The following is a 55,909-nucleotide window of genomic DNA, read 5'->3' as shown; positions in this document are numbered from 1 at the left end:
GCTGATCGCGATGGCGTTCTCGGCCATCGGCATCGTGCTGGTGACCTTCCTGCGGTCGGTGTCGCAGTTCGACTACATCAACCTCGTGCTGATGCCGCTGTTCCTGTTCTCCACCACGTTCTACCCGCTTTCGGTGTACCCGGCGGGGATCCAGTGGATCGTGCAGATCTTCCCGCTGTACCACGGCATCGAGCTGATGCGCGGGCTCTCGGCAGGCGTCCTGTCGTGGGGCATGGCCGGCAACGTGGCGTACCTGGTGGCGCTGGCGGCGGTCGGGATCTACGCGTCCTCGAAGCGGTTCGGCAAGCTCCTGCTGCGCTGACCCGTCACCGGGCCGGGTTCGCGCCCGTCCGCCGGGGCGCCACCGCGGCCAGCGCGTCGACCATGCCGTGCCCGTAGAAGCCGTTGAACCCCGCGTACCCGGTGCAGTACGCGTCCTGCGAGCCGTCACCGGTCAGGTCGTAGTCGGCGGGACACGCGATCGGGGTGGCCTGGGCGTCCAGCGTCCGCCGCAGCTGGCGGGCGCTGTAGCCGGGATGCTTCGAAGCGAGCAACGCCGCGACACCGGCGACGTGCGGCGCCGCCATCGACGTCCCGCACAGCGGCGCGTACCCGCCGGGAACGGTCGAAAGCACGCACTGCCCGGCCTCGCCACCCGGAGCGGTCACGTCGATCACGCCGAGCCCGTACGAGCTGTAACCGGCCTTGACCCGCTCTTCGCTCACGGACGACACCGCGACGACGTCCCGCAGACCGGCGGGCAGCGCCTGACAGCCTTCGGCCTGGCGCCGGGCACCCGAGCGCGGTGACGGCACCAGCTCGGCGGCTTCGTTGGTCGCCGCCGCGACGTTGAGGGTGCCCGCCGAGGTCGCGTACTCGACGGCGCGGGCCATGACCTCGTTCACCACGCCCCGCTCGTCGGCGTGGGCGCACGAGAGCGACCACGGATCGACAAAGTAGCTGCTGTTCGTCACCGCCATGCCCTGTGAAACGGCCCACATCAGCCCGCAGACGGCGGCTTCGGGGTCGGCGTACCCGCGATCGTCGATCACCTTCACCGAGGCGATCCGCACGCCGGGCGCCACCCCGGTGACCCCTTTGCCGTCGTCGGCGGCGGCGATGACGCCCGCGACGTGCGTGCCGTGCACCGAGGTCGTCGCGGCCCAGTTCCGGTCGGGCGCGCCGGTCAGGCAGCCCGCGGACTTGCCCGGATCGAGGGCGTTCGCCAGGTCGGGGTGAGTGGGGTCGATGCCGGAGTCGAGGACGCCGACGACGACGTCCGGGCTGCCCGGTTCGATCGCGTGGGCCTTGTCGGCACCGATCGCGCGCATGTCCCACTGCTCGCCGGTGCGATCGGCGGAAGGCACCTTCGCCGGATCCGTCGGTTCGAGCCCGGCGCGGGCGGGCGCGGACCTGGCGGGCGACGTGCCGTTGGCCCGCTGCACGGCCAGCCGTTCGGCCTGCGCGCTGAACGCGGCGGCGGGCCGGACCAGTCCGGCGAAGTCCGGGTCGGCCGAGGTCGCCACGGCCACGGCGACCTGCGGGTAGTAGACGGTCGTGCTGCCGCAGCCGTCGGCGACGGCCGCCCTGGCCTCGGCTTCGGAAGTGCCCTTGTCGAAGGCGACGACGTAACGGAGGGCCCGTCCCTGGGGATGACACGAGGGCTCGGCCTCGGCCGTCGCGACAGCGGCGACCGAACCGCAGAGCACCACGAAGGCGCATACGGCCGCTCGCAGGGACCGCCCCAGCAGGGACACCGGACCTCCCACCGGAGAACATCGGACAACGAGGGCACCGCGGCCTACGCTTCGGTACCCCCGAGCGGCACGCTAGCCACCCTCGGCCGGGTCGACAAGCTCTCCCGCGAAGTTCGCTCGGCCGGTGGCCGCGGCGCGCCCGGGAGCCAGGTCTGTGGCACCGAGTACACCGGAGTGGGGCCGGGGTGTGGGATACTCGCGGTGGCCGCTGGCCGACGGGCACACGTGAGAGGTGGCGCTCGCGGTCTCGTGGCCCGGTGGTGTGCTGCACATCCTCCACACGCGTCGCCGCTGTATGCGGCTCGACGACGTGGCGGGCGGCCCGATGTCGCGAACGTGGCCAGCGCTCCGCCGAGCAGACCTTCAGCCGTACGCGGCGCCCGGACAACCCCGGCGCCGTCGCGGTCCGGGCAAGGATTCCCGCTGCTGGTGACCACCACGGCGGAACGAACAGAAAGGGGCCCCTGCGCGGCCGCGTCGAGCCGGTGTGAGCCAGCCGACGCGCCCGGGGGCGGAGGAGATATATGTCGAACGCGGACACACCCGCCGTCACCGGCGGGAATACCGCCACACCCATCGCAGGTCAGCTGGCCGAACTGCCGCCCCGGATCCGGGTGCACGCCTTGGCGAAGCTGCTCGGATCGAACAGCCGTGAACTGATGGCCAAGCTCGGTGAGCTCGGCGAGACCGTACGCAGCGCGCAGTCCAGCGTCACCCGCGAAGTGGCACTCAAGCTCGCCGAAGCCCTCGCCGGCGGAGACGAGCCCGAAGCCGCCGAGGAGCCGGTCGCCGAGACCCCCGCGGCTCCCGAGGCCGAAGCCAAGCCTGAGGTCAAGGCCGAGCCGGAGCCCGCCGCTCCGCAGGTGGAGGCCCCTTCGCGGCGTGTTCCGCCCGCGCTGGCCGCCCCGGTGACCCCGGAGCCGCCGCAGCCGACGACCAGGCCCGCGAAGGCCGCCGTGCACGTCCCGGTGTTCGCCGCGCCGTCGCCGGTGTTCCTGCCGCCGGAGCCCGTCACGGCGAAGCCCGCCCGCAAGCCGGAGCCCGCCTTCGCGCCGACCGAGGAGCCCGCTTCCGACGAGGACGAGACGCAGCCGGAGCAGGCCGAAGGCCAGGGCACCGACGAGGACGGTGACGACGCCAACGGCCGTCGCCGCCGTCGTCGCGGACGTCGTGGCCGTGGCCGCGGCAAGGGTGGCGACGAGGGCTCGGCCGAGGCCGAGAACGAGGACGAGCAGCCTTCCGAGGCCCCGCGCGGTCGTCAGCAGCGCGCGAAGGACAAGGACGCCGAGGCCGAAGAGGCCGGCGCCGAGAGCACCGAAGAGGCGTCCGCCGAGGCCGAGCCGGACAACGACGGCGAATCGGACAGCGGCAGCAAGCGCCGCCGTCGCCGCCGCCGTCGCAAGGGCGGTGACGACGACACCGCCGAGGCCACCAGCGACGACCCGCCCAACACGGTCGTCCACGTGCGCCAGGCCAAGGCCGCCGAGACCGAGCGCCCCGCGCGGGACGAGGTCCGCAGCGTGCGCGGCTCGACCCGGCTCGAAGCCAAGCGCCAGCGCCGCCGGGACGGCCGCGAGGCGGGCCGCCGTCGTGCGCCGATCCTGTCCGAGGCCGAGTTCCTCGCCCGCCGCGAGTCGGTCGAGCGCACCATGGTCGTCGCCGAGAAGGGCGAGTCCACGCAGATCGGCGTGCTCGAGGACGGCGTCCTGTGCGAGCACTTCGTGACGTCGTCGGGCACCGGCTCGATCGTCGGCAACGTGTACCTCGGCCGCGTGCAGAACGTGCTGCCGTCGATGGAGGCCGCCTTCATCGACATCGGCCGCGGCCGCAACGCCGTGCTCTACGCCGGCGAGGTCGACTGGGACGCCGCCGGTCTCGAGGGCAAGGCCCGCAAGATCGAGCAGGCGCTCTCCACCGGCGATTCCGTGCTGGTCCAGGTCACCAAGGACCCGGTCGGGCACAAGGGCGCCCGGCTGACCACGCAGATCTCGCTGCCGGGCCGCTTCCTGGTCTACGTGCCCGCGGGCGGCGCCACCGGTATCTCCCGGAAGCTCCCGGAGAACGAGCGCCGCCGCCTGAAGGACATCCTCAAGCGCATCGTCCCCGAGGACGCCGGTGTGATCATCCGCACCGCGTCCGAGGGCATCAGCGAGGAGGAGCTGGACCGGGACGTCCGCCGCCTCAAGGCGCAGTGGGACGTCATCAAGGAGAAGGCCGAAGCCGGCAACGGCGGCAAGAAGAACAGTGCCCCGGTCATGCTCTACGAAGAGCCGGACCTGCTGGTCAAGGTCGTCCGCGACCTGTTCACCGAGGACTTCGCGAAGCTGGAGATCCAGGGCGACAAGGCCTGGGACACCATCTACAACTACGTGCAGCACGTGGCGCCGGACCTGGCGGATCGCGTCAAGCGGTACACCGGAACCGGTTCGGCGTTCGCCGACCACCGCATCGACGAGCAGATCACCAAGGCGCTGGACCGCAAGGTCTGGCTGCCCTCGGGCGGGTACCTGGTCATCGACCGCACCGAAGCGATGACGGTCATCGACGTCAACACCGGCAAGTTCACCGGATCGGGTGGCAACCTCGAAGAGACGGTGACCAGGAACAACCTGGAGTCGGCGGAGGAGATCGTCCGCCAGCTCCGGCTCCGGGACATCGGCGGCATCATCGTCATCGACTTCATCGACATGGTGCTCGAGTCCAACCGCGAGCTCGTGCTGCGGCGGCTGACCGAATGCCTCGGCCGCGACCGCACGCGTCACCAGGTCGCCGAGGTCACCTCGCTGGGTCTGGTGCAGATGACCCGCAAGAAGATCGGCACCGGGCTGCTCGAGGCGTTCTCGACGCCGTGCGAGCACTGCAAGGGTCGCGGTGTGGTCGTCTCGACCGAGCCGCAGCGCACCGGTGGCGGCGGCAACGGGCACAACCACGGCGGTGGCGGTGGCGGCGGCACCAAGGAGCAGGGCTCCCGCCGGTCCCGTGGCCGGGGCAAGGGCGAGGACCAGGGGCAGAACGAGCCCGCCGCGGCCAAGGCCGAAACGCCTCCGCCCGCCCAGCGCGAATCGGTGGTTTCGGCGGTCCAGGCCGTGGCCAACGCCACGAAGGCGGCCAAGGGCGAGCACCCGCACGAGGCCACCGAGAACGTCGAGGGCGCCGCGCTGAACGGGCACGCCCCGCAGTCGGCCGAGCCGGTTTCGGAGCCCGTCGCCGAAGCGACCGTCGAACAGGCGGCCGAGGCGGCCGCTGAGCCGGTCTCCGAGCCGGTCGCCGAGGCACCCGCGACGGAACTCGCCGGTGAACCGGTGACGACTCCGGACGACGAGGCTCCGGCCGTGCGCGAGGAAGAGATCGCCGTCGTCGCGGAATCGGGCCCGGAGCCCGAAGCGCCCGAGGTGCCGGTGACTCCTGAGGCTGTCGTGACGGAAGAGGTTTCCGAGGCTCCTTCTTCGGTTCAGGAGGAGACCGAGCCCGAGGTGGACGTCCCGGCCCCGGCCGTGCGTTCCACCACCCGCCGTCGTCCGCGACGGGCGGCCTCACGGCCGGCCGGTCCGCCGGTCAAGGCGTCGGAAAAGAGCTAGTGAACACCTAGGGGCACCCCGGTGTGATCGCACCGGGGAGCCCCACGTAACCTGTAGAACGGCCCGCCACCTAGAGCGGGCACCTTGCGCAGCATCCGGACCACCGAAACTTGGGTGGGCCGATCACGCAAGCCCCCACCCGTTGTCGAGTAAGCAGGAGACTTCCGTGTCGGCGTACGCGATCGTCAAGACTGGCGGCAAGCAGTACAAGGTGGCCGTCGGCGACGTCGTCGAGGTCGAGAAGCTCGAAGGCGAGCCGGGTACCGAGCACACCTTCCCCGCAGTCCTTTTTGTGGACGGTGGCGACGTCACCACGGACGCCGACGCGCTGGCGAAGGTCTCGGTCACCGGCAAGGTCGTCGAGCAGACCAAGGGTCCGAAGATCCGGATCCACAAGTTCAAGAACAAGACCGGCTACCACAAGCGCCAGGGTCACCGGCAGAAGCTGACCCGCGTCGAGGTCACCGGCATCTCCAAGTAGGACTTTCTCCGGATCTTCGTCAGAAAGAGGATTGAGCCATGGCTCACAAGAAGGGTGCGTCCAGCTCCCGCAACGGTCGCGATTCGAACGCGCAGCGGCTGGGCGTCAAGCGCTACGGCGGCCAGGAAGTCAACGCGGGCGAGATCCTGATCCGCCAGCGTGGCACCAAGTTCCACCCCGGCGTGAACGTCGGCCGTGGCGGCGACGACACGCTGTTCGCGCTGGCCGCCGGTGCGGTCCAGTTCGGCGAGAAGCGTGGCCGCAAGACGGTCAACATCGTGCCGACCGAAGCCTGAGTTCCGGCTTCGAGTTAGAACCTCGGACGAGGGGTGGGGCCGGAATATCCGGGCCCACCCCTCGTTTGTTTTGTGTATCCCCTTTTCTTTCGCGAGTGAATAGAGGCAAGTCATGGCGTCCCGGTTCGTGGACCGAGCGGTGATCCATCTGGCCGCCGGCGACGGTGGGAACGGCTGCGCCTCGGTGCACCGCGAGAAGTTCAAGCCCCTCGGCGGCCCGGACGGCGGCAACGGCGGCAACGGCGGCGACGTGCTGCTGGTCGTCGACCCGAACGTCCACACCCTGCTCGACTTCCACTTCCGCCCGCACGCCCGCGCCGGCAACGGCAAGCTGGGCCAGGGCGGCAACCGCGCCGGTGCGGCGGGGGAGACGCTGGAGATGCGCGTCCCGTCCGGCACCGTCGTGATGACCGAGGACGGCGAGATCCTGGCCGACCTGGTCGGGCCGGGCACCACCTTCGTCGCCGCCCAGGGCGGCCGTGGCGGCCTCGGCAACGCGGCGCTGGCCTCCAAGGCCCGCCGGGCGCCCGGGTTCGCGCTGCTGGGCGAGCCGGGGGAGACCCGCGACCTCGTCCTGGAGCTGCGTTCGGTCGCCGACGTCGGGCTGCTGGGCTTCCCGTCCGCGGGCAAGTCGTCGCTGATCTCGGTGCTGTCGGCGGCCAAGCCGAAGATCGCCGACTACCCGTTCACCACCCTGGTGCCGAACCTGGGCGTGATCACCGCCGGATCGACCGTGTTCACCATGGCCGACGTGCCGGGGCTGATCCCCGGCGCGAGCGAGGGCAAGGGCCTCGGCCTCGATTTCCTGCGCCACATCGAACGTTGCGCCGTGCTGGTGCACGTCGTCGACTGCGCCACCTTCGAGCCCGGTCGTGACCCGCTGTCCGACATCGACGCCCTCGAAGAGGAGCTGGCCCGCTACACCCCGAGCCTCGGCGGCGACCTCGCCGACCGGCCGCGGGTGGTGGTGCTGAACAAGATCGACATCCCGGACGCCGCCGAACTCGCCGAGTTCGTGCGCCCGGAACTGGAAGCCCGCGGGCTCAGCGTGTTCGAGATCTCGACCGCGTCGCGGCAGGGCCTGAAGGAACTGACCTACGCGCTCGCCGCCGTCGTCGAGAAGTACCGTGCCGAACAGCCCGCCCCCGAGCCGGCGAAGGTCGTGCTCCGGCCGATGGCCGTCGACGACGCGGGCTTCACCGTCGAACTCGACCCGGAGGAGGAAGGCGCGTTCATCATCCGCGGCTCCCGTCCGGAGCGGTGGATCCGGCAGACCAACTTCGGCAACGACGAAGCCGTGGGTTACCTCGCGGACCGGCTCAACCGGCTGGGTGTCGAGGAAGTACTGGCACGCAAGGGCGCCGTACCCGGCAGCCCCGTCACCATCGGCGACGTCCAGTTCGAATGGGAGCCGTCGACCCCGGCCGGGGTCGCGGTGCACCTGTCGGGCCGGGGCACGGACGTGCGGCTGGAGAACACCAGCCGCGTCGGTGCCGCCGAGCGCAAGGAAGCCCGCCGGATCCGTCGTGACGGTCCGGACGGTGTCGAAGACGAAGACGAGATGGACGACGAGTGAGCTCAACCCGGGTGGCGATCGCCGACGCGAAGCGTGTGGTCGTCAAGGTCGGTTCCTCCGCACTGACCACCGCCGGCGACGGCCTCGACGTGACCAGGCTGGACGCGCTGGTGGACGCGATCGCCGACCGGGTCTCCCGCGGCACGCAGATCGTGCTGGTGTCCTCGGGCGCGATCGGCGCGGGGCTCGCGCCGCTCTCGCTCGGCAAACGACCGCGTGACCTCGCCACCCAGCAGGCCGCCGCCAGTGTCGGGCAGCTCGCGCTGGCCCACGCCTACGCCGAGTCGTTCGGCCGGTTTTCGTTGACAGTGGGCCAGGTTCTGCTGACCTCGGACGACGTCGTGCGCCGTGCGCACTACCGCAACGCGCAGAACACGTTCACCCGGCTGCTGGCCCTCGGCGCCGTTCCCGTGGTCAACGAGAACGACACCGTGGCCACCGAAGAGATCCGCTTCGGCGACAACGACCGGCTGGCCGCGCTGGTGGCGCACCTGATCGGCGCCGACGCGCTCGTCCTCCTGTCCGATGTGGACGGTCTGTACGACGGGGATCCCCGTGACGGCGCGACCCGCAAGATCGCCGAGGTCGCCGGGGAGTCCGATGTGGACGGGATCACCGTCGGCATGTCGAGCTCCGGGCTCGGCACCGGCGGCATGGTGTCGAAGCTCGCCGCCGCCCGCACCGCCGCCGGCGCCGGGATCCCGGTCCTGCTCGCCGCCGCTTCCGAGGCCGCGCGCGCCCTGACCACCGCCGAGGTCGGCACGGCGTTCGCCGCCGCGGACTCCCGGCTGTCGGCCCGCCGGTTCTGGCTGGGCTACGCCGCGGGCGCGTCCGGGAAACTGCATCTCGACGACGGCGCGGTCGCGGCCGTCGTCCGCCGCCGTCGCTCCCTGCTGGCCGCCGGGATCACCGGCGTCGACGGCGATTTCCAGGCGGGCGACGTCGTCGATCTCGTCGATCTCCGGCAGCGGACCGTGGCACGCGGTGTCGTGGCCTTCGACGCGGGCGAACTGCCCGACCTCATCGGCCGCTCCAGTCACGACCTCCCCGCGGAACAGCGTCGTGAGGTCGTCCACGCGGACGATCTCGTTCCCCTGCGCCGCTAGGGCACCAGCCCCGGGGTCAGGGCGATTTCACGGACCTGGGCCTCGGTCAAGGGAGGCAGTTCACGCTGAGCCGGTGGATACGGCCGTGCGTCAGTGCCCGTTTCGGTGCTGTTGGTGGAAGTGATGACGACGATGGCCTGCGCGGTCCGGTAGGCGGCTTGGTAGGCGACGAAACCCGGGCTGTCGGGCTTTTCGATCGTCGTCTCCACGAGGGTTCCGCCGCGAACCAGGCTCGCCGAGCAAGTGGTCGGAGCCGGGACCTGCACTTTGCAGGCGGTTCCCGCCGAAAGCAGCGTGCCGTCGTTGGTCATCAGTTCCACGAAGACCGATCCCGTCCGGTCGCCCACGTCCGCCGACATGAGGTAGAACGTTTTATCCGGCCCCGGATAGGTCTCCAGGGCGAGCGGGTCCGCCGGGGTGACGTACGTGCGGATCGCTCGTTCGAGCAGGCAATCCAACCGCGCCGTCACCGCTTCACGGCTTTCGCCGGGCGACTTCTCACCGCAGGGTGAGGTCGCGGCCGGTTCGTTCCGGTCCGGAAGCACGATGAGAGCGGTTCCCACCGGGAATCCCGCCGCGGCCAGCGCGATGGCCGTGACCATTGTCGTCAGACGACGGCGCCGTGAGCGGCGACCGGCACCGAGCACGCCCTCCTCGGTGAGCCCGATCGGCGGCTCCGTCTCGGCCACGTACTGCTTCAGCGCGGAGCGGACATCCTGGTCTTCCATGACTACTCCTTGCTCGTCGGGGCGGCCAGTACGGCGCGCAGTGCCTCGACCCCGCGGGCGGTCTGGCTCTTGACGGTGCCTTCGGCGACGCCGAGCAGCGAAGCGACTTCGGCGACCGAGAGGTCTTCGAGGAAGCGAAGTACGACCATCGCGCGTTGACGCGGCGTCAGGTCGCTGAGCACCCGCTCGAGATCGATCCGATCGTGGCTGTCGTGGCCCGCCGGTGCGGCCCGGTCCGGCGGCGCCGAGGTCACCAGTTCCCCGCGGTGTTTGCGTTTCCCGCTGAGGAAGAGGTTGAGCAGGATCCGGCGCGCGTAGGCGTCGACGGTGTCCGGCCGGACGCGCCGCCAGCGCCGGTACAACTGGACGAACGTGGCCTGCACCAGGTCCTCGGCGCCGTGCCAGTCGCCGCACATACCGAACGCCAGTCGCCGGAACCGGTGTACACGGGCCGCGAAGTACTCGCTGAAGTCGTTGTCTCTCGCTTGTCCCATCGGCCACCCCCCTCTTCGTCTGCCCTCTCTAGTCCGGAGGAGGCCCGAAAGGTTCAAGCGACAGCAGGGGACCTTTGCTACCGCTTCCCCGGATCGGCGAGGTGGCCGACCAGGCGTGCCAGTTGTTCGCCGTAGGCCTCGGCGAACCCGGCCGATTGAGGGTCCTGGCCCGAGACGGCCCGGACGATCCGAGGCAGCGCCAACGCGGCACTGGACGCGGCCATGAAGATCACCAGCAGGAACGCCGGGTCGAGGTCGGCGGGGAAATCGCCCGCGGCCTGACGGGCCCGCACGTACTCCACCTGCCGCTGGAGGAATTCGCGCTGCCCCTCGACACCGATCGCGTCGGGGGCGCCATCGGTCAGGTTCTCCCAGAGGAACAGTTTGGCGAGGTCGTGGTCGCGGACTCCCGACTGGGCGAAGAACCGGACGACCTCCGCGAACGGCTTCTCGTGGTCGGCGACCGCGACGTAGTCGTCGTACATCGTCGCGGTCAGCGCGTTGTACAGCCCTTCCTTGCCGCCGAAGTAGTACGAGATCAGCTGCTTGTTCACGCCCGCCTTCGCGGCGATCTCGCTGACGCGTGCCGCGGCGTAGCCCTTCGCGCCGAACTCCGCCTTCGCCGCCTCCAGGAGCTGAGCCTTCGTGCGCTCGGGATCGCGCTGGCGTTCGACGGGGGCACGGCGAGGGCTGCGTGGGGCGGCTTCGGACATGCGGTTCAGCTTAGCCGCTGACTCCTTCAAACGTATGGTTGACACTATCATCCACATGGTTGATAGTTGTCGGCGGAGAGAGGAGAACCCCATGACCACGAGAATCGCGATCATCGGCGGCGGAACGGGCGGTCTCTGCTTGGCGCAAGGGCTAAGCAAGGCGGGAATCGACGTATCCGTTCACGAACGCAGCCGCACCCGGACCGAACGCCTGCAGGGCTATCGCGTGCACATCAACCCGCACGGCTCCGCCGCCCTGCACGAATGCCTGCCCGCCGAGCTCTGGCAGCGGTTCCTGGACACCACCGGCACCACGAACGGCCCGTTCTCCTTCGTGACCGAGCGACTGCGGGACCTGATGGTGATCGACACCGAGCTCACGTCGAGCCCCGATCCCGCGTCGGACCATCATTCGGTCAGCCGGATCAGCCTGCACCAGGTGCTGTCCGACGGGCTCGAAGGAGTTCTGCACCACGGCAAGGAGTTCGTCGGCTACCGCCGTGAAGGCGAGGTGGTCGTTTGCGAGTTCGCCGACGGCAGCACCGTCGAAGCCGACCTGGTCATCGGCGCCGACGGGGCCAATTCCCGCGTGCGCAAACAGTTTCTTCCCGACGCCGAACGGGTGGACACGGGGATCATCGCGATCGCGGGCAAGCATCCGCTGACCGAAGAGACCCGCAAGCGGTTGCCCGCCCGGCTCACCGACGGTCCGAGCATGGTGATGCCGCGTACCGGGGCGGGCTTGTTCACCGCGCCGCACGAATTGGCCGGCGTCCCGTCGGTGAACGACGAGACCGCGGACTACGACCCCGTCCTGTTCGACAACACCTCGAGTTACGTCATGTGGGCGTACGCGGCGGACGACCGGCGTTACCCGGACAACCTGTCCTCATTGGACGGTGCGGAGCTGCGGGCCCTTGTGCTGGACCTGATCGACGGATGGGATCCCGCTTTCAAGGAGTTGGTCGCCGGTTCGCCCGAGGAGGCGGTGTCCCGGCTGCCGATCTTCACCTCGAAGCCCGTGGAGCCATGGCCGACGAGCAACGTCACGTTACTCGGCGACGCGATCCACAGCATGACCCCGTTTCGCGGGATCGGTGCGAACACCGCGCTCCGGGACGCGCGACTGTTGTGCCGCAACCTCGTCGAAGCACGGAAGACCGGCGCGGTGCGCTCCGCGGTCGCCGACTACGAGCACCGGATGCGTGACTACGGCTTCGCGGCGGTGCGCGACTCGGAACGCAGTGCCCGCCAGTTCGTGTCGGAGAACAGGGCGGGCCGCACGATGGCACGGGGGATGTTCCGCTTCTTCCAGGCGGTCCCTCCGCTGAAGCGCAAGGTCTTCAGCGACCACGGCGACTCATAGCCGGGCGGGAGTGGAGATGCCCAGCAGAGACAGGCCCAGCGTCAGTGTCTTCGACGTGAGTTCGGCCAGCAGCAGTCGCGAGTCGCGGACGCCGGGGCCTTCCGCTTCCAGTACCGGGCACTGTTCGTAGAACCGCGAGAAGACGACCGCGGTCTCGTACAGATAGGTGCACAGCTTGTGGGGGAGATGTCCGGCGGTCGCCGCGCCGATCGCCTCGGGAAAGCGAGCCAGCGCGAGTGCCAACGCGCGCTCCGCGGGGTGGCCGAGCAGGACCCGCGCGCCCGTGAGGTCCTGATCCGCTCTCGCCAGCACGGAACGGATCCGCGCGTTGGCGTACTGCAGATAGACCGACGTGTTCCCGCTCTTGGCGAGCATCCGGCCCCAGGAGAAGACGTAGTCACGTTCGCGATCGCCGGAGAGGTCGGCGTACTTGATCGCACCGATCCCGATCGCCCTGGCGACCTCTTCCCTGATTTCGGGGGAGAGGTCGGCCCGGTCGTCGATCACTTCGGCGGCGTGGGAGATCGCCTCGGTGAGCAGGTCGGAAAGCCGGACCGACTCACCCGCCCTGGTCTTCATGGCGCGGCCGTCCCCGCCGAGCACCGAGCCGAACCCGACGTGCTCGGCTCGATGCTCCTCACGAAGCCAGCCGGCCGCCCGGCACACGGCGAACACCATCGCGAAATGCTGCGCTTGCGGCGTGCCGACGACGTAGAGCAGATCGGTGACCCCGCGTTGTTCCGTCCAGTACCGCAGGGTCGCGAGATCGGTGGCCGCGTAGCCGTAGCCGCCGTCCCGCTTCCGCACGATGAGCGGCAGTGGATCGCCGTCCCGGTTGCGGAAACCGTCGGGAAAGACACAGACCGCGCCGTCGCTGATCTCGGTCAGCCCGGCGGTGCCCAGGTCGTCCACGACCGCGGCGAGAAACTGGTTGTAGAAGCTCTCGCCGTAGACGTCCTCGCTCGTCAGGCCGATCCCGAGCAGTGCGTAGACCTGGGTGAAATGCCGTGTCGACTCGTCGACCAGACGCCGCCACAGCGACAGTGTCTCTTCGTCGCCGCTTTGCAGGAGCACCACCCGCTCGCGCGAGCGGGTCGCGAAGCCTTCGTCCGTGTCGAACTTCGACCGGGCGGCCCGGTAGAAGCCGTTGAGGTCCTCGATCGCGTACGGTCCGGACGGGCGCTCGTCGAGCAGATGCTCGATCAGCATGCCGAACGGAGTCCCCCAATCGCCGAGATGGTTGTGCGGGACGACCTCGTGGCCGGCGAACCGTGAAAGCCGGACGATCGCGTCGCCGATGACGGTCGACCGCAAGTGCCCGACGTGCATTTCCTTCGCCACGTTCGGACTGCTGTAGTCGACGGCGATCCGCCGGGGCCGCGGCGCCGCCGCGACACCCAGCCGCGGGTCACCGTTGAGCGCGGTCGTCCGCTCCGCGAGCCAGGACGAGCGCAGCGTGAAGTTGAGGAAGCCTGGCCCCGCGACCTCCGGTGGTTCGGCGATATCGGCGACGTCGAGCCGGGCCGCGATTTCGGCGGCGATCTGCCTCGGCGGCTTGCCGAGCCGTTTACCCAAGCTCATCGCGAGATCGCACTGGTAATCGACACCGCTCTGCGCGGAAACCCGCACCAGGGCGGACGGCGGTTCGAAGTCGGTGACGTGGCGAAGGGCCTGCACCACGCGTCGCGCCAATTCCTCGCTTACATCGCCGAACAACACGGTGTCCCTCCTTCGCGCTCGTCGTAGGAGCGCGAGAGTAGCCACCTACCCACGTCGTCGGCGACGGAGTTTCAGCGCAGGTCGCTGCCCTTGGTCTCCGGCAGGGTCCGGATGACGAAGAAGGCGATCACCGCGCCGGCGGCCACGTACCAGAAGAACAGCGTCGAAAGCCCGGCGTCGGACAGCGCCGTGAGCACCAGCGGAGCGGTCCCGCCGAACAACGCGACCGTCAGGTTGTACCAGGCGCCGATGCCCAAGCCGCGCAGTTCGGTGGGGAACAGCTCGCTCATGATCGCGGGCGCGATCGACGTCATCGCCGTGTACAGGCAGAGGCCGACGCAGAACACGACCAGCAGACCAGGCAGCCCCGGACGGACCAAAGTGGACAGCGGGACGATGAGGATCGCGGTCGCCGCCGCCCAGACGAGCAGCTGTGGCTTGCGGCCGAAGCGATCCGACAGGACACCCATCGGGTACTGAAGTGCGACGAACAACGCCGTCGCGATCGACAACGCGAGGAACACGTCGACGTCGTCGGCCTTGCGGGTCTTGACCGCGAACGAGGTCAGCGCGCTGAAGAACGTGTAGTAGCAAAGGGTCGACAGCATCGAGAAGCCCACGAGCTGCACGACGGCCCGCGGGTGCTCGCGGAGGGTGGTGCGCAGCGGCCGCTCGACCCGGCGCGCCGTCGACTTCTTCTCCTCGAAGATCTCGGTCTCGGCGAGACTGCGCCGCAGCCACAGACCGATGATGCCGAGAACACCGCCGAGCAGGAACGGGATCCGCCAGCCGTATGCCGTCAGATCCGCCTTGGACATGGTCCGCGCGAGCACGAATCCGAGGATCGAGGCGATCAGGACGGCGGAACCGGTCGAGATGTAGAAGAAGGCGGAGTACCGCCCGCGGCGGGCGGGCGGCGCGATCTCGCCGAGGTACGCCGAAGCGTTGGAGACCTCGCCGCCGAGCGACAGTCCTTGCGCCACCCTCGCCAGCAGCAACAGGATCGGGGCCAGCCAGCCGACCTGGTCGAATGTCGGCAGGAGGCCGATGGCCACCGAACCGCCCGCCATGAGCACGATGGTCAGGATCATCGCGGGCTTCCGGCCCTTGATGTCGGCGAAGCGCCCGAGCAACATCCCGCCGAGCGGCCGGAAGAAGAACGCCAGCGCGTACGTCGCGAAGGTGTTGATCAACGCGAGGGCTTCGTTGCCCTTCGGGAAGAACTCACTGGCGAAGTAGATGCTGAAGGTCGCGTAGATGGTCCAGTCGAACCATTCCAGCGCGTTCCCGACACTGGCGGCGAACAACTTCTTCACCGGGAGCCGATGCTTCAGCCGCTCCGTCGTTGCGTCCGCCATCGGCACCTCCGTACTCGCGCGTGGACGGAACCTTGCCAGAAAGTTCCCGCGCGGGAAAGAACCTGTCGAATGTCGGGATCGGGATCCCCCGGCTACGAGGTGCTCGCAAGAGCGAACGGCAGTACGGCGCGAGCCCCGGCCTGGCGGAGCAAGCGCGCGGACAGGGTCATCGTCCATCCGGTGTCGATCAGGTCGTCGACCAACAGGATCGGGCCCGCTGCCGAGGCGACTTCGGCAGCGAGCTCATCGGAAAGGCTTAGGCGATTCCACAGGTCGGCCAGCCGCTGCGCGCTGTTCGCCTGACGCGGGGGCGGCCCCGTCGAAGTCATGGCGCCCAGGTAGTCCAGCCGTCCGATGGACGCCAGCTTCGTCGCCAGACTGTGGACCAGACGCGGGCGGGAGGCGGACGGCACCTCCACGACCGCGACCGGACGCTCCGCCCACTGCCAGCCCTTGAGCACCTCGATACAGGCTTGGAAGACCGGATCGGGGAGTTCGGTGTCCGCCGCGGACGGACCGACGAGCTCGCGCAGCCGCGTGCCCCAGCCGACGTCGGTCACCCGCCCGACGACCTGACCGGTTTCGGCCTGCTCGCCCGCCGGCAGCCGTCCGGAGAGCGGGACCTCCAGCCCGGCCATCCCGGTCGGCCACATCTTCCTCGGCGCGACCTCGACCCCCGGACGGCGCAGCCGCTGCCGGGTGGCGTCGGCGACGTCGTCGGAGATCGTGGTGTCCCAATGCTTCCCGGTGCAGTTGTCGCACCGCCCGCAGGGCGTCGCCTCGGGATCGTCCAGTTGCTTCCGCAGGTACTCCATCCGGCAGCCGGTGGTTTCGAGGTAGGCCAGCATGGCGTTCTGCTCGTTCGTCCGCGCCGCGCTCACCCGCGCGTAGCGTTCCTTGTCGTAGCGCCACTCCTCGCCGGTGCCTTCCCAGCCGCCCTTCACCCGGCGGACGGCGCCGTCGACGTCCAGCACCTTGAGGACCATCTCCAGCCGGGAACGGGACAGCTCGACGAACGGTTCGAGCGCGGGTGTCGACAGTGGACGGTCCGCGTACGCCAGCGCGTTGAGCACCTGGGTCACCCGCAGTTCGTCCGGGAACGCGAGCGAGCCGAAGTACGCCCAGATGTCCTTGTCCTCGTGGCCCGGCAACAGGATCACTTCGGCGCGATCGACGCCACGCCCGGCACGGCCGACCTGCTGGTAGTACGCGATAGGGGAGGACGGAGCGCCGAGATGGACGACAAAGCCCAGATCGGGCTTGTCGAACCCCATGCCCAGCGCCGAAGTGGCCACCAGCGCCTTGACGTTGTTGTTCAACAGATCGTCTTCGGCCGCCTGGCGGTCCGCGGGGTCGGTCTTCCCGGTGTAGGCGGCGACCGGATAACCGCGCTCGGTCAGCAGGCCCGCCACGTCGTGGGCGGCGGCGACGGTGAGCGTGTAGATGATCCCGGAACCCGGCAGCTCCTCCAGATGCTCGGCCAGCCAGGCGAGCCGGGCCTGCGACGTCGGCAGCTTGGCCACCGACAGGTGGAGGCTTTCGCGGTCCAGGCTGCCACGCAGGACGAGGGTGTCGCCCCCGTTGCCGATGCCGAGCTGTTCGGCGACGTCGGTCGCCACGCGGTCGTTCGCGGTCGCGGTGGTGGCGAGCACCGGGACGCCGTCGGGCAGGTCCTTCAGCAGCGTCCGCAGCCGCCGGTAGTCCGGCCGGAAGTCGTGCCCCCAGTCCGAGATGCAGTGCGCCTCGTCGACCACGAGCAGACCGGCGCTCGCGGTCAGCTTCGGCAGGACGGTGTCCCGGAAGTCCGGGTTGTTGAGCCGTTCCGGGCTGACCAGGAGGACATCGACCTCGCCGGCCGCGATCGCGGCCTGGACCTGATCCCATTCCTGCGGGTTCGCGGAGTTCATCGTCGCCGCGTGGATGCCCGCCCTCGCCGCCGCGGAGATCTGGTTGCGCATCAGCGCGAGCAGCGGCGAGATGATCACGGTCGGGCCGTTGCCCCGCTCTCGCAGCAACGCGGTGGCCAGGAAGTACACGGCCGACTTCCCCCAGCCGGTGCGCTGCACGACGAGCGCGCGACGGCGGTGCGCGACCAGCGCCTCGATGGCCGTCCACTGGTCGTCGCGCAGCCGGGCGCCCTCGCCCGCCAGCGACTGGAGGAGGGTCTCGGCGCGATCCCGGAGAGTCGATGTGTCCACGTTCCCACCTCTACCCCATGCCACCGACGAAGTCGCGATCGGCACGTCGTGAACGGACCGTTCATCCATGGAACCGACTGTAATGTGATCCAGAGCACGCCTGGTCGGTGGGTCCGGCGACCCGAGCGTGAAGCCTCGCGCGCTGTATAGGCTCACGACCCATGTCACCACGCAGGATCGGGGTCATGGGCGGCACGTTCGACCCCATTCACCACGGGCACCTCGTCGCGGCCAGTGAGGTCCAGTCGCGATTCGCGCTCGACGAGGTCATCTTCGTGCCCACCGGTCAGCCGTGGCAGAAGTCCGACAGGGTGGTCACCCGCGCCGAGGACCGCTATCTGATGACGGTGATCGCGACGGCGTCCAACCCCGTCTTCTCGGTCAGCCGCGTCGACATCGACCGCGTCGGGCAGACCTACACCGTCGACACCCTGCGCGACCTGCGCGCGGAGTATCCGGACGACCAGTTGTTCTTCATCACCGGCGCGGACGCGCTCGAACAGATCCTCACCTGGCGCAACGCCGACGAGCTGTTCGACCTCGCGCATTTCATCGGCGTCACCAGGCCGGGTTACCGTCTCAACTCGCAGCATCTGCCGAGCGGGAAGGTGAGCTTGGTCGAGGTGACCGCGATGGCGATCTCGTCCACCGCGTGCCGCGAGCGGGTCGAAGGCGGGGAGCCCGTCTGGTACCTCGTTCCCGACGGTGTGGTGCGCTACATCGCCAAAAAGGACCTCTATCGCAAAGACCGGGGTTCGCCACCGGGTACCCTCGTCGGGCGCACCCGCGAGTAAAGCCATCTGTTTGAGGAGAACTGTGACAGCCACGTCCGAGGCACGAGAGCTGGCCGTAGCGGCCGCCCATGCGGCGGCGGACAAGAAGGCGAGCGACGTGGTCGTGCTGGACGTGTCCGACCAGCTGGTCATCACCGACGCCTTCGTCATCGCGTCCGCGCCCAACGAGCGCCAGGTCGGCGCCATCGTCGACAACGTCGAGGAGCAGCTGCGGCTCGGCGGGCACAAGCCCGTCCGCCGCGAAGGCGCCCGTGAAGGCCGTTGGGTCCTGCTGGACTACGTTGACGTCGTCATCCACGTCCAGCACCAGGAGGAACGCTCCTTCTACGGTCTCGAGCGGCTCTGGAAGGACTGCCCGCGGATCGAGGTCGCCGGTCTGGAGACACCCGCCGAGGAGGACCCCGCCGACGCGCAAGGCGCCTCGTGAGCCCGCGGCGGCTGGTGCTCTGGCGCCACGGCGAGACCGATTACAACGCGGCGGGCCGGATGCAGGGGCATCTGGACTCCGCGCTGACCCAGGTCGGCTGGAACCAGGCCAGGTTCGCCGTTCCCGCGCTCGCCCGGTTCTCCCCGGATCTGGTGATCGCTTCTGATCTGCGCCGCGCGACCGACACGGCCACGGTGCTCACCGAGGCCATCGGCGTCCCGCTGCGCATCGACAAGCGCCTTCGGGAAACCCATCTGGGCGAATGGCAGGGCTTCACCGGTCAGCAGGTCGACGAGGCGTACCCCGGCGAACGTGCCCGCTGGCGAGTCGACGCGACCTGGGCGCCACCCGGCGGCGAGTCGCGGGTCGACGTCGCCGAACGCGCGCTGGAGGTCGTCGCGGACCTGGATCAGGCCAATTCCGACGCCGGCGACGCCGTGCTGCTGGCGACGCACGGCGGTCTGATCATCGCGCTGACCGCGAAACTGCTCGGCCTGCCGGTCGCGTCGTGGCCGTCGCTGGGCGGGATCGCGAACTGCCATTGGGTCGAGCTGACCAGGCGTGACGGCAACTGGCGCCTGGCCGCCTACAACGCGGGAATCACCGGCTGATCCATGGCCCCGCGCCTGCTGGTGTTCGGCGATTCCCTCAGCTTCCACGGCCCGGACGGCCCGCACGCCGCCGACGACGCGCGCCTGTGGCCCAACGTCGCCGCCGAGGCGCTCGGCGGTGGGGGCGTGGACCTCGTCGCCGGGTTCGGCTGGACCGCCCGTGACGCCTGGTGGTCGCTGATCGGCGACCCGCGGGTCTGGGCGGATCTCCATCACGCCGACGCCGTCGTGCTGGCCGTCGGGAGCATGGACACGCTGCCCTCGCCGCTGCCCACCTACCTGCGCACCGGCCTGCGGTACCTGCGGCCCGATCCGCTGCGGCGAGTGGCGCGCAAGGCCTATCTGGCCGCCCAGCCGCGGCTCGCGATCGCTCTCCGAGGACGTCCGGTTGTCCTGCCGTCGAAGCTCACGGTCGAGTACCTCGACACCGCTGTCGGCGCTTTGCGCACGCTGCGACCGGAGCTGCCGATCTTCGGCATGCTGCCCTCCGTGCATCGATCCGACTCGTACGGCCGCGTCCACACCGCCCGCGCCGGTGCCGCCGCGGCCCTCGCCGCCTGGGGGCGGCGCGCGGACGTCCCGCTGCTGGATCTCGAAGCCGTCGTCGGCGACCACGTGCTGAGCGGACGGGGCAATCCGGACGGGATGCACTGGGGCTGGGAAGGACATGCCGCCGTCGGCGCGGAAATGGCCCGCCTGATGGCCCCGGTGCTCCGCCCCTCGGCAACGTAGGCTGGCTGCCGTGTCGGTCGCCGTAGTCACGGATTCCACCGCCCACCTGCCGGAAGGCTTCGCCGAACGGAACGGGATCCGGGTGGTCCCGTTGCATGTCCTCGTCGATGGCGTCGTGTTCCTCGACGGCGTCGAGATGGGGCCCGGGGCCCTGGCCGAGGCGCTCGGCAAACGCAGCCTGGTGACGACCTCCCGGCCGACGCCCGCCGAGTTCGTCAAGGAGTTCCGGGCTGCGCTGGCCGAGGGCGCGGACGCCATCGTGTCGGTCCACCTGTCGCGGGAGCTGTCGGGAACCTGGGAGGCGGCGGTGCTCGCGGCCCAGGAGGTCGGGCCGGACAAGGTGCGCGTGGTCGATTCGCGCAGCACCGCCATGGGGCTCGGGTTCGCCGCCCTGCGCGCGGCGGGCGCCGCCGCGGCCGGAGCGGAACCGGCCGAGGTGGAGGCGGCCGCGGTCGACGCGGTCAACCGTTCGGAGACCCTGTTCGCCGTCGAGACCCTCGAATACCTGCGCCGCGGCGGACGGATCGGCCCGGCGGCGGCCCTGCTCGGTACGGCGCTCGCGGTGAAACCGGTGCTCCACATGTCCGAAGGCCGGATCCAGCCACTGGAGAAGGTGCGGACGATGAATCGCGCGGTGGCGCGGCTGGTCGAACTCGCCGTGAAGGCGGCCGAAGGCGGGCTCGCCGACATCGCCGTCCACCACTTGGCCTCGCCCGAGCGCGCCGTCGAACTGGCCAACCGGCTCGAGGAGTCCATCGATTGCCCGGAAGGGTGCGTGGTCTCGGAAATCGGCGCGGTCATCGGGGCCCACACCGGACCCGGTGTGCTCGGTGTCGTGATCCAGCGAACGGGCTAGGGAAACCCGCCAGCGTCCCATACGACTCCGACGGGAAACGGTGATCCGGCCCCGGTCTCGGCCGAGTTGTCCACAACACCCCACTTGTCCACAACCTCGGCATTCGCCACTCCCGCCCGCCACCTCCGCTCCGTAGCGTCGTTCACGTGTTCGACCAAACCGCCCGGTCACCGGGTCCCTCCGTCAACGCCAGGCTGGCGTGGCTGGCCGCCCAGCTGTCGCCGCCCACCCAGGGCCCGCCCGCGGGCAGGCTCGTACGCCGCTGGGTGCCCGCCCGGTTCACGGCGGACGGGATCCCGGTGAACCGGCGGTGGTTCGCCGTGGTGGCCGTGCTGATCGCGGTGGCCGTGATCGTGGCCGGAGCGATCGCCTTGTTCGGACACCGGCCGGGGGCGGAGACCGTGCCGCCCCTGCCGTCGGCGAAGGCCGCCGGAGACGTCCCCGCCGCGGCGGGCAAGGCGCCTCTGGTGGTCAGCGTCGTCGGCCGGGTGCACAGACCCGGCCTGGTCACGATCCCTCCGGGCGCACGGGTCGCCGATGCCCTCACGGCGGCCGGTGGGGCACAGCCCGGAACGGATCTGACCGGAGTGAATCTGGCCCGACGGCTCACCGACGGTGAGCAGGTGGCCGTCGGTGTCCCCGTCCCGGCCGCGGCCGGAACGGCGGCACCGGCGGGAAAGCTCGACCTGAACACGGCCACGGCCGAGCAACTCGACACGCTGCCCGGGGTCGGCGAGGTGATGGCGAAACGCATCGTCGACTGGCGGTCCGGGCACGGCGGGTTCACCACCGTCGAGCAACTCCGTGACGTAGAAGGGATCGGCGAATCTAAATATCGAAAGCTCCGGGAACTGGTGTCCGTCGGATGAACCCGTCCGCCGATCCGTCCGAAGTGGACACCGCGTCGTGGCGGGGTCAAGACCTGCGGCTGTTACCGGCCGCGGCGACGGCCTGGCTCGGCACACTTTCCGGGCTTCTCGCCGGCTGGTGGATCACGATGCTCTGCGGTGCGGCCGCCGTGGTGCTCGCGATCATCGCCGGTGTCCGTGCCCGCCGGACGGCGTCCCGGTGGGTGGCGGGCTTGGGTGCCCTGGCGGTCGTCGGCGTGCTCACCGCCGGTCCGGTGGCGCTGCGGATCCGGGCCGCCGAGCACGACGATCTCCGTGCCGCCGCCGCACGGGGGAGCGATGCCACCACGACGGTGGTGGTCACCGAGCGGCCACGTCCGGTCCGCGGTGCCGGATACGCCGATCGCCGGGCGGGTACCCGCCTGGTGGTCATCGCCGCGACGGTGGGCACCGCGGTGGCGGGTGAGCGGGTGGTGGATTCGGCAGGCCGGATCCTCCTGCTCGCTCCCGCCGAGGGGTGGACGGACCTGCTGCCCGGGCAGCAGGTCACCGCCTCCGGGCGGCTCGCACCGGCGAAGGGGGCCGAACTGACGGTCGCGGTCCTCTCGGTGCGAGGCCCGCCGTCGGCCGTCGGGCCGGCGCCTTGGTGGCAGCAAGCCGCGGAATCGCTGCGCACCGGGCTCCGGGATCTGTGCACCGTCCTCCCGGAGGAGGAAGCCGGTCTCGTGCCCGGACTGGTCGTGGGGGACACGAGCACCCTCTCCCCGAGGGTGGAACACGAGTTCACCGACTCCGGCATGTCCCACCTGATGGCCGTGAGCGGTGGGAACGTGGCGATCGTCTGCGGCTCGATCCTGCTCCTGCTGCGAGTGCTCCGGGTCGGGCCGCGGACTTCCGCCGCCGCGGCCGCCGTGGGGCTCGCCGGGTTCGTGGTCCTCGCCGGGCCCGCGCCCAGCGTGCTCCGCGCCGGGGTGATGGGGGCGGTCGGGCTGCTGGCGCTGGCACTGGGGCGCCGGGGTTCGGCGCTGCCCGCGCTGGCGTTCGCGGTGGCCGGGCTGGTGGTGGCCGATCCCGCGATGGCCGCCGACTTCGGGTTTGCGCTTTCGGTGCTCGCCACGGCCGGGCTCGTCCTGCTGGCGCCGAGGTGGGCGGACTGGCTGGTCGGACGAGGCGTTCCGGCCGGCTATGCCGAGGGACTGGCCATCCCGCTGGCCGCGTTCGTGATGACGGCGCCGGTCATCGCGGGTATGGCGGGATCGGTCAGTCTCGTCTCGGTGCTGACCAACGTGCTCGCCGCGCCGGTGGTCGCCCCGGCCACCGTGTTCGGCGTGCTCGCCACCGCCGTCGGGCCATGGTGGCCGTCGGCGGGCAGACTGCTCGTCCGCCTGACCGAACCCGAGGCCGGCTGGCTCATCACCGTGGCCCGTCACGGCGCCCGGGCGCCGGGAGCGGTCGTGGACTGGCCGGATGGCTGGTGGGGTGGGCTTTTGGCGGCCGGGCTACTCGCCGTTCTGCTCGTGGTCGTCCGGTTGCGGCACGGCAGGATCCTGCTGGCGATCGCGTTGGCCACCGGGCTGGTCGTCTTCGTGCCGGTGCGAGTGCTGGCGCCGGCATGGCCGCCGTCGGCGTGGAATGCCGTCGCCTGCGACGTCGGGCAGGGCGATGCCGTCGTCCTCGCCACGGGTGAGCCGGGGAGGGCGGTCCTGGTCGACACCGGGCCGGAACCGGGACCGGTGGACGAATGCCTGAGCAGGCTCGCCGTGGACCGCGTGCCGCTGATCGTGCTGAGTCATCTCCACGCAGACCACATCGGCGGTCTCGGATCCGTCTTCGAGGGCCGGTCGGTCGGAGCGGTCGCCGTCGGCCCGGGCAGGGCTCCGGACTGGGCGTGGCAACAGGTCGCGGACGAGACGGCGCGCCGCGGGATTCCCTTGCTGGAGCTGGAGATCGGCCAACGCCTGGAGTGGCAGGCGTTGTCACTCGACGTACTGGGGCCGCGCTATGTCACCCGGCGCTCTGTTCGTGAACAGGACGGGACGGTGATCAACAACGGTTCGGTGGTCCTGCGCGCAGGGACCCCGGCGGGCCGGCTGCTGCTGACCGGCGACATCGAGCTCGCCGCACAGGCCGACCTGATGGCCGAGGGAGCAGACCTGCGTGCCGACATCCTGAAGGTCCCGCACCACGGAAGCCGTTACACGGCACCGGATTTCCTCAACGCCGTCGCGCCACGGGCCGCTTTGGTGAGTGTCGGTGCCGGAAACACCTACGGCCATCCGAACAAGTCCACTTTGGACAACCTGGTGGCGGTCGGCGCGTCGATCGCCCGCACGGACACGGACGGCGACACCGCGGTGGTCGCCGACGGGAGAGGCCTCGCCCTGGTGCGCCGGGGTGAGCCCCGTGGCCCGCCTCGTTCCTGAGGCGGGCCGGCGGGAACTCAGATACCCAGAGCTTCGCGGACCGCGTCGGCCGAGGCGCTGACGGTGGCCTTCGGGCCGATCTTGTCCTCGACGGCGTCGAGGGTCTTGAGGCCGTCACCGGTTATCAGCAGGACGATCTCCTCGTCCGGGTTGAGCTTGCCGGTCTCGATGAGCTTCTTGGCCGTCGCGACGGTGACGCCGCCCGCGGTCTCGGTGAAGATGCCTTCGGTGCGGGCGAGCAGCCGGATGCCCTCGACGACCTCTTCGTCGGTGACGTCTTCGATCGCACCGCCGGTGCGGTTGACCACGTCGAGCACGTAGGGGCCGTCGGCCGGGTTCCCGATCGCCAGCGACCGGGCGATCGTGTCCGGCTTGACCGGCTGGACGACGTCGTGGCCGGCGCGGAAGGCCGCCGAGACGGGGGAGCAGCCCGTGGCCTGCGCGCCGAACACCTTGTACGGCGTCTCGTCGACGAGGCCGAGCTGGCCGAACTCGCGGAAACCCTTGTCCACCTTGGTGAGCTGGGAACCGGAGGCGATCGGCACCACGATCTGGGAGGGGAGCCGCCAGCCGAGCTGTTCGGCGACCTCGAAGGCCAGCGTCTTGGAGCCTTCCGAGTAGTAGGGCCGGACGTTCACGTTCACGAACGCCCAGCTCTCCTGCTCGGCGGCGAGCTGGGTGGCGAGCCGGTTCACGTCGTCGTAGTTGCCGTCGACCGCGATCAGGTCTCCGTCGTACACGGCGGTGGTGAGGATCTTGGCGCGCTCAAGGGTCTTCGGGATCAGGACGACCGACCGCCAGCCGGCACGCGCCGCCGCGGCGGCGACGGCGTTGGCCAGGTTGCCGGTCGACGGACAGGCCAGCACGTCGAACCCGAATTCGCGGGCGGCGGCCAGCGCGACGGCGACCACACGGTCCTTGAACGAGTGCGTGGGGTTCCCGGTGTCGTCCTTGACCCAGACCTTCTTGACGCCCAAGGCTTTCGCGAGCCTGTCGGCCTGGATGAGCCGGGTGGCGCCGGGTTCGGTGTTGGGGATTTCTTCGACGTTCGATGGAACGGGAAGGAGCTTCTTGTAGCGCCAGATGTTCTTCGGCCCGGCTTCGATGTCCTCGCGGCGCACACGGCCGAAGTCGTAGGCGACCTCGAGCGGCGAGAAGTCCTCGGCGGAAACGAATTCGGGGGCGAGCGGCTGCCGGTGTCCCTCTTCCTTCGACACCAGTTCGACGGCCGGTCCGAGATCCGGGGTCTTGGTGGTGGAGGTCGTGCCGAGGGTTGCGGTCATCGCGAGGTTCCTTTCCTCATCTGCCCCGCCGTGGCGGGCCGGAATTGGCACCGTGTTCGTCAGCTACCCCGCGATCGCGGGATGACAGGCTGACGCCGGTTGCCGGGGCTTCATCGGGCCGTTCCCTCTGCCCCTCTGGATGAGCGGTATTCGATTGTCGGCACGCGTGTCATCGCGTCGCCTCGCCAACACCGTACGACATGAGGCTCCGGTGGGGCCACCGTGCCCGGAACACATCACCGGACAAAGCACACGAGAGGAGGAGTGGCAGGATCGTCACCGTGACGACGCAAGCTTCCGCCCCATCGCCGCTGGTCCTGGTTCTCGGTGAGGAAGAGCTGCTGATCGAACGAGCGGTCCGCAGCGCTTCGGACGCGGCCAAAGCGGCCGATCCGACGGCGGATCTCACCCGGATCCGGGTGTCGGACCTCACAGTCCCGGCGCTCGCGGAAATGGTCAGCCCCTCGCTGTTCGCCGAAGGCAGGGTGATCGTCCTCGAATCCGCGCACGACATCTCGCAGGAGCTCGCCGACGGGGTGATGGCCTACGTCAAGGCGCCCGCCGACGGCATCGTGCTCGTCGTCGTGCACAGCGGAGGCGGCCGGAGCAAGGCCGCGAAAGGGCTTCCAGCCGCCTTGAAGAAGGCGGGCGCGGAGGTCGTCGAGTGCCCGAAGCTGACCAAGGCCGCCGAGCGGGAATCCTTTGTCCGCAACGAGGTCCGGCGGGTCGGTGGGAAGATCGACGGTGCGGCCGTGCTCGCGTTGATCGACGCCGTCGGCTCCGATCTGCGCGAGCTGTCGTCGGCGGCGACGCAGCTCGTCGCGGACGCCGGCGGGGCGGTCGACGAGCAGGCCGTCCGGCGCTACCACCGTGGCCGCGCGGACGTGAACGGTTTCGCCGTCGCCGAGAAGGCCGTCGCCGGTGACAAGGCGGCGGCGCTGGAGTCGCTGCGCTGGGCGATGCAGCTGGGCGTACCGCACGTCCTGGTCGCGGACGCGCTCGCCGACGCCGTCCGGACGATCGCGCGGGTGTCCGGCGCCGGTCGCGGGAACCCGAACCAGATGGCGGGCGAGCTGGGGATGCCGCCCTGGAAGGTGCGCAAGGCGCAGGGGCAGGCCCGCGGCTGGGGGCAGGACGGTCTGGCCACCGCGATGCGGGTGGTCGCCCGGCTCAACGCCGAGGTCAAGGGAGTCGCGGCCAACCCGGAGTACGCCTTGGAGCGTGCCGTGCTGGAGGTCGTCGACGCTCACGGCACAAGCCGCTGAGAACGGCGAAGGGCCCCGGCGACCGAGTCGCCGGGGCCCTTCGAAAGCCGATCAGAGAGAGTTCGCGCGCTTCGCGAGCGCGGACTTCTTGTTGGCGGCCTGGTTGGCGTGGATGACGCCCTTGGTCACGGCCTTGTCCAGCTTCTTGGCCGCGTCCTTCTGCAGCTCCAGGGCCTTGGCCTTGTCGCCGGCGTCGGCGGCCTCGCGGAACTTGCGGATCGCGGTCTTCACCGAGGACCGGATCGCCTGGTTGCGCTGACGCGCCTTCTCGTTGGTGGTGATGCGCTTGATCTGCGACTTGATGTTGGCCACGGGGGCGCTCCTCTTGAATCTCTCGGTGGTTTCACCGCCGCGCTGTGACCGGCCCTGCGTGCTCGTGGAGCGGCGCGGGTTTCCTCCATGACGGAATGCCACACGACAGTGAAAGGCAAGCTTAACAGCCGTCCCGGCGCGGCTCGCGGCAGCCTCGGGAGGGGTGCTTGCGGTACGGTGAAGATCGTAGTGCCTAGGGTTCCGCCGCCTGCCCGGCCAGCGAAAACACACAATCAGGGCAGACGGGACAGGTCCGAGCGGCACCATCGGCGGAGCCGGAAGCACCGCCGTTCATCTGACGGGACAAAAGCCTGGAGGACCCGGTTTTCCGCATGCGCGGAAAACGTGAAAGGTCCGCTGTGAACGCCACCGCTCTGTCCTTCGTCGTCATCGCCGCAGTCATCCATGCGGGCTGGAACCTCGCCGCCAAACGGATCCGCCGTGGCGGAGCCCGGTTCGTCTGGGCTTACTACAGCCTTTCCGCGATCCTGCTCGTCCCCGTCATGGCGGTCTCGCTGGCCGTGGAGCCACAACGTCCACAGTGGACCTGGCTGTTCGCCGCCGTGGTCACCGCGGTGTTCCACGTCACCTACGGCGTCGTCCTCCAGCGGGGGTACGCCGTCGGCGACCTGTCCGTCGTCTACCCCGTCGCCCGCGGGACCGGGCCGCTGATCTCGGTGCTCGCCGCAGTGGTGCTGCTCGGCGAGCGGCCGGGGATCCTCGGCCTGGTGGGCGCCTTCCTCGTGATCGCCGGGGTGCTGGTGATCGGGACCGGGCGAGCACCGGCCCACGTCGGCGCCGCCGAGCGTGTCGCCCGCCGCAAAGGTCTGGTCTACGGCCTGCTGACCGGCCTCACGATCGCCGCCTACACCCTGTGGGACGCGCATTCGGTCACCGGTCTCGGTGTCCCGCCGATCGTGTACTTCGGAACCGGCGCGATCGTCCAGAGCCTGCTCATGGCGCCGTACGCGCTGAAGGACCGCGAGGAGGTCGCGTGGCTCTGGCGCGAGCACAAGCGTGAGGTCGTCATCGTCGGCGTGTTCTCCCCGGTCGCCTACCTGCTGGTGCTCTACGCCCTCCAGATCGCTCCGGTGAGCCTCGTCGCGCCCGCGAGGGAGCTGAGCATCGTCTTGGGCGGCATCGCCGCCTGGCTGGTCCTCGGGGAGGCGAACGCCGTCCGGCGGCTGGCCGGGTCGGTGGTGGTGCTGGCGGGTATCGCCGCGATTGCGATGGCCTGAACCCATCCGGTAGGGATTGAGCCATGGACGTGCTGAGCAGCAGGGTGCTGATCCACCCGAAGGACCTCGACGTGTCGACGGCGTTCTATCGGGACACCCTGGGCCTGGCCATCGACAAGGAGTTCCCCGGCGGGACGGTGTTCTTCGCCGGGAACGGGTCGATCGAGATCGTCGGTACCGGAGAGACCGGCCCGACCCCTGACGTCGCCTTGTGGCTCCAGGTCCGGGACCTGCCCGCGGCGCTCGAGGAGCTCGCGGGGAAGGGCTTGGAGCCGGTTCGCGGGGCGCGGCGTGAGCCCTGGGGGCTGGACGAAGCGTGGATCGCCGACCCGGACGGCACCAGGATCGTGCTGGTCGAAGTGCCGCGTGAGCACCCGCTGCGCACCGATCCGCGCTAGTCCAGGGGCTTGATCGCGCGCAGCTGAGCGGCGAGGGACGCGCCGAAGCCCGGCGGGTCCCAGGTCCAGGTCTGCAGGTCGACGAAGTCGGCGGCGGCCGCCTCGTCGGCCAGCTCGTGGCGGGACACCGGCAACCATTTCTCGTGCGAGGAAAGCAACAGCCTGCCACCGGGACGCAAGACCCGGAACAGTTCGGCGAATCCGGCCGCCCGGTCGTCCCACAGCTGCACGTTGTTGACGCTCAGGACCACGTCGACGCTGTCGTCGGGCTCGCCGGTGGAGTCCGCGGTGCCCTGCCGCAGCTCCACCTTGTCACCGCAACGGCGGCGAGAGCGGGAAAGCATCTCCTGGGAGGGGTCGACCCCGATCGTCCGGCCCGCGCGTTCGGCCGTGGCCTGCAGGCCGACGCCCGGGCCGGGGCCCACGACCAGGGCGGTCTCGCCGGACTCGATCGACGCCAGCTCGACGACGCGAAGCTCGGTGGCGGCATTGCCGTGCGCCATCGCCCGCCCGCCGAACCGGCCGAGCAGTCCCCGGGGATGACCGAACGTCCGGTCGAGCATTTGGGACAGTGAAGTACTCATACTTCGAGGGCACCACAGCTCATCACGGGCCGCATCGGGGATGACCCCCACTCGCACCCGGAGCGGCATGGGACCATAGAGCTGGCACACCCCGACCTTCGCGAGGAAACCCGTTGACGACGTTCGCCGACACGACCTTCACGCCCCCGGAGCTCATCCGGAACTTCTGCATCATCGCGCACATCGACCACGGCAAGTCGACCCTGGCCGACCGGATGCTGCAGCTCACCGGCGTGGTCGAGGAGCGGGCCATGCGCGCTCAGTACCTCGACCGCATGGACATCGAACGGGAACGCGGGATCACCATCAAGGCGCAGAACGTGCGCCTGCCCTGGAAGGTCGACGGCCAGGACCACGTCCTGCACCTGATCGACACCCCCGGCCACGTGGACTTCACCTACGAGGTCTCCCGGGCCTTGGAGGCCTGTGAAGGGGCGATTCTGCTGGTCGACGCCGCACAGGGGATCGAGGCGCAGACGCTGGCGAACCTCTACCTGGCGCTCGAGAAGAACCTGCACATCATCCCGGTGCTGAACAAGATCGACCTGCCGTCGGCCGACCCGGACAAGTACGCGGCCGAGCTGGCGCACATCATCGGGTGCGAGCCCTCCGACGTGCTCCGCGTGTCGGCGAAGACCGGCATGGGCGTGACGGATCTGCTGGACGAGTGCGTGCGGCAGGTCCCGCCGCCGGTCGGCGACCCGGACGCGCCTGCCCGCGCGATGATCTTCGACTCGGTCTACGACACCTACCGGGGCGTCGTGACCTACATCAGGGTCGTCGACGGCAAGATCACGCCGCGTGAGCGCATCAAGATGATGTCCACCGGCGCCACCCACGAACTCCTCGAGGTCGGGATCATCTCGCCGGAGCCCAAGGCCAGCAAGGGGCTCGGGGTCGGCGAGGTGGGGTACCTCATCACCGGGGTGAAGGACGTCCGCCAGTCGAAGGTGGGTGACACCGTCACCTCCGAGCGCAAGGGCGCGTCGGAGCCGCTCGCGGGCTACCGCGAGCCGAAGCCGATGGTCTACTCCGGCCTCTACCCGGTGGACGGTTCGGACTACCCCGAACTGCGTGAGGCATTGGACAAGCTCCAGCTCAACGACGCCGCGCTCGCCTACGAGCCGGAAACCTCGGTGGCGCTCGGGTTCGGGTTCCGCTGTGGTTTCCTCGGGCTGCTGCACCTGGAGATCACGCGTGACCGGCTCGAGCGCGAATTCGGCCTGGACCTGATCTCCACCGCGCCGAACGTCATCTACAACGTCGTGCTCGAGGACAAGAGCGAGGTCGTGGTGACGAACCCCTCGGACTGGCCGTCCGGGATGAAGATCTCCGAGGTCCACGAGCCGGTTTCCAAGGTGAGCATCCTGGCGCCGTCGGAGTTCGTCGGCACGATCATGGAGCTGTGCCAGGCCAAGCGCGGCACGCTGCTGGGGATGGACTACCTCTCCGAGGACCGCGTCGAGCTGCGCTACAACATCCCGCTCGCGGAGATCATCTTCGACTTCTTCGACACGCTGAAGTCGCGTACGCGCGGTTACGCGTCGCTCGACTACGAAGAGGGCGGCGACCAGATCGCCGATCTGGTCAAGGTCGACATCCTGCTGCAGGGGGAGACCGTCGACGCCTTCTCGGCGATCGTGCACAAGGACGCCGCGTACGGCTACGGAAACCGGATGGCGACACGGCTGCGCGAGCTGATCCCGCGGCAGCAGTTCGAGGTGCCGATCCAGGCGGCCGTCGGGTCGCGGATCATCGCTCGCGAGACCATCCGCGCGATCCGCAAGGACGTGCTCGCGAAGTGTTACGGCGGTGACATCTCGCGTAAGCGCAAGCTGCTGGAAAAGCAGAAGGAAGGCAAGAAGCGGATGAAGACCGTCGGCCGGGTCGAGGTCCCGCAGGAGGCCTTCGTCGCCGCTCTGTCCACTGAGGACGCCGGCAGCAAGAAGAAGTAACCGGTACTCGCGAAGGCCGCCCGGATCACCGTCCGGGCGGCCTTTTCGTGTCAGCGGTTCCCGGAGATCCGGTTCGCGGTGACGAAGACGGCGACACGGCGTTCGGCGGCCATCACACGGTCGTACTCGGCCCAGTCGTCGTGGGTCCCCGTCGCCGCGATGAACACCTCACGCAGCAGCTTGGGGAGACCGGTGGGATCGAAATCCGGGTCCGGGTCGTCCGGGCCGATGAGGTGGGTGCTGCCTTGGACCGCCGCCCACTCCCAGCCGCGCCGGAAGGTGATCGTGGCGTGGCCCGCCCGGCGGAACAGGTCGAGTTTCTTCACCCCGCCCATCGCCACGAAAGCGACCCCCGGTGCCTTGGTGACCGGGTCTTCGTAGACACCGGCGTTGACCACCGAAGAGTGGACGGTGCCGTCCGCGCGGACCGTCGAGACGGTCGCGAGTCCGTTTTCGCGCAAGGAAAGGGAGCGGACGAGTTCGAGGTCTGCGGCCATGGATCCACCGTAACCCGCTCGGCCCGGTGAAAGGGCCGAGCGGGCTACGGGACGGTCAGCAGGTGCCGTTGTCGCGCCAGACACCCCATTGGCCGGTCGTTCCGGGCTCTTCACCTTGCGTCCACCACTGGGCCGTCCACTTGTGCCCGTTGTGGGAGACGGTCGCTCCGCCGGTGTAGACCGAAGCACGGTCCCACGCGGGGAGCGTGCAGGTGCCCGGGTTGCCGGAGCCGGTCTCCCAGGGCACCTGGCCCGACTTGTAGTAGTCGATGCCCTGCGCCTGCCAGCGCGGGGCTTGAGCGCCGAGGCGGACGCGGAAGGTGTTCCAGTCGTGCGTCGACCACGGTGACCAGCCGAGTTCGGCGTGCGCCGGGAGCCGGGGGAAGGCGAGGTAGTCGATGTTCGCCGGGGTCACCACGGTTTCGGTCCACAGCGGGGATTCGACGCCGCGCACGGCGGATTCGGGGACCCCGGAGAGGTAGGCGCCCGGGTTCCAGTTGTAGGCGTCCTGGACCTCGATGTAGCCCGCCCACGAAAGCCCGATCGGCGTGCTGGAGTTGTACTTCATGTCCAGATACGCCTTGTTCGCCGGCGACAGGATCACCTTGCTGCCGCGGGCGACGGCGTTCGAGACCTCCGTGCTGGACGTCGTCGTGCCCCAGAACTGCGGGGTCGCCGTGGCGGGCAGGGTGGCCGTGCCGATCTCGTGCCAGCCGACGACCTGCTTGCCCGCGGCGGCCACCATCGGCAGGACCCGGTTCATGAACGTGCGGTAGTCCGCGTCGCTGGTGGCCTGGGCCTCGTCGCCGCCGAGGTGGAAGTACGGTCCGGGCGTCAGAGCGGAGACCTCACGGATGACGTCGTTGACGAAGGTGTAGGTGATCTCCTTCGAGATGCAGAGCGAGCTGTAGCCGACGGCGGTGTCGGTGCGCAGCGGAGGAGCGGTGTTGTTGCAGTTCAGCTCGGCATACGACGCCAAGGCGGCGTTGGTGTGCCCCGGCATGTCGATCTCCGGGATGACCGTGATGAACCGCGAGGCCGCGTAGTTCACGATCTCCGAGTACTGCGCCTTGGTGTAGTAGCCGCCGGGGCCGCCGCCGACCTGGGTGCTGCCGCCGTAGGTGGTCAGCCGCGGCCAGCTGTCGATCTGGATGCGCCAGCCCTGGTCGTCGGCGAGGTGCAGGTGCAGGTTGTTGATCTTGTACTGCGCCAGCTGGTCGATGTACCGCTTGACCGTGGCGACCGGGTGGAAGTGCCGGGCGACGTCGAGCATCGCGCCTCGGTAGCCGAAGCGCGGGTAGTCCAGGATGTTCGCGCCCGGAATCGTCCAAGGACCTTGCTGGACCGTGGGGCTTTCGATCTTGCCGGGCAGCAGCTGGCGCAACGTCTGGACGCCGCCGAAGAGGCCTTGCGCCGTCGTCGCGCGCAGGATGACGGAAGCGGACGTCGAGTTCAGCTGGTAGCCCTGGTCGCCGACACGGGAGTCGGCGCCGGACAGGAGGAGCGAGATGCCGTCGGCCGGTGTGCCCGACGGCGCGTCGGCGACGGGCAGGGGGAAGCCGGTGGACGTCCGGAAGATCCCGGCGAGGTATTCGCCGACGGCCTTGGCCTGCGCCGACCCGGCCTGGGTGTAGATCTTGGTGTTCGCGGTCAGGGTGTGGTCGGAGCCGGTGACCGCCTGGGCCGAGACCGGGACCGGGACGATCGCCTGCAGCGGCGGGGTGGCCGCGTCGGCGACGGGGGCGGCTGCGGTGGTGACGCCGGCGAGCAGCGCCACCCCGACGAAGGCGCGACCCAGCCGCGCTCTCAAGGTCTTCACCGGGGCCTCCAAGGGGGACGGGGGCCGTGACGTGCGTCACGACCGTCCGATCGTCGCATTTTCGTCGTTAAAGGTCTAGACCACCAGGAGGGAACCTTGGAGTGACTCGAACGTCACAATGCGTGCCACCACGAGGGGACTATCGTCGGAAACGTGTTCGAAGACTTGCGTTTTCCCGTGATCGCGGCCCCGATGGCGGGCGGGCCGACCACTCCCGAGCTCGTCGCCGCGGTGACCACGGCGGGCGGATTCGGCTTTCTGGCCGGGGGCTATCTCAGCGCCGACGCCCTTTCGGACCGGATCGCCAAGACGGCCGAGCTGACCGGTGAGCCGTTCGGCGTGAACCTTTTCGTGCCGGGTGGCTCCGCCGCCGAAGCGGATCTCGGTGTGCACATCGAGCGCTGGCGCGCGGAAGCCCAGCGTCTCGGCGTCGAGCCCGGTGAACCGCGCTGGGACGACGACGCCTATGCCGCGAAGCTCGAGGTCGTTCTGGAACGGAAGGTGCCGGTCGTTTCCTTCACCTTCGGCGCTCCTTCGGCCGAGGACGTCGAACGCTTGCACGCCAACGGGAGCAAGGTGGCCGTGACGGTCACCAGCCCGGCGGAAGCCGATCGGGCCGTGGCCGTCGGCGCGGACGCGCTCGTGGTCCAGGGATTCGAGGCGGGAGCGCATCGAGGGCTTTTCGCCGATGAGCCCGAGGCCGAAGGCGGGGGTGCGCAATATGGCGTCTTGAGCCTGCTCCGGCTGGTCTCGGCACGGACCGACCTGCCGCTCGTCGCGACCGGTGGACTCGTGCACGGCACCGACATCGCGGCGGTGCTGGCGGCCGGGGCCGTCGCGGCTCAGCTGGGCACCGCGTTCCTGCGGGCGGACGAGGCAGGGACCCAGCCCGCACACCGGCAGGCGCTGGCGGACGGGGGAAGGCCGACGGCGTTCACCCGGGCGTTCAGCGGACGTCCCGCCCGGTCGCTGGTCAATCGCGCGGTCGCGGACTTCTCGGCCACCGCGCCGTCGGCGTATCCGGAGGTCAACAACCTGACGAAGCCGATCCGCGCGGCGGCGGGGAAGGCGGGCGACCCCGAGATCATGTCCCTCTACGCGGGGCAGACCTACGAACTCGCGGGCTCCGGCCCGGCGGCGTCGATCGTCGAACGCCTCCAAGCCGAAGCCCGCGAAGCCGCTACGCGTTTGAGTCGTCTCCGCTGACCTGCTTCGCGTCGCCGTTGTTGGCGTTCATCACCGAGTGACGGCGGCTGTAGGCGAAGTAGATGATCAGGCCGACGCCGAACCAGGCCGCGAACCGCAGCCAGGTCTCCGGGTTCAGGAACGTGATCAGCCAGATCGAGAAGACGATCCCGATGATCGGCACGATCGGCATGCCGGGGGTCTTGAAGGACCGGGGCAGGTCCGGCTGCTTGTAGCGCAGCACGATCACCGCGACACAGACCACGACGAACGCGAGCAGGATGCCGATGTTCGTCAGTTCCGCGGCCTCGCCGATGGGCAGCAGGCCGGCGATGACCGCCGACGCGACGCCGAGCACCCAGGTCATCCGGCTCGGCACCTTGCGCACCGGATGGGTCTTGCTGAACCACTTGGGCAGCAGGCCGTCACGGCTCATCGAGTAGCCGACGCGGCTCGCGCCCATGAGGAAGGTGAACAGCACCGTGGTGATACCGATGATCGCGCCGACGGCGATGATCAGGCCGAGCCACTTCATCCCGAGGCCGGCGAAGGCGCTGGAGAAGGCGGCTTCGCTGTCGATGTCCTTGTAGTTGACCATCCCGGTCAGGACCAGGCAGGCCAGCACGTAGAGCACCATCGAGATCGCGAGCGAGTAGATGATCGCCTTCGGCATGTGCTTCTGGGAGTCGGTCGATTCCTCGGCCGCGGTGGACATGGCGTCGTACCCGAAGACCGCGAAGAACACCGTCGCCGCTCCGGTGAACGCGCCGCTGAGGCCGAACGGGAAGAAGTTCGAGTAGTTGTCGGTGTTGATGTGGAAGACACCGACGACGATCACCAGCAGGACCAGGCCGACCTTCAGGTAGACCAGCAGCGTTTCGAACCGGGCCGCGTTCTTCATGCCCTGGTTGAGAATGAAGGCGATCAGCAGGCACAGCAGCACGGCGAACAGGTTGATCTTGTAGGACCCCGGTGCGACATCGCCCGTTTCGGTGCCCGGAGCGCCCAGCATCCATGTCGGGAGCTTGATGTCGAGATAGCCCAGCAACTCGTTGAAGTAGCCGGAGATGCCGATCGCGACCACCGCCACGATCGCGGTGTACTCCAGCAGCAGGTCCCAGCCGATGAACCAGCCGACGATCTCGCCCAGCACGGTGTAGCCGTAGGTGTAGGCCGACCCGGCGCGGGGGATCAGCCCGGCGAACTCGGCGTAGGAGAACGCGGCGGCGGCGCTGGCGATACCCGCGATGAGGAACGAGATGAGCACGGCGGGGCCGGCCGTCTTGTTCGCGACCGCGCCGGCCAGGGAGAAGATCCCCGCGCCGATGATGCCGCCGACGCCGATCGCGGTCAGCTGCCGCAGGCCCAGCGTGCGTTGGAGCCCTCCGCCTCCACTGAGTTCTTGGATCTGATCGATCGGTTTACGGCGGAAAATCCCGGATCCCGAGCCCAGGCTGCGCGGTGCGGACATCGTCGTCTCCCAACAGGTTGTGCCCTTCGGACTGGGTCACAGTCCGAAGGGCACCGTACTGGCAGACGGGCGATCGCACCTATCCGGCGACGGTGTCCTCGCTCACTTCGGCGGCGACACGGGCGGCGATCTTCGACGGCCTGGACGCGCCGGCGGAGAAGTAGGTGAGCAGCTCCGAGATCTCGACGGGGTCGTCCAGCTGCGGGCAGTGGCCCCAGTCTTCGCGCACCATCAGCCTGCTGTGCGGGACCAGTGCGTGCAGCTGCCGTCCGGAGGCGGCGCTGACCAGCTTGTCCTTGCCGCAGACGACCACCAAGAGCGGGACGCGGACCTCTTCGAGCCGGTACGCGTTCGCCAGCTCTTCGACGAGTTGCCTCGCCTGTTCGAGCCTGGTGGTGGTGGAGCGGTAGTCGGGGAACAGCGAGGTGAACCGGCGCACCTGGGCCGCGTCCGCGGCGGCTGAGTCGGCGTACAGGAGCCGGGGGACGACCTGCTCGGCGACGGCGCGCACGAGGAAGCCGGGGATCGGCAGCGGCAGGGCCGAGTACATCCGCAGCGGCAGCGGGTACCTGGCCACGGTGCGGATGAGCCAGCTGTCCACGAAACCGGGCGCGGCGATCGACACCACGCCGGCGACCGGCAGCCGCTGGTTCTCCGCGGCACGCAGGCTCATCGTGCCGCCGAGCGAGTTGCCGGCGAGGACCACCGTGCCGAGTACGGCCTGTTCCTTGACCACGGCCGCGGTGAACGCGTCCAGCTGCGGCAGCATCGGTCCCGGGCGCAGTGGCTGAGCGTCACCGAATCCGGGCAGATCGACCGCGACCGCCGGAACACCGGCGGCCGCGAGCAGCTCCAGAACGGGGCGCCAGGTGTCGGCGCTGTCGCAGTAGCCGTGCAGCAGCACCAGCCTCGGCGCGGTCGGCTTGACCTGCCCGCGTGCCGTGGCCCGCTTCCCGAGTATCCGCCGAGGGGTGCGGTCGGTGGATTCCACCGGCTGCGGCCCGACTTCGAGCACTCTGGTGCGGACACCGGCGTAGCGCCGGAACGAGACGCGGATCGGGTCGGTGTCGGTGGTGGTCCGGCCCCCCGGGTCCGCCGGTTCGGGCCGCTGCGATGCGGTCATGGTTCCAGGCTAACCGCGAGAGGTCGGATTTTGGTCGAACTTTGGTCGTAAGAAGCTCGCCAAGTCATAACGTTCTTGACACTTGACAAGACCGCGAAATGGCTGCTTGACCTGCGCGGAACGCGCGGACGTGCGCTTGTGTGCGCGCTTGATCCGAGTGAGGGGGCGAACTCACCCCTCCGATCAATGCGTGAAGACCACCTTGCCGGAAGTTTCCCCGTCGAGCATGTTCTTAAACCCGGTTTCGGCTTCGGCGAACGGCAGTTCGGCGCCGATCTGCGGCCGGACCCCGGTGAGTTCCAGGTACGCGAGGAGATCGTTCAGTTCGTCCCTGGTCCCCATGGTCGAACCGGCGATGCGCAGTTGCAGAAAGAACACGCGCTGCAACTCCGCGTGAGCGTCCGGGCCGCTGGTCGAACCCGAGACGACGATGATGCCGCCCGGCTTCAGCGACTTCACCGAGTGGGACCAGGTCGCCTTGCCGACGGTTTCGAAGACCGCGTCGACCCGCTCGGGCAGCCGTGCGCCGGACTCAAAGGTCTGATGTGCGCCCAGATTCTCGGCGAGCGCACGCTTCTCTTCACTACGTCCGGTGACCCAGACCCGGAAACCGCCCGCACGCCCGAGCTGGATCAGCGCGGTCGAGACACCGCCGGAGGCGCCTTGGACGAGCATCGTCTGTCCGGGCCGCAGCCCGGACTTCACGAACAGCATCCGGTACGCGGTCAGCCACGCCGTGCCCATGGTCGCGGCTTCCGCGAAGCTCAGGCCCGACGGCTTCGGAACGACATTGCGTGCCGGGACCACGACCTGCTCGGCGAAGGTGCCCTGGTGCTTCTCGGTGAGCAGGGTCCGCTTCGGGTCGAGGGTGTCGTCGCCCTGCCAGCCCGGGGCGTTGATCACCGAATGGACGACGACCTCGGTGCCGTCGTCGAGGGTGCCCGCGCCGTCACAGCCCAGGATCATCGGGAACTGCTCGGGTTTGATGCCCACGCCGCGCAAAGTCCACAGGTCGTGCATGTTGAGGCTGGCGGCCTTGATGTTGACCCGCACCCAGCCTTCGGGGACCTCGGGTTCGGGTCGCTCGCCGATCACCAGCGAGTCCAGCGGCTTTTCGGCGTTGGGTTCGGAAGCGTAAACGGCGAACATGTCAGCAACCTACATGGCCTGACCGGTGGCGGCACCGGGTGCGCGCGTAGGCTCACAGTGTGTTCAACGGGCTTGCAGACTGGTGGGACGGCGTGGAGCTGTGGCTCGCGCAGGCCCCGTTCCCCGTGCAGTTCGTGCTGGTCATGGCGGTCGTGGTGCCGCTGTGCCTGGTCGCGGCCTGGGTGCTCGACACGGTCTTCGGCAAGGTCGCCCGGCGCTTCGGCGCCGCCCGCGATGCGAACGACCCCGACCGGCCGTCCTAAGCTGGCACACCATGTTCAACCGTAGGCGGATCACCGCCGCCCTGATCGGCCTGATCGTGCTGGTGCTCGCAGGCTGGTTCGTCAAGGACGGCATCAGCGGTGACGACACGAAGAGCGCTCCGGCGAGTTCGTCCGCTTCGGCCGCGCCGTCGGGCGACGCCGCGGCGAGCGGGGCGAAGGGCAAGGTCGCGGGCGAGGAATCCGGTCTCCCGGTCAAGCCGCTGACGAAGCTTCCTTCCCAGGCGTCCGACACCTGGAAGCTCATCCAGGCGGGCGGGCCGTACCCGTATCCGCGCAATGACGACGTCACGTTCCAGAACCGGGAGAAGGTCTTGCCCGCCAAGGGTTCCGGCTACTACCGGGAGTACACCGTGAAGACGCCGGGCAGCCCGGATCGCGGGGCGAGGCGGCTGGTGACCGGGGGCGGCAAGGAGCTGTACTACACCGAGGACCACTACAAGTCCTTCGTCGTCGTGGATCCCAGCCGATGAGCGCGGGCAAGGAAGCGGCGGACAAGGCGTTCGCTCGCGGCGCGTATCCGCACCTGCTCGACGGTGCGCGGACGGTCGACAAGGACTCGACGCTCGACGCGATCGCGGAGGCGCTGTCGTTCCCGGACTACTTCGGGAAGAACCTCGACGCGCTCTACGACTGCCTCACCGACCTGTCCTGGCTCCCGCCCGGCGAGCACGTCCTGATCTGGGCCGGTTCTTCGGGGCTTCGGGAGCGTGACCCCAAGGCGTATTTGGCCGTCCGCAGCGTGCTTTCCGACGCGCAGCGGGCGCTGGGCCCGTCCGGGGACCGGACGGACTCCCGGCGCCTCACCGTCGTCTTGCCCGACTAGGCCTCCGGGACCCAGTTCGGCTTGCGCTTCTGTGCGAAGGCAGTGATGCCCTCCTGGCCTTCTTCGCTCGCGAAGAACCCGGCGGACAGCTTGTTCATGGCCTCGAAGCCTTCGGCGGGTGTCGCCGGGCGCGGCTTGCTGAGCAGTTCCTTCGTCGCCGCGAGGGCCTTCGGGCCGCCGAGCGCGAGCGCCTTGACGTAGCGGGCGACCTCGTCGTCGAGCTCGTCGGCGGGGACGGCCGAGTTCAGCAGGCCGATCTCGACGGCACGCTTCGCGTCGAAGGTGTCACCGGTCAGGAACAGCTCGTGCGCGGCGCGGGCGTTGAGCCGCGGCAGCACGGTGAGCGAGATGACGGCGGGTACGACGCCGATCCGCACCTCGGAGAAGGCGAAGGTCGCTTCGGGTACGGCGACGGCGATGTCGGTCGCGGCCACCATGCCGATCCCGCCGGCCCGCGCGGGGCCCGTGAGCCTCGCCACGACGGGCTTGGGGCTGGTCCACAGCTGCTCGAGGATCTTCGGGAACTCGTTCACGCCCTGGGCGCCCGCACCGGCGCCGCGGGCCTCCTTGAGATCCATGCCCGCGCAGAACACCGGACCGGTGTGGGTGAGCACGATGACCCGCACCGCGTCGTCCGCCTGTGCCTTGTCCAGCGATTCGCTCAGTTCACGCCGCAGCTGGGCGGAGAGCGCGTTGCGGTTGTGCGGGGAGTCCAAGGTGATCGTGGCGGTGCCGCCCACCACGTCGTAGTGCACCAGTTCGTCAGCCATGCCCCACCTTCGCACGGGCGAAGTCGGGCCGGGCAGTGGCCTGCGCCACCATCGCAGGCGACGGTGGCGCAGGCACGGGTCAGCCGATCGTCGTCGTGGTGAACGTGGGGCTCGGGTTCGGGAAGCACGCCGTCGGGGCGGAGACGTCGAAACCGGCGCTGACCACGGCGGTGAACGTCAGGCCCGGGTCGCTGTAGCTGGAACCGCCCAGTTTCGTCTCGATGCTGCCGGACGAGCCCGCGGTGAGGTGCGCGGTCACGGTCGGCAGTTCGAACGTCGAGCCGCCCGCGATCGGACCGGGGAAGCTCAGCGTCGCGACGCTGCCGGACACGGTGATCTTCGGCGGGGTCGAGCCGATGCCGGAGCCGCCGGCGAGGTCGGCGCCCACCCAGGTCGAGTTCGCCGGGATCGGGATCTTCAGGGAGAAGTCCTTGATGTTCTTCACCTGGTAGCCGCTGACCTCGGCCGGGACGGTGTTGGGCGCCGGGTCGATGACGACGTCGAGCGCGGCACCGGGGGCGACCGTCGCCGGGGCGGTGACGTCCGCGTCCTGGTTCAGCTTGAGGTACTTGTTGCCGACGAGCGGCGGCTTGGCCTCGCAGTCGAAGACGACGGTGGTCGCCGCCGAAGCCGGCGCGGCCAGAGCGGCGATCGGGACGAGTACGGCCGAAGCGCAGACGAGGGCACGGATGGCAGCCTTCATGTTCCACCTACCTGGGGGTTCGATGGGGAGAGAGGGAGCTGCGCAGCGATTAGAGAGTTACCGGCAAGTTAAGTAACTCGTCAAGAAATCTCCGTTCCCATACGCGGGGTGTCACGGAACTGGGAACGGAACCCACCGAAAATCGGTATCAAGCGCCCGTACGGGACGGGTCGTGCTACTCAGGCGGCGAGCCGGGCGGCGGCGACGTCGTAGCGGTCCAGGACGAGCCCGGCGATCCGCGGATCCGGCCCCAGCGGCCCGGCGACGATCACCGACGGGTCGGCTTCGCGGGCCAGGCGCGCGATCCGGTCCGGCAGCAGGCCCGGTGCGAGGAACCAGCCCGCGACCGCGAGCCGCCCGGCGCCGTTGAGCCGCAACCGCGCGATGGCGGCCGGCACGTCCGGCTGCGCGGCACTGGCGAAGGCGGGTGTCGCGAGCAGCCCGCGACGCAGCTGCCAGCGAGTGGTGATTCCGGCGACGGCGTCGTTCGCCGCCACGTTCGACGAGCCGACGCCGGCCAGCAGGACACCGAGCCCCGGGTCGTCGAGATCGGCGCCCGCCTCGGTGAGCCGGTCCAGCGCGACCGTCTCGATGAGCGGGTCGATGCCCAGCACTGCGGAAACCCGCACGTCGAGGCCCGGGCAGTCCGCGGTCACCTCGGCGACGAGCGCGGGCAGGTCGACCCGGGCGTGGTAGGCCACGCCGAGCAGCAGGGGCACCACGACGACCTCGCGGTGTCCCTCGGCGTACAGTCCGCGGAGGGCGTCCGTGAGCAACGGCTCCGAAAGATCCAAAAAGGACTCGCGGATGTCGAGTTCCGGTGCCAGCCCTCGAGAGACGTCGAGCAGGGCGCGGATGGTTGCGGCGGACCGCGGATCGCGGCTGCCGTGGGCGACGGCGACCAGTGGCGGAGTGCGGGGTGGGGTCATGCGAACCTTTCGCCGACGAGTCCGGCCGCCAGTGTATCGCCGTCCTTCGGATCGATGACCAGGAAAGCGCCCGTCCGCGGGCTGACGCCGTAGTCGTCCACGCCGATCTCCTCGGCCAGTCGGAGCGTGACCCGGCCGATGTCGTTGAGCTCCAGTGTGGCCGGATCGTCCACACTGGACAACGTCTGCTCGTCGAAGCGGGCGTGGAGTTCGCCGACCAGTGCCTGCACCGTCCGCGTTCCGTGCTTCACCAGCACCCGCGCGCCCGGTTTCAGCGGTTTCGCCGAGAGCCAGCACAGGGTCGCGGTGATCTCGTCGGTCACCGTCGGCTGCCGGTCGGCGGCGGCGATCAGGTCACCGCGCGAGATGTCGACGTCGTCGGTGAGCAGCAGGGTCACCGAGGTACCCGCGCCGGCTTCGGCGAGCGGCCCGTCGGCGGTGTCGATGGCCTCCACGCGGCTGCGGATTCCTTGCGGGAGCACGACGATCTCGTCACCAGGCCGGACGGTGCCGGCCGCGATCTGTCCGGCGTATCCGCGGTAGTCGGGATGGTCGGCCGTGCGCGGCCGGATCACGTACTGCACCGGGAAACGGAACGCCGAATCGTGCGGATCCGGTGCCACCGGCACGGTTTCCAGGTGCTCCAGCAGCGTCGGGCCCGAGTACCACGGGGTCTTGCCCGACTTCTCCGCCACGTTGTCGCCCACCAGTGCCGAAACCGGCACCGCGAGCACGGAACCCCGTTCGTAGCCCAGGGACGCGGCGTGTTCGGCGAACTCCTCGGCGATCACGGTGAACGTCGCTTCGTCGTAGCCGACGAGGTCGATCTTGTTCACCGCCAGCACCAGGTTCGGGACGCCGAGGAGCGCGAGCACCGCGGCGTGGCGGCGGGTCTGCTCGATGACACCCTTGCGCGCGTCGACCAGCAGCACGGCCAGCTGCGCGGTGGACGCCCCGGTCACCGTGTTCCGCGTGTACTGCACGTGACCCGGCGTGTCCGCGAGCACGAAACTGCGCTTCGGCGTCGCGAAGTACCGGTACGCCACGTCGATCGTGATGCCCTGCTCGCGTTCCGAGCGCAGGCCGTCCACGAGCAGCGAGAGGTCCGGAGTGGACAGTCCTTTGTCGACACTGGCGCGGGTGACCGCGTCCAGCTGGTCGGCGAGGACGGATTTGGTGTCGTACAGGAGCCGCCCGACCAGGGTCGACTTCCCGTCGTCCACACTGCCCGCGGTCGCGAGCCTGAGGAGGCTGGACATCAGAAGTACCCTTCCCGCTTGCGGTCTTCCATCGCCGCCTCCGACATCCGGTCGTCGGCGCGGGTGGCGCCGCGTTCGGTGAGCCGGGAGGCCGAGACCTCGGCGATGACCTCGTCCACCGTGGCGGCGGTCGATTCGATGGCGCCCGTGCACGAACCGTCGCCGACGGTCCGGTACCGCACGGTCAGTTCCCGGACGACCTCGTCCGGGCGCGGGCCGCCCCACGGGCCTTCGGCCAGCCACATGCCGTCGCGCTGGTAGACCTCGCGCCGGTGCGCGTAGTAGATCGACGGCAGCTCGACCTTCTCCCGCGCGATGTAGTTCCAGACGTCCGCCTCGGTCCAGTTGGACAGCGGGAACACGCGGACCTGCTCGCCGGGGCGGTGCCGCCCGTTGTAGAGGTTCCACAGTTCCGGACGCTGCCGTCGCGGCTCCCACTGGCCGAAAGCGTTGCGCAGGCTGAAGATCCGCTCCTTGGCGCGGGCGCGTTCCTCGTCGCGGCGCCCGCCGCCGAAGACCGCGTCGAACTTGTTCTCGGCGATCGTGTCGAGCAGCGGCGTGGTCTGCAGCGGGTTGCGCATCCCGTCGGCGCGCTCTTCGAGCCTGCCGTCGTCGATCCAGTCCTGGACCTTCGCCACGACCAGCCGTAGCCCGTGCTGCTCGACGACGCGGTCACGGAAGTCGATGACCTCGTCGAAGTTGTGCCCGGTGTCCACGTGCAGCAACGGGAACGGCACCGGGGCGGGCCAGAAGGCCTTGATCGCCAGGTGCAGCAGGAGCGTGGAGTCCTTGCCGCCGGAGAAGAGGATCACCGGCCGGTCGAACTCACCCGCCACCTCGCGGAAGATGTGGATGGCCTCGGATTCCAGCGCGGCGAGGTTGTCCTGCGCCGCATCTGTGGCCGGTTCGAGCGTGGTCATTTCGTCCCTTCTCACCCGTGCAGGCCGCATTCGGTCTTGCCCTGCCCGGCCCAGCGGCCGCTGCGCGGGTCCTGGCCCGGAGCGACCTTCGCGGTGCACGGCGCGCAGCCGATCGACAGATAACCGATGGACACCAACGGGTTCTCGAGGATCCCGTGTTCGCTGATGTAGCCGTTGAACTCGTCGTCGGACCACGGCGCGATCGGGTTGATCTTCACCAGCCCGTTGCGGTCGTCCCAGGTGACGATGGGGGTGTTCGCGCGGGTCGGCGCGTCGACGCGGCGGACGCCGGTCACCCACGCCGAGTACTTCGCGAGTGTGTTCCGCAGCGGTACCACCTTGCGCAGGTGGCAGCACTGGTTCGGGTCGCGCTCGTGCAGTTTCGGGCCGTACTCCGCGTCCTGTTCGGCGACGCTCTGCTCGGCTTCGGCGTTGACGATCCGTACGCCCGGGTACACCGCCTGCACCGCGTCACGGGTGCCGATGGTCTCCGGGAAGTGGTAGCCGGTCTGCAGGAACAGCACGTCGACGTCGGGTTTGACCTGGGTGGCCAGATCGATCAGGACGGCGTCCTGCATGTTCGACGCGACGATGAAGTCGTCGCCGAAGGTCTCCGCGGTCCAGCGCAGGGCTTCGGTCGCGGTCGCCTCCGCGAGCTCCTTCGAGGCCCGTTCGGCGAGCGTCTTGTAGTCGGCAGTGGCGGTCATCCTTGCGACACCTCCGGAAAGGACAGTCCGAGGAACTTCACGGTGAAGACCCGGCGGCAGCCCGCGCACAGCCACGAGCCGCCTTCCTCCGGCCGGAGGTCTTCATCGCCACAGAAAGGGCAGTAGTACGGGGTCGCGCGTTCGGTCATTGCAAGACGCCTTCGTCGGCCCGCAGGACCCACTGGGCGAACCGTTCGCCGGGTTCGCGGCCGGCGAGGTACGCCCGCACGACCCGCTCGACGTACGCGGTCAGCTCCGCCGCGGTCACCTTGTGCCCGCGCAGTTTCCGGCCGAATCCGGCGTCCAGGCCGAGCCCGCCGCCGAGGTGCACCTGGAAACCTTCGACCTGCTTGCCGTCCTCGTCGGTGACGATCTGGCCCTTGAGCCCGATGTCGGCGGTCTGCACCCGGGCGCAGGAGTTGGGGCAGCCGTTGAGGTGCACGGTCACCGGGTTCTCGATCTCGGCCTGGATGTCGGCGAGGCGCTTCTCCAGGTCGGTGACCAGTTCGATCGCGCGGGCCTTCGTTTCGACGATCGCGAGCTTGCAGAACTCCAGCCCGGTGCAGGCCATGATGCCGCGCCGCCACGGCGAGGGCTCGGTCTGCAGGCCGAGGTCGGCCAGCTCGGTCTTCAGCCCGTTCACCTCGGCCTCGGGGACGTCGAGGACCACGAGCTTCTGGTGTGGGGTGAGCCGGACGCGGTTCGACCCGGCCCGCTCGGCGGCCTTGGCGACCGCCAGCAGGGTGGCGCCGGAGACGCGGCCCGCGACCGGCGCGGCGCCGACGTAGAACCGGCCGTCGATCTGCGGGTGCACGCCGACGTGGTCGATCTGGGCGGCGGGCACCTCGGGCGCCGGGCCGTCGGTCAGCTTGCGCTTGAGGTACTCGTCTTCCAGCACCTGACGGAACTTCGCGGCGCCCCAGTCCTTCACCAGGAACTTGATCCGCGCACGGGCGCGGAGCCGCCGGTAGCCGTAGTCGCGGAAGACACTGATCACGCCTTCCCAGACGTCCGGGACCTCGTCGAGCGAGACCCAGGCGCCGAGGCGTTGCCCGATCATCGGGTTGGTGGACAGGCCGCCGCCGACCCAGACGTCGAAGCCGGGGCCGTGTTCCGGGTGGTTCACGCCGACGAAGGCGACGTCGTTGATCTCGTGCGCGACGTCCTGCTGCCCGGAGACCGCGGTCTTGAACTTGCGCGGCAGGTTCGAGTAGCGCGGGTCGCCGATGTAGCGGCGTTTGATCTCGTCGATCGCGGGGGTGCCGTCGATGATCTCGTCGGCGGCGATACCGGCGACGGGGGAGCCGAGGATGACACGCGGGCTGTCGCCGCACGCCTCCATCGTGGTCATCCCGGCCTTCTCGAGCTTCGCCCAGATCGTCGGCACGTCCTCGATCTGGATCCAGTGGTACTGGATGTTCTGCCGGTCGGTGATGTCGGCGGTGTCGCGTGCGTGGGTCTGCGAGATCTCGGCGAGCACGGCCAGCTGCTCGGTCGTCAGCGCGCCGCCGTCGAGCCGCACCCGCAGCATGAAGTAGCGGTCGTCGAGCTCTTCGGGCTCCAGCGTCGCGGTGCGGCCGCCGTCGATCCCCGGCTTGCGCTGGGTGTAGAGACCGAACCAGCGGAACCGGCCGCGCAGGTCACCCGGGTCGATCGAATCGAAGCCGCCGCGGGCGTAGATGTTCTCGATCCGTGCCCGGACGTTGAGCGGGTTGTCGTCCTTCTTGGACCGTTCGTTGGGGTTCAACGGCTCGCGATACCCCAGTGCCCACTGTCCCTCGCCCCGTTTCTGTTTGACCCGGGGCGTGCGGGCAGGGGTCTCGCGCGTGGGCGACGACATGGGAGTCCTCCGGCTGATCGTGGTGGTGGCGGGGAGTCAGCGGTTCGTCGCACAGAGCGCGCTCGCCACACGACGGAGGTCCACGTGGCGGCGTGCCACGAGGCTGATTCCGGCGCGGGTCATTCATTCAGCGTGCCACGCGCCCACTATGTGGTCTAGGCCGGTCCGAATACTGGGAACAGCGTCCGAACTCCCCGGTTTTCGCTGGTCAAGGGCATGCTTTGCGGGTCAAGCCCGGGTTCGTGGCCGGGCATTGTGACGCAGAACGCGCACGACTCAAGAGGGCAGGACGCGGTCCACGATGATCCGGATGACCTCCTCGTCGGTGACGTCCGCGAGCACCTCCGGGAGGGTGAGCCGTTCGACGGTGAGCCCGGTCAGCGCGAGGTACATCAGCAGGACTTCGGCGCGCCCGCCCGGCATGCCCGCCGCGACGTGCCAGTCGACGCTCATGTCGATGCCTTCGCGGACGGTCTTGGACAACTCGGCCGCGAGATCCGGGCGGCGGGTGGCTTCGAGGCGGAGTTCGAGCAAGGCGAGATAAGGCTCCCGGTGGCCGGTCAGCCGCCCCATGAGCTCGCCGAGCAGGACGCCGACCCGGTCGTGGGACGGCGACTCGGCCTGCGGGTTCGCCATCACCTCGGCCGGCGCAGACAGTCGCTCCTGCACGCGGACGCCGACCTCGCCGAGCAACTGGTCCCGGTTGCGGAAGTAGTTGGACGTCGTTCCCGGCGGCACATCCGCCTCGACGTCCACGGCGCGGTACGTGAGCCCGCGTGCGCCCTCGCGGGCGAGGACGGTGATGGCGGCGTCGGTGAGCGCGGTCCGGCGCTCCGGGTTCTGTCGCATCGGGACATTCTCCTTGCCTCGGTCAAACCACTATGTCTATAGTACTACGCATCAAGTGGTTCAACCTGGGAGGAACACCGGATGCAACTCAACGGTTTCGGCGCCTGCGTGGTCGTCGAGGACATCGCCGAGACCACCGCCTGGTGGAAGCGGCACCTGCAGCTGACGGTGACGATCGAGCTGGACTGGTTCTCCAGCCTCAACGTCGGAGTGCCGGGCTATGAGATGAGCTTCGTGAAGCGCGGGCACAAGTCCACGCCGTCGCCTTGGCGGGCGCAGGAGCCCGCCGGGTCGATGGTCGGCCTCATGGTCGCCGACGCCGCGGCCGAGTACGAAAGGCTGCGCGAGGAGGGGGTCAAGATCGTGACGGAGCTCGTGGACGAGGGGTTCGGCCAGCGGCACTTCTACATCGAGGACCTGAACGGCTTCCTGATCGACATCATCGAGGCCATCCCGCCGTCCCCGGAGTGGTTGGCCGCTAACGGGTTGGCGTAATACCGCATCGGGTGAGTGAGGCCGCGCGGGGCCGCCGTCGCCGCTAGCTTCGGTCTCCGATCCACAGAGGACGGAGGAGTTGCGCATGCGCCGATGGGTGGTCGCCGCGATGGTGCTGGCGTCCCTGCTGATCCCGGGTACCGCTTCCGGGGCTCAGCAGGGCTGCAGACTGGTCTCGCCCGAGGAGGGGGCGGTACTGCACAAGGGCGACTCGTACCGGTTCGAGGCGGTCGGCTGTGCGCCGGGCGTCCGGGGACATCTGGCCCATACCGTGCTGGTCGAGGTCGCCATGAGCCGCGACGCCGTCGTGGACGAGCAGGGCGACTGGTCGGTCGACCACGTGGTCAACGACTACTCGCTGAACATGGAGATCCTCGTCTGGGTGCGGTTCGACGACGGCTCCCGTTCGACCTCGGTCAAGGTGCGCATCGCCGACCGATGACGCGTTCCGTGAAGGCCTCTTTCCCCCGGGAAGGAGGCCTTCATGGCGTGGGGGACACTGGGGTGTGCCCGCGTTGCTGCCCGAAACCACCACGCCCGTCGAATCCGCGCTCCCCGAGAGCGCGCTGGAAGGGCTCGGCACGCGACCGTTCGGCGTCTACGTGCACGTCCCGTTCTGCGCGACCCGGTGTGGCTACTGCGACTTCAACACCTACACCGCCGGAGAGCTGGACAGCGGTTCGTCGCCGCAGTCGTGGCTCGAAGGCCTCAAACGCGAGTTCGACCTGGCCGCGCGCGTGCTGAAGGCGCCGCCCGCGGTCGACACCGTCTTCGTCGGCGGCGGCACCCCGTCCCTGCTCGGCGCCGACGGGCTCCGAAGCGTTCTCGACGCCGTTCGCGACACCTTCGGGCTCGCGCCGGACGCGGAGGTGACGACCGAGTCCAATCCGGAGTCCACGTCGCCCGAGTTCTTCGCGGGCATCCGTGACGCCGGATACAACCGGATCTCGCTCGGGATGCAGTCGGCCGCGCAGCACGTGCTGAAGATCCTCGACCGGGTGCACACCGCGGGCCGTCCGATCGCGGCCGCCGAGGAGGCGCGCGCCGCCGGATTCGACCACGTCAACCTCGACGTCATCTACGGCACGCCGGGGGAGCGGACCGAAGATCTCCAGGCTTCGCTGGACGCGGTGCTGGCCGCCGGCGTCGACCACGTCTCGGCGTACGCGCTGATCGTCGAGGAGGGCACCGCGCTCGCCCGCCGCATCCGCCGCGGCGAACTGCCCGCGCCGGACGACGACGTACTGGCCGCCGACTACGAGATGATCGACCGCGTCCTCGCCTCGGCGGGCTTGCGCTGGTACGAGGTGTCCAACTGGGCGAGCTCGGAGGAGGCCCGCTGCCGGCACAACATCGGCTACTGGCGCGGCGGGGACTGGTGGGGTGCCGGGCCGGGCGCGCACAGCCACGTCGGCGGTGTGCGCTGGTGGAACGTCAAGCATCCGGCCCGCTACGCCGCGTCCCTCGCGGCCGGGGAGTCGCCTGCCGCCGGCCGCGAACTGCTGACCGACGAGGACCGGCATCTCGAACGCGTGATGCTGGAACTCCGGCTGTCCGAAGGACTTCCGCTCGACGCGCTCGACGACGACGGCCGGGCCGAAGCCCGCGCCGCCGCCGCCGAGGGATTGCTGGAACAGTCCGCTTTGGACGGTCAGGGCCGGGCGGTGCTGACCGATCGGGGCCGGTTGCTGGCCGACGGCCTGGTGCGCCGGCTCACCTGAGCCGCAGCGCGCGGTCGACCCACCGGCCCACCGGCAGCGCCACCACGACCGCCGCCAGCGCCAGGTGCACCAGCATGAACAGCACCGCGACCGGTACGCTCGGCGGCCCGCCGAGGAACACGATCATATGCGACGCCCACTTCAGCTCGGTCGGTTTCGTCCCGGCGGCCCAGACGTCGTTGAGCGCCCAGAACGTCAGGTCGTTCGCGCCCGAGATCACCACGAGGATCGCCGCGACCCCGGTCTTGAGCACGTTCGCCGTCCGGCCGCCGCCCAGCCGGTACGCCATCAGGCCGAACAGGACGATGAACGTCACGATGAACAGCTCGAACTGGTACACCGGCTGGAAGGCGTCGTCGTCGGTGGCGGCGTTCCTGGCGAACGCCTGGATCCGCATGATCAGCTCGGTGTCCAAATAGGACATGTAGACGAACACGGCGAGCACGATCAGCGCCGGACCCCCTTTGGTGCGGGGGAACAGCGCCACCGTGGCGACCGCGAAGACGAACGGGCACAGCTTGAACGCCCAGTCCGCGACGTTGTCCAGCGTCTGGTCCGGCGGCAGGATCACCATGATCAGCAGCGTGGTCACCACCGCCGGGACGGCGGCCACCAGCCACAGCCATTTGCGCCGCCGGTAGAGCGCGGGGATCCAGCCGTCCGTTTCGGGCAGGGTGGCGGTCACAGGTCGTCCTTCTCTGCCCAGAACGGCCCGAGGGCGAGGGCGTCGACGTCGGTCTTCAGATAGCAGGCCACCGCGTCGGCCGGGCTGGCGACGATCGGTTCGTTGTTGTCGTTGAACGAGGTGTTGACCACCATCGGCACGCCGGTGAGCTTCTCGAACTCGCTGATCATCCGGTAGTACAGCGGGTTGTCCGTTTCGGTCACTGTCTGCACGCGGGCGGTCCCGTCGACGTGGGTGATGGCCGGGACCACGTCGCGTTTGTCCGGCAGGACGTCGAACACCAGCAGCATGACCGGCGACGGGTAGTCGCTGACGAACCAGTCGCCCGCGCGTTCCGCCAGGCACGACGGCGCGAACGGCCGGAACGCCTCACGGTGCTTGACCTTCTCGTTCATCCGCGTCTTCGAGTCGGGGTCGCGCGGGTCGGCCACCAGCGAGCGGTTGCCGAGCGCGCGCGGCCCGCATTCCATCCGGCCCTGCACCCAGCCGATGATCTTGCCCTCGGAGATCTTCTTCGCCGTGTGCGCGGCGATGTCGTCGACCTTGGTGTAGCGGACCCCGGCGTCCTGCAGGGCGAGTTCCATCTCCGCCTCGGTGTAGTCGGGACCGGTGTAGGTGTAGCCGTCGCGAGGCCGCGGCTTGCCGTACTTGCCGACCGACACCTCCAGCGCCGAACCGAGCGCGCAGCCGTCGTCGGCGGCCGCGGGCTGGGCGAAGAAGTCCTCGAACGGGGTCTCCAGCAGGATCCGGCCGTTCATCACGCTGTTCAGCGCGACCCCGCCCGCGACGGACAGCCGCCGCGATCCGGTCTCGCGCTGCAGCCAGCGCGCGAGGTGCAGCCCGGCCTCCTCGAGGGTGACCTGCAGGGCGTAGGCGATGTCGCAGTAGTGCTGCGGCACCGGGTTCTCCGCGGTCACCCGGGTCTTGGGCCGCGCCGGGCCGAACAGGTCGGTGAACTTCTTCGACATCACGTGCTTGCCGGTGCGGTGGTGGCCGAAGAAGCTCAGTTCGAGCTCGTACCCGCCGTCGTCGTCCAGGTGGATCAGCTGCTTGAACGCGTCGACGTAGGTGTCGTCGCCGAGCGGCGCCAGCCCCATGATCTTGCCCTCGTCACGGGTGGGGTAGAAGCCCAGATAGCCGGTGACGCCCGCGTACATCGCGCCGAGCGAGTGCGGGAACTTGATCCGCCGGATGTCGATGATCCGGTTTCCCTTGCCGTGGCCCAGATAGGTCGCGGTGCCGTCGCTGCCGATGCCGTCGAAGGTGAGCACCGCCGACTCTTCCCACGGCGAGATGAAGTACCCGCTGGCGGCGTGCGCCTTGTGGTGGTCGACCAGATGCGTCTTGAACTTCGTCGGACCGGTCCAGCCCACGGCCTCCTTCACGTCGCGTTCGAGGGTGAAGGACCGCTTGATGTGCGCGAGCACCGCGCCGCCGACGTGGTAGTCGTCGACCCCTTTGCCGCCACCGGTCTTGAACGTCTCCACCATGCCCGCCGACGAGCCGCCCTCGTCGCCGTTCTGGTTGCGGAACACCTCCAGCGTTCCCGGGAAGTACTTCGCGAACACCTTCGCCGCGTGAATGCCTTCGCGCCAGCGCTGCCAGTAGTAGGCGACGTGGTCGACGTCGGCGAGGGTGATCCCGCCGCGTTCCAGGCAGAACTTGATCGCCTCGGCGGGGAAGTCCCCGTCGTGCTTCTTGCGGGTGAAGCGTTCTTCTTCGGCGAACGCGATGATCTCGCCGTCGCGCACCAGCGCGGCCGCCGAGTCGTGGACCCTGCTGATTCCCAGTACGTACATGTTCCTTCTCCAGTGCGGACGTTCAGAGTTCGGGGTGATGGCGGCGCAGCAGCCGCCGGAGGACGGTGGCCCGGACGCCGATGCCGACGACGAGTGCGGCGAACCCGCCGACCGGACCCATCGCCGGGACGAGCGCGGCGGCGGCCAGCGGGGTGGCGATCAGCCCGGCGATCGACGCCGACGCGGTGAGCGTGAGGACCTTGCTGTTGGTGTTCTCGATCAGGAAACCCGCGTAGAGCTGGACGGCGAACAACACCGTTTCGGCCAGGACGAAGACGCCGAGGACGACGTACGCGCCGGCGGTGTCGTCGGCGGTCAGCACCGCGCGGGCCGCCGGGATCGCGAGGGTGATCCCCACCAGGACGAGGAACGTGAGCGCGCCCCGTTCGACCAGTTTCAGCAGGTCGACCGCGCGGGCCCGGCCCGCCGCCGCCCCGCTCCCGCGCAACCGCGCCGAAATCGCCGGCTGGTGCACCCGCAGCTGATAGAACAGCAGCGAGCAGAACGCGCTGCTGGCCAGCAAAGCGACGTAGAACGGTCCACTGTCGACGGTCCGCCCGGCCAGCGCCAGCACACCGAACACCGTCGACGTCGCGAGGACGTCCAGCACCTCGGTCATCCCGAGCAGCACGGTGGTCCGGCCGAACGCGGGCAGAATCCGGTGCCCGTCGATCCTTTCCACCCGCAGCCACTTCCTCGGCAGCAGCGCCGCGGAGAAGCCGAGGATGAGCAGGATCCCGCCGAGCAACAGGCCGAGATGCGTCAACGGCGACCAGCGGACGAACCAGGTGCCCACCGTCACCGCACCGACCACCAGCGCGCCCGCGGTGAACGCCAGCGCGTCCAGAGTGGACTTACCGGTGAAGCGGTGCAGGCCAGAGACGGTCATCAGCAGGCCGCCGGAGATCGACCAGCCCGCGGCCGTCAGGTACAGCGCGGCGTCCGAGTCCGGCGCGACGAGCAGCGCGACCGCCATCGCCGCCAGTACCACCAGCACCGGGACGACGGCGACGCGGACGGCCAGCGCCGCGACCGCGTCCCGCGTCATCCTCAGGCGCGGCAAGCACTTCAACGCGGATTTCTCCGCCGCCGACGGCACGAAGTTGAGCCACGTCATCAGCCCGAGCGCGGTGGCGAACCGGCCGTAGTCGTGCGCGCCCCAAGCGGTGACCAGCACCAGGCCCATCGCCTGGATCGCCAGCCGGAACACGCCACGGCCGACGAGCAGCCGGAGCACCATCGACGGCTTCGGCGCCGCGATGGAGGCGGTGCCGGTGAGCGAAGTGCCGGTCAAGGGAGCGGTACCGCCGCACCCTGCTCGTCGAGCAGGAACTTCAGCGTGCCGCGCAATTCGTCCTCCGCCGCGAGCACGTCGGGCACGGTCGGCGCCGAAAGCACGGCGTAGCCCATCTTGTAGCCGGCCTGCTCGTACGGTTTGACGTAGGAGTCCTCTTCCGCGAACAGTTCCAGGTTGTGCACCGCGGGCATGGCGCGGACCTCGTCGACGCCCTCGATGCGCACGATCCGGCCGCCGCGGTCGGAGGCGAGGATGTGGATGAGCGTGGGCCTTGGGTCGCGCGGGGAGAGCACGACCTCGTCGCCGGTCGCGGCGGCGATCCCGGCGGCGATCAGGTCGACGCCGGTGCTGTGCTCGATCGCTTCGGCGAGGCCGTTCCCGCCCATCCGGGCGCCCATCTCGATCAGGTAGAACTTCCCGTCCCGGCCGAGGACGGCGTCGAGGGTGAGCGGCCCGGTGCGGTAGCCGAGTTCGGCGCACAACGCGGCCAGCATCACCGGCAGCGCGCGGTCGACCACCGGCGGCAGCCCGGCGGGCAGCAGATGCGACGCCGTCACGAAGAACGGCGGCGGTGTCAGCGTGCGCCGGGTGACCGCGTGGAACACGATCCGGCCGTCGACCGCGAGTGCTTCGATCGTGTAGTGCGAGCCGTCGAGGTGCTCCTCGACGACCAGCTTGCCGGACGGCGAGAACGCGAGTGAGTCGGAGAACGCGGTGGTGAGACCGCCGGGGCTCGCGCACGAGATGACACCTCGGCTCCCGGACGAGTCGACCGGTTTCACCAGCGTCGGGAACCGCAGTTGCTGCGCGGCGAGTGCGAGGTCCGGGCCGGGCTTCCCGCCGACGCTGCGGTAGGTCGGCAGACGCAGCCTGTCGCAGAGTTCACGGAAGACCGACTTGTCGACGGACGCGGCGACGGCGGCTTCGGGCAACGGGTCGGGCAGGTTCCAGTGCCGGGTGAGCCAGGCGAGCGCGGGAAGCCCGACGTCGCTGGCCGGGCAGAGCACCCCGGCGATGTCGTCCCGCCCGTCGAGCGCCGCCGCGATCTGTTCCGGCGCGCGGACGCTGACCTGGACGAACTCGTCGGCCAGCGCCACCGCGGGCGCGCTCGCGCGGACATCCACGCAGATGGTGCGGAAACCGAGCTCCCGTGCCCGGTGGTACGTGCTGACCGAACCGTCGGCGCCGCCCAGGATCACCAGGCTCCGTACCGCCGCCGTGTCTTCGGTGTTCTTCACTCCCGCTTGCCTTTCCCCAGGATGGATCTCGGCCATGGCCGAGGCGTAGAGCCGGTCGTCCTCGTCGACCGGGAAGTTGGCTTCCCTGATGTAGAACTGCCGTGGCCGTGCCTGCCCCGCGCCGACCACGACCAGGTAGCGGACGGACAACGCGAGCACGGTCAGCAGCACGGAGAACATGACGAACGTCAGCGTCGACGCGGCGGTCAGCCCGAGAAGCCCGGTGGCGGCCGCGATCCCGGCGAGCACCGAGATCACCGCGGTCAGCACCGCCGTGGTCGAAGCCATCGTCGTCAGCCGCCGGGTGAAGCCGACGAACAACTCGATGGCGTGCGAGGAAAGGAAACCGAAGCCCACCTTGGACTCGCCGCGTTCGCGGGCCCGGTGTGCCACCTGGACGGTGGTGTAACGGCTGGTCAGCCTCGGCACGGTGGCGAGGAAGTACGGGGTGCCCAGGCGGAGATCGACGATCTTGCGCGCGAGCTCCGTGCGCACCAGGCGGAACGCCGTCGCGCCGGGCGGGATCTCGATGCGCAGGACGCGGCGGCCGAGGAAATGGAAGGCGGCGGTACCCCAGCGTCTTGGTAAGGGGTCTTGCCTATTGGTGCGAACACCGAAAACGGCGTCGTTGCCCGCCTCGGCGGCGATGATCAATTTCTCCACTTCGGAAGCCGGGAACTGTTGATCGGCGTCCATGTGCAGAAGCCAGGGCTTTCCCGCGTACCGATAACCGGCGGAAAAAGCCGCTTCGAACCCGTAGTTCCGGGTGAAGGACAGGTACCGGACCCGGGGGTCGGTGTGCGCGAGCGCCCGGATGACGTCCAGCGTCCCGTCGGTGCTCCCGTCGTCCACATAGAGCAGTTCGAGGGGGAGATTTCCCAACTCGGCGACGATCTCCCGGTACGAGGGCTCGACGTTGTCGACTTCGTTGAAGCACGGGACGACTACGGTGAGTCCACTTTCCACCGGGCCGGGGGTCGGCCAGCTCATCTGGCGAATCCCTGCGGTGTGTGCGCTATTGTGTTCGTAGCGTCACGCGTTGTGTTTTCACGGTTCATGAGTCCCCTTGGCCCCAGGTGTCCGGCAGGTCGTGCCGGCTCGAAAGTTCCCGTGTTATAGGCAGACTCGCTTTGTTCCCGCCAGCGGATTCCGCAAGTTCGTCCTTTCAGCTCAGTCGAAAAGGTGGGAAGTCGGCCGAAAACCGGATGAACCCGGCGCGGGGTATTCCCAAACCGGCGTCGATGACGCAG

54 protein-coding genes and 1 riboswitch (1 of these 55 only partly in view) are annotated in these 55,909 nt (G+C 69.5%); of the genes, 25 read left to right on the top strand and 29 right to left on the bottom strand.

Annotated elements, in window-relative coordinates; all coding sequences use genetic code 11:
- Positions 1-322, top strand: the final stretch of a protein-coding gene (locus tag DMC61_RS34645) for an ABC transporter permease (RefSeq protein WP_016332384.1). Its footprint begins 506 nt before the window's first position; only the last 322 of its 828 coding nucleotides appear in the window; its start codon lies beyond the left edge, outside the window; it ends in the stop codon at positions 320-322.
- Between the two features lie 4 nt (positions 323-326).
- Here the strand turns inward: DMC61_RS34645 and DMC61_RS34640 are convergent, their stop codons facing one another.
- Positions 327-1,757 carry a S8 family serine peptidase gene (locus DMC61_RS34640; RefSeq protein ID WP_125694659.1) on the bottom strand — a complete coding sequence of 477 codons (1,431 nt, stop codon included), beginning with the start codon at positions 1,755-1,757 and terminating at the stop codon, positions 327-329.
- Positions 1,758-2,281: 524 nt separating this feature from the next.
- Between DMC61_RS34640 and DMC61_RS34635 the strand changes: the two genes are divergently transcribed.
- The 5 genes from DMC61_RS34635 to proB all read left to right on the top strand — a co-directional run bounded on the left by DMC61_RS34635 (position 2,282) and on the right by proB (position 8,794).
- Positions 2,282-5,335, top strand: coding sequence for a translation initiation factor IF-2 N-terminal domain-containing protein (locus DMC61_RS34635; RefSeq protein ID WP_125694657.1), 3,054 nt, complete (start codon positions 2,282-2,284; stop codon positions 5,333-5,335).
- Positions 5,336-5,501: 166 nt separating this feature from the next.
- Positions 5,502-5,816 (top strand): 50S ribosomal protein L21, encoded by a 315-nt coding sequence (gene rplU / locus DMC61_RS34630; protein ID WP_005158538.1) that lies wholly within the window; start codon positions 5,502-5,504, stop codon positions 5,814-5,816.
- A gap of 38 nt (positions 5,817-5,854) precedes the next feature.
- The gene (gene rpmA, locus DMC61_RS34625) at positions 5,855-6,112 is read left to right on the top strand and encodes a 50S ribosomal protein L27 (protein WP_007034782.1); all 258 of its coding nucleotides are present in this window, start codon (positions 5,855-5,857) and stop codon (positions 6,110-6,112) included.
- A 112-nt stretch (positions 6,113-6,224) separates the two neighbouring features.
- Positions 6,225-7,688: a GTPase ObgE gene (gene obgE, locus DMC61_RS34620; RefSeq protein ID WP_016332388.1), complete on the top strand. Its 1,464-nt coding sequence runs from the start codon at positions 6,225-6,227 to the stop codon at positions 7,686-7,688.
- Positions 7,685-8,794 (top strand): glutamate 5-kinase, encoded by a 1,110-nt coding sequence (gene proB / locus DMC61_RS34615; RefSeq protein WP_043847979.1) that lies wholly within the window; start codon positions 7,685-7,687, stop codon positions 8,792-8,794. Before obgE ends, proB begins: the two co-directional genes overlap by 4 nt.
- Here the strand turns inward: proB and DMC61_RS34610 are convergent.
- The 3 genes from DMC61_RS34610 to DMC61_RS34600 form a co-directional block, all read right to left on the bottom strand.
- The gene (locus DMC61_RS34610; RefSeq protein ID WP_125694655.1) at positions 8,791-9,522 is read right to left on the bottom strand and encodes a hypothetical protein; all 732 of its coding nucleotides are present in this window, start codon (positions 9,520-9,522) and stop codon (positions 8,791-8,793) included. The genes proB and DMC61_RS34610 overlap by 4 nt on opposite strands.
- A gap of 2 nt (positions 9,523-9,524) precedes the next feature.
- Entirely contained in the window at positions 9,525-10,016 is a 492-nt protein-coding gene (locus DMC61_RS34605; RefSeq protein ID WP_125694653.1) for a SigE family RNA polymerase sigma factor, read from the bottom strand.
- 77 nt (positions 10,017-10,093) lie between these two features.
- A complete protein-coding gene (locus tag DMC61_RS34600; RefSeq protein ID WP_125694651.1) occupies positions 10,094-10,729 on the bottom strand; it encodes a TetR/AcrR family transcriptional regulator in 636 nt (211 codons plus the stop codon).
- 91 nt (positions 10,730-10,820) lie between these two features.
- On the opposite strand from DMC61_RS34600, the gene DMC61_RS34595 reads away from it, so the two are divergent.
- Positions 10,821-12,095: an NAD(P)/FAD-dependent oxidoreductase gene (locus tag DMC61_RS34595; protein ID WP_125694649.1), complete on the top strand. Its 1,275-nt coding sequence runs from the start codon at positions 10,821-10,823 to the stop codon at positions 12,093-12,095.
- Here the strand turns inward: DMC61_RS34595 and argS are convergent.
- The 3 genes from argS to DMC61_RS34580 form a co-directional block, all read right to left on the bottom strand.
- Positions 12,090-13,814, bottom strand: coding sequence for an arginine--tRNA ligase (gene argS / locus DMC61_RS34590; protein WP_125694647.1), 1,725 nt, complete (start codon positions 13,812-13,814; stop codon positions 12,090-12,092). The two genes, DMC61_RS34595 and argS, sit on opposite strands and share 6 nt — an antisense overlap.
- A gap of 71 nt (positions 13,815-13,885) precedes the next feature.
- Positions 13,886-15,172, bottom strand: a complete 1,287-nt coding sequence (locus DMC61_RS34585) for an MFS transporter (RefSeq protein ID WP_016332395.1) — start codon at positions 15,170-15,172, stop codon at positions 13,886-13,888.
- Positions 15,173-15,264: 92 nt separating this feature from the next.
- Complete coding sequence (locus tag DMC61_RS34580; protein ID WP_125694645.1) at positions 15,265-17,370, bottom strand: RecQ family ATP-dependent DNA helicase; 2,106 nt, start codon at positions 17,368-17,370, stop codon at positions 15,265-15,267.
- Positions 17,371-17,531: 161 nt separating this feature from the next.
- On the opposite strand from DMC61_RS34580, the gene nadD reads away from it, so the two are divergent.
- The 7 genes from nadD to DMC61_RS34545 all read left to right on the top strand — a co-directional run bounded on the left by nadD (position 17,532) and on the right by DMC61_RS34545 (position 24,061).
- Positions 17,532-18,164, top strand: coding sequence for a nicotinate-nucleotide adenylyltransferase (gene nadD / locus DMC61_RS34575; RefSeq protein ID WP_073846459.1), 633 nt, complete (start codon positions 17,532-17,534; stop codon positions 18,162-18,164).
- A gap of 22 nt (positions 18,165-18,186) precedes the next feature.
- Positions 18,187-18,591 (top strand): ribosome silencing factor, encoded by a 405-nt coding sequence (gene rsfS, locus DMC61_RS34570; RefSeq protein ID WP_016332398.1) that lies wholly within the window; start codon positions 18,187-18,189, stop codon positions 18,589-18,591.
- Complete coding sequence (locus tag DMC61_RS34565) at positions 18,588-19,202, top strand: histidine phosphatase family protein (protein ID WP_063272867.1); 615 nt, start codon at positions 18,588-18,590, stop codon at positions 19,200-19,202. The genes rsfS and DMC61_RS34565 overlap by 4 nt, the downstream gene beginning before the upstream one ends.
- A 3-nt stretch (positions 19,203-19,205) precedes the next feature.
- Positions 19,206-19,934: a diglucosylglycerate octanoyltransferase gene (octT, locus tag DMC61_RS34560; RefSeq protein WP_125694643.1), complete on the top strand. Its 729-nt coding sequence runs from the start codon at positions 19,206-19,208 to the stop codon at positions 19,932-19,934.
- A gap of 10 nt (positions 19,935-19,944) precedes the next feature.
- A complete protein-coding gene (locus DMC61_RS34555) occupies positions 19,945-20,790 on the top strand; it encodes a DegV family protein (protein WP_125694641.1) in 846 nt (281 codons plus the stop codon).
- A gap of 146 nt (positions 20,791-20,936) precedes the next feature.
- Positions 20,937-21,659: a ComEA family DNA-binding protein gene (locus DMC61_RS34550; protein WP_016332402.1), complete on the top strand. Its 723-nt coding sequence runs from the start codon at positions 20,937-20,939 to the stop codon at positions 21,657-21,659.
- Positions 21,656-24,061: a ComEC/Rec2 family competence protein gene (locus tag DMC61_RS34545; RefSeq protein WP_125694639.1), complete on the top strand. Its 2,406-nt coding sequence runs from the start codon at positions 21,656-21,658 to the stop codon at positions 24,059-24,061. Before DMC61_RS34550 ends, DMC61_RS34545 begins: the two co-directional genes overlap by 4 nt.
- Before the next feature lie 17 nt (positions 24,062-24,078).
- Here the strand turns inward: DMC61_RS34545 and thrC are convergent, their stop codons facing one another.
- On the bottom strand, positions 24,079-25,344 hold the full coding sequence (thrC, locus tag DMC61_RS34540) for a threonine synthase (protein ID WP_005158594.1): 1,266 nt from the start codon (positions 25,342-25,344) through the stop codon (positions 24,079-24,081).
- A 13-nt stretch (positions 25,345-25,357) separates the two neighbouring features.
- A riboswitch (SAM riboswitch) is annotated at positions 25,358-25,490 on the bottom strand.
- 135 nt (positions 25,491-25,625) lie between these two features.
- Between thrC and holA the strand changes: the two genes are divergently transcribed.
- Positions 25,626-26,609 carry a DNA polymerase III subunit delta gene (holA, locus tag DMC61_RS34535; protein WP_016332404.1) on the top strand — a complete coding sequence of 328 codons (984 nt, stop codon included), beginning with the start codon at positions 25,626-25,628 and terminating at the stop codon, positions 26,607-26,609.
- 51 nt (positions 26,610-26,660) lie between these two features.
- Here holA and rpsT read toward each other — a convergent pair whose 3' ends face one another.
- On the bottom strand, positions 26,661-26,921 hold the full coding sequence (gene rpsT / locus DMC61_RS34530; protein ID WP_005158599.1) for a 30S ribosomal protein S20: 261 nt from the start codon (positions 26,919-26,921) through the stop codon (positions 26,661-26,663).
- Positions 26,922-27,253: 332 nt separating this feature from the next.
- Here rpsT and DMC61_RS34525 point away from each other — a divergent pair, with 332 nt between their 5' ends.
- Both DMC61_RS34525 and DMC61_RS34520 read left to right on the top strand, forming a co-directional pair.
- Positions 27,254-28,159, top strand: a complete 906-nt coding sequence (locus DMC61_RS34525) for an EamA family transporter (protein WP_125694636.1) — start codon at positions 27,254-27,256, stop codon at positions 28,157-28,159.
- Positions 28,160-28,182: 23 nt separating this feature from the next.
- Entirely contained in the window at positions 28,183-28,557 is a 375-nt protein-coding gene (locus DMC61_RS34520; RefSeq protein WP_016332406.1) for a VOC family protein, read from the top strand.
- Here the strand turns inward: DMC61_RS34520 and DMC61_RS34515 are convergent.
- Positions 28,554-29,141 (bottom strand): class I SAM-dependent methyltransferase, encoded by a 588-nt coding sequence (locus DMC61_RS34515; protein ID WP_125694634.1) that lies wholly within the window; start codon positions 29,139-29,141, stop codon positions 28,554-28,556. The genes DMC61_RS34520 and DMC61_RS34515 overlap by 4 nt on opposite strands.
- Before the next feature lie 113 nt (positions 29,142-29,254).
- Here DMC61_RS34515 and lepA point away from each other — a divergent pair, with 113 nt between their 5' ends.
- The gene (gene lepA, locus DMC61_RS34510; RefSeq protein WP_016332408.1) at positions 29,255-31,096 is read left to right on the top strand and encodes a translation elongation factor 4; all 1,842 of its coding nucleotides are present in this window, start codon (positions 29,255-29,257) and stop codon (positions 31,094-31,096) included.
- A gap of 50 nt (positions 31,097-31,146) precedes the next feature.
- Here the strand turns inward: lepA and DMC61_RS34505 are convergent, their stop codons facing one another.
- Both DMC61_RS34505 and DMC61_RS34500 read right to left on the bottom strand, forming a co-directional pair.
- Positions 31,147-31,593: a pyridoxamine 5'-phosphate oxidase gene (locus DMC61_RS34505; RefSeq protein ID WP_125694632.1), complete on the bottom strand. Its 447-nt coding sequence runs from the start codon at positions 31,591-31,593 to the stop codon at positions 31,147-31,149.
- A 55-nt stretch (positions 31,594-31,648) separates the two neighbouring features.
- Positions 31,649-33,412 carry a family 20 glycosylhydrolase gene (locus tag DMC61_RS34500; protein ID WP_199750166.1) on the bottom strand — a complete coding sequence of 588 codons (1,764 nt, stop codon included), beginning with the start codon at positions 33,410-33,412 and terminating at the stop codon, positions 31,649-31,651.
- A 153-nt stretch (positions 33,413-33,565) separates the two neighbouring features.
- Between DMC61_RS34500 and DMC61_RS34495 the strand changes: the two genes are divergently transcribed.
- Positions 33,566-34,618, top strand: coding sequence for a nitronate monooxygenase family protein (locus tag DMC61_RS34495; protein ID WP_125694630.1), 1,053 nt, complete (start codon positions 33,566-33,568; stop codon positions 34,616-34,618).
- Here DMC61_RS34495 and DMC61_RS34490 read toward each other — a convergent pair.
- The 3 genes from DMC61_RS34490 to DMC61_RS34480 form a co-directional block, all read right to left on the bottom strand.
- Complete coding sequence (locus DMC61_RS34490) at positions 34,593-36,068, bottom strand: amino acid permease (RefSeq protein ID WP_063272857.1); 1,476 nt, start codon at positions 36,066-36,068, stop codon at positions 34,593-34,595. The two genes, DMC61_RS34495 and DMC61_RS34490, sit on opposite strands and share 26 nt — an antisense overlap.
- A 79-nt stretch (positions 36,069-36,147) precedes the next feature.
- Positions 36,148-37,191 (bottom strand): alpha/beta hydrolase, encoded by a 1,044-nt coding sequence (locus tag DMC61_RS34485; protein ID WP_125694628.1) that lies wholly within the window; start codon positions 37,189-37,191, stop codon positions 36,148-36,150.
- Positions 37,192-37,374: 183 nt separating this feature from the next.
- Positions 37,375-38,340: a zinc-binding dehydrogenase gene (locus DMC61_RS34480; RefSeq protein ID WP_125694626.1), complete on the bottom strand. Its 966-nt coding sequence runs from the start codon at positions 38,338-38,340 to the stop codon at positions 37,375-37,377.
- A gap of 59 nt (positions 38,341-38,399) precedes the next feature.
- Between DMC61_RS34480 and DMC61_RS34475 the strand changes: the two genes are divergently transcribed.
- From DMC61_RS34475 to DMC61_RS34465, 3 genes are read left to right on the top strand one after another with little or no spacing between them, the layout of a single operon-like run.
- Entirely contained in the window at positions 38,400-38,603 is a 204-nt protein-coding gene (locus DMC61_RS34475) for a CDP-alcohol phosphatidyltransferase family protein (RefSeq protein WP_125694624.1), read from the top strand.
- Positions 38,604-38,614: 11 nt separating this feature from the next.
- Positions 38,615-39,094, top strand: coding sequence for a ribonuclease domain-containing protein (locus DMC61_RS34470; protein WP_063272854.1), 480 nt, complete (start codon positions 38,615-38,617; stop codon positions 39,092-39,094).
- Positions 39,091-39,447, top strand: coding sequence for a barstar family protein (locus DMC61_RS34465; RefSeq protein WP_016332417.1), 357 nt, complete (start codon positions 39,091-39,093; stop codon positions 39,445-39,447). Before DMC61_RS34470 ends, DMC61_RS34465 begins: the two co-directional genes overlap by 4 nt.
- On the opposite strand, the gene DMC61_RS34460 is transcribed toward DMC61_RS34465, so the two are convergent.
- From DMC61_RS34460 to DMC61_RS34420, 10 genes are all read right to left on the bottom strand, one after another.
- Positions 39,444-40,217, bottom strand: a complete 774-nt coding sequence (locus DMC61_RS34460) for an enoyl-CoA hydratase family protein (RefSeq protein ID WP_125694622.1) — start codon at positions 40,215-40,217, stop codon at positions 39,444-39,446. The genes DMC61_RS34465 and DMC61_RS34460 overlap by 4 nt on opposite strands.
- 79 nt (positions 40,218-40,296) lie before the next feature.
- Positions 40,297-40,920 (bottom strand): cyclase, encoded by a 624-nt coding sequence (locus DMC61_RS34455; RefSeq protein ID WP_125694621.1) that lies wholly within the window; start codon positions 40,918-40,920, stop codon positions 40,297-40,299.
- Between the two features lie 179 nt (positions 40,921-41,099).
- Positions 41,100-41,849, bottom strand: coding sequence for a sirohydrochlorin chelatase (locus tag DMC61_RS34450; RefSeq protein WP_125694618.1), 750 nt, complete (start codon positions 41,847-41,849; stop codon positions 41,100-41,102).
- Positions 41,846-43,108, bottom strand: coding sequence for a sulfate adenylyltransferase subunit 1 (locus DMC61_RS34445; protein ID WP_125694616.1), 1,263 nt, complete (start codon positions 43,106-43,108; stop codon positions 41,846-41,848). The genes DMC61_RS34450 and DMC61_RS34445 overlap by 4 nt, the downstream gene beginning before the upstream one ends.
- Positions 43,108-44,028, bottom strand: coding sequence for a sulfate adenylyltransferase subunit CysD (gene cysD, locus DMC61_RS34440; protein ID WP_016332422.1), 921 nt, complete (start codon positions 44,026-44,028; stop codon positions 43,108-43,110). The genes DMC61_RS34445 and cysD overlap by 1 nt, the downstream gene beginning before the upstream one ends.
- A gap of 11 nt (positions 44,029-44,039) precedes the next feature.
- On the bottom strand, positions 44,040-44,735 hold the full coding sequence (locus DMC61_RS34435; RefSeq protein WP_073846470.1) for a phosphoadenylyl-sulfate reductase: 696 nt from the start codon (positions 44,733-44,735) through the stop codon (positions 44,040-44,042).
- Positions 44,732-44,884, bottom strand: a complete 153-nt coding sequence (locus tag DMC61_RS34430) for a hypothetical protein (protein ID WP_016332424.1) — start codon at positions 44,882-44,884, stop codon at positions 44,732-44,734. The genes DMC61_RS34435 and DMC61_RS34430 overlap by 4 nt, the downstream gene beginning before the upstream one ends.
- A complete protein-coding gene (locus DMC61_RS34425) occupies positions 44,881-46,575 on the bottom strand; it encodes a nitrite/sulfite reductase (RefSeq protein WP_125694614.1) in 1,695 nt (564 codons plus the stop codon). The genes DMC61_RS34430 and DMC61_RS34425 overlap by 4 nt, the downstream gene beginning before the upstream one ends.
- 36 nt (positions 46,576-46,611) lie before the next feature.
- The gene (locus tag DMC61_RS42170; RefSeq protein WP_350573702.1) at positions 46,612-46,698 is read right to left on the bottom strand and encodes a putative leader peptide; all 87 of its coding nucleotides are present in this window, start codon (positions 46,696-46,698) and stop codon (positions 46,612-46,614) included.
- Positions 46,699-46,851: 153 nt separating this feature from the next.
- Positions 46,852-47,424, bottom strand: coding sequence for a TetR/AcrR family transcriptional regulator (locus DMC61_RS34420; RefSeq protein WP_016332426.1), 573 nt, complete (start codon positions 47,422-47,424; stop codon positions 46,852-46,854).
- 81 nt (positions 47,425-47,505) lie between these two features.
- On the opposite strand from DMC61_RS34420, the gene DMC61_RS34415 reads away from it, so the two are divergent.
- The 3 genes from DMC61_RS34415 to hemW all read left to right on the top strand — a co-directional run bounded on the left by DMC61_RS34415 (position 47,506) and on the right by hemW (position 49,640).
- The gene (locus tag DMC61_RS34415) at positions 47,506-47,919 is read left to right on the top strand and encodes a VOC family protein (protein ID WP_125694612.1); all 414 of its coding nucleotides are present in this window, start codon (positions 47,506-47,508) and stop codon (positions 47,917-47,919) included.
- A gap of 85 nt (positions 47,920-48,004) precedes the next feature.
- Complete coding sequence (locus tag DMC61_RS34410; protein WP_125694610.1) at positions 48,005-48,361, top strand: hypothetical protein; 357 nt, start codon at positions 48,005-48,007, stop codon at positions 48,359-48,361.
- A gap of 64 nt (positions 48,362-48,425) precedes the next feature.
- Complete coding sequence (gene hemW / locus DMC61_RS34405) at positions 48,426-49,640, top strand: radical SAM family heme chaperone HemW (protein ID WP_125694608.1); 1,215 nt, start codon at positions 48,426-48,428, stop codon at positions 49,638-49,640.
- Here the strand turns inward: hemW and DMC61_RS34400 are convergent.
- From DMC61_RS34400 to DMC61_RS42165, 4 genes are read right to left on the bottom strand one after another with little or no spacing between them, the layout of a single operon-like run.
- Entirely contained in the window at positions 49,633-50,325 is a 693-nt protein-coding gene (locus DMC61_RS34400; RefSeq protein ID WP_125694606.1) for a hypothetical protein, read from the bottom strand. The genes hemW and DMC61_RS34400 overlap by 8 nt on opposite strands.
- Entirely contained in the window at positions 50,322-52,124 is a 1,803-nt protein-coding gene (locus tag DMC61_RS34395) for a carbamoyltransferase C-terminal domain-containing protein (protein ID WP_125694604.1), read from the bottom strand. The genes DMC61_RS34400 and DMC61_RS34395 overlap by 4 nt, the downstream gene beginning before the upstream one ends.
- Before the next feature lie 22 nt (positions 52,125-52,146).
- A complete protein-coding gene (locus DMC61_RS34390) occupies positions 52,147-53,418 on the bottom strand; it encodes a hypothetical protein (protein ID WP_125694602.1) in 1,272 nt (423 codons plus the stop codon).
- Positions 53,415-55,649 carry a glycosyltransferase gene (locus tag DMC61_RS42165; protein ID WP_125694600.1) on the bottom strand — a complete coding sequence of 745 codons (2,235 nt, stop codon included), beginning with the start codon at positions 55,647-55,649 and terminating at the stop codon, positions 53,415-53,417. Before DMC61_RS42165 ends, DMC61_RS34390 begins: the two co-directional genes overlap by 4 nt.
- Positions 55,650-55,909 lie beyond the last annotated feature (260 nt).

The sequence above is a fragment of the Amycolatopsis sp. WAC 04169 genome (assembly GCF_003947535.1).
GTDB lineage: Bacteria > Actinomycetota > Actinomycetes > Mycobacteriales > Pseudonocardiaceae > Amycolatopsis > Amycolatopsis keratiniphila.
This window is presented reverse-complemented; position numbering and strand designations above follow the sequence as displayed.

What these genes read in the sequence shown, in the direction of transcription:
- DMC61_RS34470 (WP_063272854.1), top strand. Translation starts at nt 38,615, where the DNA reads ATGTTCAACCGTAGGCGGATCACCGCCGCCCTGATCGGCCTGATCGTG.
- DMC61_RS34605 (WP_125694653.1), bottom strand. Translation starts at nt 10,016, where the DNA reads ATGGGACAAGCGAGAGACAACGACTTCAGCGAGTACTTCGCGGCCCGT.
- DMC61_RS34485 (WP_125694628.1), bottom strand. Translation starts at nt 37,191, where the DNA reads ATGACCGCATCGCAGCGGCCCGAACCGGCGGACCCGGGGGGCCGGACC.
- DMC61_RS34480 (WP_125694626.1), bottom strand. Translation starts at nt 38,340, where the DNA reads ATGTTCGCCGTTTACGCTTCCGAACCCAACGCCGAAAAGCCGCTGGAC.
- DMC61_RS34445 (WP_125694616.1), bottom strand. Translation starts at nt 43,108, where the DNA reads ATGTCCAGCCTCCTCAGGCTCGCGACCGCGGGCAGTGTGGACGACGGG.
- DMC61_RS34490 (WP_063272857.1), bottom strand. Translation starts at nt 36,068, where the DNA reads ATGTCCGCACCGCGCAGCCTGGGCTCGGGATCCGGGATTTTCCGCCGT.
- DMC61_RS34635 (WP_125694657.1), top strand. Translation starts at nt 2,282, where the DNA reads ATGTCGAACGCGGACACACCCGCCGTCACCGGCGGGAATACCGCCACA.
- DMC61_RS34585 (WP_016332395.1), bottom strand. Translation starts at nt 15,172, where the DNA reads ATGGCGGACGCAACGACGGAGCGGCTGAAGCATCGGCTCCCGGTGAAG.
- DMC61_RS34595 (WP_125694649.1), top strand. Translation starts at nt 10,821, where the DNA reads ATGACCACGAGAATCGCGATCATCGGCGGCGGAACGGGCGGTCTCTGC.
- DMC61_RS34450 (WP_125694618.1), bottom strand. Translation starts at nt 41,849, where the DNA reads ATGACCCCACCCCGCACTCCGCCACTGGTCGCCGTCGCCCACGGCAGC.
- DMC61_RS34465 (WP_016332417.1), top strand. Translation starts at nt 39,091, where the DNA reads ATGAGCGCGGGCAAGGAAGCGGCGGACAAGGCGTTCGCTCGCGGCGCG.
- thrC (WP_005158594.1), bottom strand. Translation starts at nt 25,344, where the DNA reads ATGACCGCAACCCTCGGCACGACCTCCACCACCAAGACCCCGGATCTC.
- DMC61_RS34455 (WP_125694621.1), bottom strand. Translation starts at nt 40,920, where the DNA reads ATGAAGGCTGCCATCCGTGCCCTCGTCTGCGCTTCGGCCGTACTCGTC.
- DMC61_RS34545 (WP_125694639.1), top strand. Translation starts at nt 21,656, where the DNA reads ATGAACCCGTCCGCCGATCCGTCCGAAGTGGACACCGCGTCGTGGCGG.
- DMC61_RS34420 (WP_016332426.1), bottom strand. Translation starts at nt 47,424, where the DNA reads ATGCGACAGAACCCGGAGCGCCGGACCGCGCTCACCGACGCCGCCATC.
- DMC61_RS42165 (WP_125694600.1), bottom strand. Translation starts at nt 55,649, where the DNA reads ATGAGCTGGCCGACCCCCGGCCCGGTGGAAAGTGGACTCACCGTAGTC.
- DMC61_RS34505 (WP_125694632.1), bottom strand. Translation starts at nt 31,593, where the DNA reads ATGGCCGCAGACCTCGAACTCGTCCGCTCCCTTTCCTTGCGCGAAAAC.
- DMC61_RS34610 (WP_125694655.1), bottom strand. Translation starts at nt 9,522, where the DNA reads ATGGAAGACCAGGATGTCCGCTCCGCGCTGAAGCAGTACGTGGCCGAG.
- rpmA (WP_007034782.1), top strand. Translation starts at nt 5,855, where the DNA reads ATGGCTCACAAGAAGGGTGCGTCCAGCTCCCGCAACGGTCGCGATTCG.
- DMC61_RS34395 (WP_125694604.1), bottom strand. Translation starts at nt 52,124, where the DNA reads ATGTACGTACTGGGAATCAGCAGGGTCCACGACTCGGCGGCCGCGCTG.
- octT (WP_125694643.1), top strand. Translation starts at nt 19,206, where the DNA reads ATGGCCCCGCGCCTGCTGGTGTTCGGCGATTCCCTCAGCTTCCACGGC.
- DMC61_RS42170 (WP_350573702.1), bottom strand. Translation starts at nt 46,698, where the DNA reads ATGACCCGCGCCGGAATCAGCCTCGTGGCACGCCGCCACGTGGACCTC.
- DMC61_RS34415 (WP_125694612.1), top strand. Translation starts at nt 47,506, where the DNA reads ATGCAACTCAACGGTTTCGGCGCCTGCGTGGTCGTCGAGGACATCGCC.
- DMC61_RS34525 (WP_125694636.1), top strand. Translation starts at nt 27,254, where the DNA reads ATGCGCGGAAAACGTGAAAGGTCCGCTGTGAACGCCACCGCTCTGTCC.
- DMC61_RS34520 (WP_016332406.1), top strand. Translation starts at nt 28,183, where the DNA reads ATGGACGTGCTGAGCAGCAGGGTGCTGATCCACCCGAAGGACCTCGAC.
- DMC61_RS34425 (WP_125694614.1), bottom strand. Translation starts at nt 46,575, where the DNA reads ATGTCGTCGCCCACGCGCGAGACCCCTGCCCGCACGCCCCGGGTCAAA.
- DMC61_RS34515 (WP_125694634.1), bottom strand. Translation starts at nt 29,141, where the DNA reads ATGAGTACTTCACTGTCCCAAATGCTCGACCGGACGTTCGGTCATCCC.
- cysD (WP_016332422.1), bottom strand. Translation starts at nt 44,028, where the DNA reads ATGACCACGCTCGAACCGGCCACAGATGCGGCGCAGGACAACCTCGCC.
- DMC61_RS34430 (WP_016332424.1), bottom strand. Translation starts at nt 44,884, where the DNA reads ATGACCGAACGCGCGACCCCGTACTACTGCCCTTTCTGTGGCGATGAA.
- DMC61_RS34460 (WP_125694622.1), bottom strand. Translation starts at nt 40,217, where the DNA reads ATGGCTGACGAACTGGTGCACTACGACGTGGTGGGCGGCACCGCCACG.
- DMC61_RS34600 (WP_125694651.1), bottom strand. Translation starts at nt 10,729, where the DNA reads ATGTCCGAAGCCGCCCCACGCAGCCCTCGCCGTGCCCCCGTCGAACGC.
- DMC61_RS34410 (WP_125694610.1), top strand. Translation starts at nt 48,005, where the DNA reads ATGCGCCGATGGGTGGTCGCCGCGATGGTGCTGGCGTCCCTGCTGATC.
- nadD (WP_073846459.1), top strand. Translation starts at nt 17,532, where the DNA reads ATGTCACCACGCAGGATCGGGGTCATGGGCGGCACGTTCGACCCCATT.
- DMC61_RS34435 (WP_073846470.1), bottom strand. Translation starts at nt 44,735, where the DNA reads ATGACCGCCACTGCCGACTACAAGACGCTCGCCGAACGGGCCTCGAAG.
- obgE (WP_016332388.1), top strand. Translation starts at nt 6,225, where the DNA reads ATGGCGTCCCGGTTCGTGGACCGAGCGGTGATCCATCTGGCCGCCGGC.